General features: G+C 36.2%; 44 protein-coding genes and 1 riboswitch (1 of these 45 running past the window's edge). Of the genes, 11 read left to right on the top strand and 33 right to left on the bottom strand.

All coding sequences use genetic code 11. The annotated features are described in order from the left end of the window. Positions 1-739 precede the first annotated feature (739 nt). Positions 740-1744 carry an alpha/beta hydrolase gene (locus AC2CGN_RS09100; protein ID WP_429982495.1) on the top strand — a complete coding sequence of 335 codons (1005 nt, stop codon included), beginning with the start codon at positions 740-742 and terminating at the stop codon, positions 1742-1744. A 306-nt stretch (positions 1745-2050) separates the two neighbouring features. Here AC2CGN_RS09100 and AC2CGN_RS09095 read toward each other — a convergent pair whose 3' ends face one another. Continuing rightward, a complete protein-coding gene (locus AC2CGN_RS09095; protein ID WP_484513426.1) occupies positions 2051-2674 on the bottom strand; it encodes a DUF3267 domain-containing protein in 624 nt (207 codons plus the stop codon). 316 nt (positions 2675-2990) lie between these two features. On the opposite strand from AC2CGN_RS09095, the gene AC2CGN_RS09090 reads away from it, so the two are divergent. Both AC2CGN_RS09090 and AC2CGN_RS09085 read left to right on the top strand, forming a co-directional pair. Further along, entirely contained in the window at positions 2991-3752 is a 762-nt protein-coding gene (locus AC2CGN_RS09090; protein WP_484513425.1) for a glycosyltransferase, read from the top strand. 258 nt (positions 3753-4010) lie between these two features. After that, positions 4011-4391, top strand: coding sequence for a hypothetical protein (locus tag AC2CGN_RS09085; protein WP_429987722.1), 381 nt, complete (start codon positions 4011-4013; stop codon positions 4389-4391). A 340-nt stretch (positions 4392-4731) separates the two neighbouring features. On the opposite strand, the gene AC2CGN_RS09080 is transcribed toward AC2CGN_RS09085, so the two are convergent. The 3 genes from AC2CGN_RS09080 to ermCL form a co-directional block, all read right to left on the bottom strand. Next, complete coding sequence (locus AC2CGN_RS09080) at positions 4732-5877, bottom strand: DUF418 domain-containing protein (RefSeq protein ID WP_484513423.1); 1146 nt, start codon at positions 5875-5877, stop codon at positions 4732-4734. A gap of 748 nt (positions 5878-6625) precedes the next feature. Continuing rightward, positions 6626-7360 carry a 23S ribosomal RNA methyltransferase Erm gene (erm, locus tag AC2CGN_RS09075; protein ID WP_484513421.1) on the bottom strand — a complete coding sequence of 245 codons (735 nt, stop codon included), beginning with the start codon at positions 7358-7360 and terminating at the stop codon, positions 6626-6628. 59 nt (positions 7361-7419) lie between these two features. Continuing rightward, positions 7420-7479: a 23S rRNA methylase leader peptide ErmCL gene (gene ermCL / locus AC2CGN_RS09070; RefSeq protein WP_429984000.1), complete on the bottom strand. Its 60-nt coding sequence runs from the start codon at positions 7477-7479 to the stop codon at positions 7420-7422. 493 nt (positions 7480-7972) lie between these two features. Here ermCL and AC2CGN_RS09065 point away from each other — a divergent pair, with 493 nt between their 5' ends. After that, positions 7973-8737, top strand: a complete 765-nt coding sequence (locus AC2CGN_RS09065; protein WP_484513420.1) for a MerR family transcriptional regulator — start codon at positions 7973-7975, stop codon at positions 8735-8737. Between the two features lies 1 nt (position 8738). Further along, positions 8739-9236, top strand: coding sequence for a hypothetical protein (locus AC2CGN_RS09060; RefSeq protein WP_484513418.1), 498 nt, complete (start codon positions 8739-8741; stop codon positions 9234-9236). A 348-nt stretch (positions 9237-9584) separates the two neighbouring features. Here AC2CGN_RS09060 and lepA read toward each other — a convergent pair whose 3' ends face one another. The 11 genes from lepA to gpr all read right to left on the bottom strand — a co-directional run bounded on the left by lepA (position 9585) and on the right by gpr (position 28400). After that, on the bottom strand, positions 9585-11411 hold the full coding sequence (gene lepA / locus AC2CGN_RS09055; RefSeq protein ID WP_286927415.1) for a translation elongation factor 4: 1827 nt from the start codon (positions 11409-11411) through the stop codon (positions 9585-9587). A gap of 1257 nt (positions 11412-12668) precedes the next feature. Further along, positions 12669-13364 carry an ECF transporter S component gene (locus AC2CGN_RS09050; RefSeq protein ID WP_484513416.1) on the bottom strand — a complete coding sequence of 232 codons (696 nt, stop codon included), beginning with the start codon at positions 13362-13364 and terminating at the stop codon, positions 12669-12671. Then, a complete protein-coding gene (locus AC2CGN_RS09045; protein WP_484513414.1) occupies positions 13343-14995 on the bottom strand; it encodes an ABC transporter ATP-binding protein in 1653 nt (550 codons plus the stop codon). Before AC2CGN_RS09045 ends, AC2CGN_RS09050 begins: the two co-directional genes overlap by 22 nt. Then, positions 14968-15849 carry an energy-coupling factor transporter transmembrane component T gene (locus tag AC2CGN_RS09040; RefSeq protein WP_484513412.1) on the bottom strand — a complete coding sequence of 294 codons (882 nt, stop codon included), beginning with the start codon at positions 15847-15849 and terminating at the stop codon, positions 14968-14970. The genes AC2CGN_RS09045 and AC2CGN_RS09040 overlap by 28 nt, the downstream gene beginning before the upstream one ends. Further along, on the bottom strand, positions 15849-16700 hold the full coding sequence (locus tag AC2CGN_RS09035) for a DUF4430 domain-containing protein (protein WP_484513410.1): 852 nt from the start codon (positions 16698-16700) through the stop codon (positions 15849-15851). Before AC2CGN_RS09035 ends, AC2CGN_RS09040 begins: the two co-directional genes overlap by 1 nt. A 1-nt stretch (position 16701) precedes the next feature. Further along, complete coding sequence (locus tag AC2CGN_RS09030) at positions 16702-18243, bottom strand: S-layer homology domain-containing protein (RefSeq protein WP_484513408.1); 1542 nt, start codon at positions 18241-18243, stop codon at positions 16702-16704. 68 nt (positions 18244-18311) lie between these two features. After that, positions 18312-22208 carry an S-layer homology domain-containing protein gene (locus tag AC2CGN_RS09025; protein ID WP_484513406.1) on the bottom strand — a complete coding sequence of 1299 codons (3897 nt, stop codon included), beginning with the start codon at positions 22206-22208 and terminating at the stop codon, positions 18312-18314. A 79-nt stretch (positions 22209-22287) separates the two neighbouring features. After that, positions 22288-23022: a DUF4430 domain-containing protein gene (locus AC2CGN_RS09020; protein WP_484513404.1), complete on the bottom strand. Its 735-nt coding sequence runs from the start codon at positions 23020-23022 to the stop codon at positions 22288-22290. Between the two features lie 173 nt (positions 23023-23195). Then, positions 23196-23392: riboswitch (cobalamin riboswitch) on the bottom strand. 779 nt (positions 23393-24171) lie between these two features. Further along, positions 24172-26070: an acyltransferase family protein gene (locus AC2CGN_RS09015; RefSeq protein ID WP_484513402.1), complete on the bottom strand. Its 1899-nt coding sequence runs from the start codon at positions 26068-26070 to the stop codon at positions 24172-24174. A 427-nt stretch (positions 26071-26497) separates the two neighbouring features. Next, positions 26498-27331 (bottom strand): stage II sporulation protein P, encoded by an 834-nt coding sequence (gene spoIIP, locus AC2CGN_RS09010; protein ID WP_484513400.1) that lies wholly within the window; start codon positions 27329-27331, stop codon positions 26498-26500. 52 nt (positions 27332-27383) lie between these two features. Further along, complete coding sequence (gene gpr / locus AC2CGN_RS09005) at positions 27384-28400, bottom strand: GPR endopeptidase (protein WP_429989880.1); 1017 nt, start codon at positions 28398-28400, stop codon at positions 27384-27386. Positions 28401-28563: 163 nt separating this feature from the next. On the opposite strand from gpr, the gene rpsT reads away from it, so the two are divergent. Further along, positions 28564-28812 (top strand): 30S ribosomal protein S20, encoded by a 249-nt coding sequence (gene rpsT, locus AC2CGN_RS09000; protein ID WP_283868823.1) that lies wholly within the window; start codon positions 28564-28566, stop codon positions 28810-28812. A gap of 104 nt (positions 28813-28916) precedes the next feature. Here rpsT and holA read toward each other — a convergent pair whose 3' ends face one another. Then, positions 28917-29927 carry a DNA polymerase III subunit delta gene (gene holA / locus AC2CGN_RS08995; protein WP_484513397.1) on the bottom strand — a complete coding sequence of 337 codons (1011 nt, stop codon included), beginning with the start codon at positions 29925-29927 and terminating at the stop codon, positions 28917-28919. A gap of 165 nt (positions 29928-30092) precedes the next feature. On the opposite strand from holA, the gene AC2CGN_RS08990 reads away from it, so the two are divergent. Continuing rightward, entirely contained in the window at positions 30093-30230 is a 138-nt protein-coding gene (locus tag AC2CGN_RS08990; RefSeq protein ID WP_429982513.1) for a YqzM family protein, read from the top strand. 33 nt (positions 30231-30263) lie between these two features. On the opposite strand, the gene AC2CGN_RS08985 is transcribed toward AC2CGN_RS08990, so the two are convergent. The 3 genes from AC2CGN_RS08985 to AC2CGN_RS08975 form a co-directional block, all read right to left on the bottom strand. Continuing rightward, positions 30264-32444 carry a DNA internalization-related competence protein ComEC/Rec2 gene (locus AC2CGN_RS08985; RefSeq protein ID WP_429989878.1) on the bottom strand — a complete coding sequence of 727 codons (2181 nt, stop codon included), beginning with the start codon at positions 32442-32444 and terminating at the stop codon, positions 30264-30266. Between the two features lie 107 nt (positions 32445-32551). Continuing rightward, entirely contained in the window at positions 32552-33121 is a 570-nt protein-coding gene (locus tag AC2CGN_RS08980; protein ID WP_429982515.1) for a ComE operon protein 2, read from the bottom strand. A gap of 123 nt (positions 33122-33244) precedes the next feature. Further along, positions 33245-33892: a helix-hairpin-helix domain-containing protein gene (locus AC2CGN_RS08975; protein WP_429989877.1), complete on the bottom strand. Its 648-nt coding sequence runs from the start codon at positions 33890-33892 to the stop codon at positions 33245-33247. A 314-nt stretch (positions 33893-34206) separates the two neighbouring features. Here AC2CGN_RS08975 and AC2CGN_RS08970 point away from each other — a divergent pair, with 314 nt between their 5' ends. Together AC2CGN_RS08970 and AC2CGN_RS08965 are read left to right on the top strand one after the other, a co-directional pair. Continuing rightward, on the top strand, positions 34207-35502 hold the full coding sequence (locus AC2CGN_RS08970; protein ID WP_429989876.1) for a methyltransferase domain-containing protein: 1296 nt from the start codon (positions 34207-34209) through the stop codon (positions 35500-35502). Further along, entirely contained in the window at positions 35499-38084 is a 2586-nt protein-coding gene (locus AC2CGN_RS08965) for a polynucleotide kinase-phosphatase (RefSeq protein WP_484513393.1), read from the top strand. Before AC2CGN_RS08970 ends, AC2CGN_RS08965 begins: the two co-directional genes overlap by 4 nt. 136 nt (positions 38085-38220) lie before the next feature. Here AC2CGN_RS08965 and AC2CGN_RS08960 read toward each other — a convergent pair whose 3' ends face one another. The 9 genes from AC2CGN_RS08960 to AC2CGN_RS08920 are packed head-to-tail and all read right to left on the bottom strand — an operon-like array spanning position 38221 to position 44053. After that, entirely contained in the window at positions 38221-38961 is a 741-nt protein-coding gene (locus AC2CGN_RS08960; RefSeq protein WP_429982519.1) for a class I SAM-dependent DNA methyltransferase, read from the bottom strand. Next, on the bottom strand, positions 38962-39306 hold the full coding sequence (gene rsfS, locus AC2CGN_RS08955) for a ribosome silencing factor (protein WP_054771089.1): 345 nt from the start codon (positions 39304-39306) through the stop codon (positions 38962-38964). It lies immediately after the preceding gene. Further along, entirely contained in the window at positions 39303-39875 is a 573-nt protein-coding gene (gene yqeK, locus AC2CGN_RS08950) for a bis(5'-nucleosyl)-tetraphosphatase (symmetrical) YqeK (RefSeq protein WP_484513390.1), read from the bottom strand. Before yqeK ends, rsfS begins: the two co-directional genes overlap by 4 nt. Then, positions 39844-40434: a nicotinate-nucleotide adenylyltransferase gene (locus AC2CGN_RS08945; protein WP_286927465.1), complete on the bottom strand. Its 591-nt coding sequence runs from the start codon at positions 40432-40434 to the stop codon at positions 39844-39846. Before AC2CGN_RS08945 ends, yqeK begins: the two co-directional genes overlap by 32 nt. 9 nt (positions 40435-40443) lie before the next feature. Next, complete coding sequence (gene yhbY / locus AC2CGN_RS08940; RefSeq protein ID WP_283868833.1) at positions 40444-40746, bottom strand: ribosome assembly RNA-binding protein YhbY; 303 nt, start codon at positions 40744-40746, stop codon at positions 40444-40446. Between the two features lie 5 nt (positions 40747-40751). Beyond that, the gene (aroE, locus tag AC2CGN_RS08935) at positions 40752-41582 is read right to left on the bottom strand and encodes a shikimate dehydrogenase (RefSeq protein ID WP_484513388.1); all 831 of its coding nucleotides are present in this window, start codon (positions 41580-41582) and stop codon (positions 40752-40754) included. Positions 41583-41612: 30 nt separating this feature from the next. Beyond that, positions 41613-42716 (bottom strand): ribosome biogenesis GTPase YqeH, encoded by a 1104-nt coding sequence (yqeH, locus tag AC2CGN_RS08930; protein ID WP_429982523.1) that lies wholly within the window; start codon positions 42714-42716, stop codon positions 41613-41615. Next, positions 42713-43234, bottom strand: coding sequence for a YqeG family HAD IIIA-type phosphatase (locus AC2CGN_RS08925; RefSeq protein ID WP_286927436.1), 522 nt, complete (start codon positions 43232-43234; stop codon positions 42713-42715). Before AC2CGN_RS08925 ends, yqeH begins: the two co-directional genes overlap by 4 nt. 36 nt (positions 43235-43270) lie before the next feature. Then, the gene (locus AC2CGN_RS08920; protein ID WP_286927437.1) at positions 43271-44053 is read right to left on the bottom strand and encodes a phosphatidylserine decarboxylase; all 783 of its coding nucleotides are present in this window, start codon (positions 44051-44053) and stop codon (positions 43271-43273) included. 136 nt (positions 44054-44189) lie between these two features. Between AC2CGN_RS08920 and pssA the strand changes: the two genes are divergently transcribed. Both pssA and sigK read left to right on the top strand, forming a co-directional pair. Next, positions 44190-44690, top strand: a complete 501-nt coding sequence (pssA, locus tag AC2CGN_RS08915; protein ID WP_429984001.1) for a CDP-diacylglycerol--serine O-phosphatidyltransferase — start codon at positions 44190-44192, stop codon at positions 44688-44690. Positions 44691-44777: 87 nt separating this feature from the next. Beyond that, complete coding sequence (gene sigK, locus AC2CGN_RS08910; protein ID WP_283868838.1) at positions 44778-45485, top strand: RNA polymerase sporulation sigma factor SigK; 708 nt, start codon at positions 44778-44780, stop codon at positions 45483-45485. Positions 45486-46059: 574 nt separating this feature from the next. Here sigK and mtnN read toward each other — a convergent pair. The 5 genes from mtnN to AC2CGN_RS08885 all read right to left on the bottom strand — a co-directional run. Then, positions 46060-46752 carry a 5'-methylthioadenosine/S-adenosylhomocysteine nucleosidase gene (gene mtnN / locus AC2CGN_RS08905; RefSeq protein WP_283868839.1) on the bottom strand — a complete coding sequence of 231 codons (693 nt, stop codon included), beginning with the start codon at positions 46750-46752 and terminating at the stop codon, positions 46060-46062. Between the two features lie 58 nt (positions 46753-46810). Next, complete coding sequence (locus AC2CGN_RS08900) at positions 46811-47470, bottom strand: YrrS family protein (RefSeq protein ID WP_429982526.1); 660 nt, start codon at positions 47468-47470, stop codon at positions 46811-46813. A gap of 170 nt (positions 47471-47640) precedes the next feature. Further along, on the bottom strand, positions 47641-48129 hold the full coding sequence (greA, locus tag AC2CGN_RS08895; protein WP_054771081.1) for a transcription elongation factor GreA: 489 nt from the start codon (positions 48127-48129) through the stop codon (positions 47641-47643). Between the two features lie 184 nt (positions 48130-48313). Further along, complete coding sequence (gene udk, locus AC2CGN_RS08890; protein ID WP_429982528.1) at positions 48314-48952, bottom strand: uridine kinase; 639 nt, start codon at positions 48950-48952, stop codon at positions 48314-48316. Then, positions 48952-50112: the 3' portion of a peptidase U32 family protein gene (locus AC2CGN_RS08885; protein ID WP_484513385.1), read on the bottom strand. 120 nt of this gene lie beyond the right edge of the window; only the last 1161 of its 1281 coding nucleotides appear in the window; its start codon lies beyond the right edge, outside the window; the stop codon is at positions 48952-48954. Before AC2CGN_RS08885 ends, udk begins: the two co-directional genes overlap by 1 nt.

Genomic DNA, 50112 nt, shown 5'->3' with positions numbered 1-50112 from the left:
CATTCCACCTGGCATTGGCATTCCACCTGGCATTGGCATTCCACCTGGCATTGGCATTCCACCTGGCATTGGCATTCTTCCTGGCATTGGCATTCCACCTGGCATTGGCATTCCACCTGGCATCATTGGAAATCACCTCCATCAGGTGCTAGAATAAAAGAATGTTGAGTGTAAAAAGCCCAATTCGAATAATAGTCAAAGCTCATTGTATCATTCTCCCTTTTTCTTTATTATGGAATAAAATCAAATTGTTTTTATTCTGCAATCAGTTTCATTATATTAGTCATACTATGTAAAGCATGGGCTTTAATCTCGCATAAGTAAAACCCCCACAATTTATTCAGCTAAGATATATGACTATACCGTTATACAAATCAATTTTTCTACTAACAATCGTAGCTTCTCCATAATTATTACGATCGTGACCTGCACATTTTAATTCTAGATTTTTTGATAAAATTTCCATCTTCAATTTCTTCTAATCTCATAGTGATTATAAAATGAACACCTTTATCAGTTTAATCACATTATTCTTTACTGAAATTTTATTAATATTTTTTAACTCTATTGGTTTTAAGAAAGCTTCTCTAATTATTTGCTTTAACATTGAACGCTCATTGTCATAGTATTTGTCATAATGAACTTATCTATGACACTATTGATTTCAATAATAAATGAATATAATAAATCAACTTACATAACTCAATGTAGTGTTGAAATAAAAAGGAGTATAAAAATCATGAAAAAATTTTTAAAAATATTCAAGTGGATGGTAATTATCATGACAGCAAGCATAGTATTGTTTATTACCGTTAACCATTTTAATCCGGCCCCACTTTTAAAAGTTACAGGAGGTTTTCTAGGAGCTGAATACAGTTACGATGAGCGTGTTGAACAAACAGAAGAGGTATTAAGTGACAATACAAAAATATATAGAAATGTTGCCTATGCAAGTAATTACCCTAATAATTATTTGGATATTTTTGTACCAGAAGGAGATACAACAACTACAAGACCAGTGCTTTTTAATATACATGGTGGCGGATATGCTTGGGGGGATAAAGTAGATAATGAAGAATTTGTTCAACACTTTGTTGATGAGGGTTACATTGTAGTCTCAATGAATTATGCTTTATCTCCTGATTATTTATATCCTGTTCCTATTATTCAAGCAACAGAAGCACTAGGGTATGTTGCTGAAAATGCAAAAAAATATGGTATTGATAATAATAACTTTGTGATTTCTGGTGAATCAGCTGGTGGACAATTAGCAGGCCAATTAACAATTATTCAAACTAATAATGAATATGCAGAAAAATATGGATTTAAGGTAACAAAGGATATTACAATAAAAGGAGTTATTTTAAATTGTGCCTTAATAGATATAAAACGTGTCGATAATACAGGTTTTGCATTTACAAACTGGCTTTTCGACGGTATGATTAGAGCTTATTTTGATTCAAATGAATTTGAAAGTACATCTGAGGTAGCTGAAGCAAATGTTATTGAAAATGTAAATGTGGATTTTCCAAGTACTTATTTAACTGAGGGAACATTTGCAACCTTCACGGATCAAGCATTAGATTTCGAAGAAAAGTTATCATCTTTAGGAATAGATGTTACATTATATATCACTCCTGAAGAATCGAATCTAGCACATAGTTATAATGGTGATTTTTCAACAGAGGAAGCACGATACAATATAGCTCAAGAGTTAGATTTTATGAAGAAGGTTACTCAGTAATGAAAACTTCCCAACCATACAGATTTAGTGTTATGCAATTATCTACCATTCTGTAGGAAATAATATTCCAATTGCAAGACAAAATAAAATCTCATCATGAAATACCAATGGAAGTAATTATACATAGACTATTACTCACATTAAGATTCCCTTTTAGCCATCCCTTTGATAAGTGATGGCTTTTTAATTAAAATCAATTGAATCACCAAGCTTTAAAAATACTTCAGTCAAAGTACCCTACCAACTTATCTAATCAGAAATTATAGCCCATACTAATAAAGAAGATTTTTGTTCTCTTCATTTTATTTATTTAACTTTCCAATAAGTGTTTGGTCCATTACATTTTAAAGTGGCGTTTTTTGGTACTTGGGTAATTAGAAAAAGATTAAGTAGATCGAGTGATGATCCTAATGAGTTGAGTATGATTAAAAATTTTAATGTAGTTGTTAATAGCCCAAATACGCTTAAAATTAGTGGTAAAATCATTGAAATAATAACAAAAGGAGCAATTGAAATGATGATAAATCTTGACTTTGAAATCTCTTCTTCTGTTAGCACAAATGCCCCAAACCAGGTAAACCCTATATATGTTTTATTGGATTTAACAAAATTCGGAATGAAAATTAAATGAATTAATTCGTGAATTACTAACAGTAATACTAACAAAAAAATACTACTTAAATTAATAGTAATCAATATTTTATCAGGTTTTATTCCAAAATCGCTCAAAGAAATAGTGTTAAAGATTTTTATTATCCCAATAGAAATGAATGTAGCGACTATCATTAAGGGAGTAGATAACAAAATTGCACTTAATACATTCCTAGGCTCTCTCATTAAATTCCAATTGTCTCCCAACAATTCTACATGTACATTTGGATTACTTTTAGGCAATTTGTTGATTATTTTCACCATATCAACCCCATTCATATTTCTTTATATTAAAGCTTTCAAAACCCAAAAATAATACCATTTTTTTAGAATGTCCAATGCTCTTGCATGGATAGTTTAATAATACCACGAATCAAATTAATTTGGATATTTATTTCCATTTTTAATACCAATCAGGTTTCTAACAGTTACTTACCTTAAACTTTGGAGGCTGTCAATTTAAGTTAACCAAGATACTGGATTCCTAAATAAACTGTTAAGCTAAATTTATATTTAAAATTGACACAAAAAACGCTATATGTAAATGATATACTAAATTTGTAAGTACAATTATAACTTGAAAGAGGGATTTTATATGTCCGAAAACAAGGGATTTATTAGGGATGGTTCTGAAAAGGATGTAAAATTTTCTGTGATAATACCCGCTCATAACGAAGAAAAGTATATAGGGGAATGCCTAGAATCGATTGCTAAGGCTGCACAACCTTATAAAAATCAAGTTGAAGTGATTGTTGTATTAAATCGTTGTACAGATAGAACAGAGGAAATTGCTAAGTCATACAATTGTGTGACTTTGGAAAATAACGATAAAAATTTATCCAAAATTAGAAATGCAGGAGCTGCACTAGCAAAAGGTGAAATCCTGGTTACCATTGATGCTGATACTCGAATGACAGAACACTTGTTAACAGAAGTTGAAAAGAACCTGACTTCAAATCAATATATTGGTGGAGGCGTGAACGGAAATTTTGAAAGAGTTTCCCTAGGGATAATTGTTTCGACCTTGCTATTGATTGTTCCCATATTGCTTAAATATGGATTTATTTCTGTAGGAATTTTTTGGTGCTATAAAAAAGACTTTCAGGCAATTAAAGGTTTTAATGAGAACATGCTTATGGCAGAAGATGCTGACTTTGCAAAGCGATTAAAACAATGGGGTAAGACAAATGGGAAAAAATACGGGACAGTTAAGAATGGAATGATTACTTCTTGCAGACGATTTGACCATTATGGGGACTGGGTTTTACTTAAACGACCTGGTATGATTTTAGCTTATCTAAAGGGCAATAATGATAAGGCTGCTAATGAAGCCTATTATGACGATCAAGCAAGATGATAATGTAGTAAACTTCATTGTTTATATTAAAGATATTATAACAGATAACTAATATTAGTTGTCTGTCTTTTTATATTAAGAGTCGATTAGTAGTAAATATAACAAACTATCCAGAAGTTAAAATACTGGATATTCCTAGAACTAAAAAAACAGGTTTCTGTATTAGTTTTTTGATCATTTTGGTTTCTGTTGACTAAATTTTTATATACAACACACGATCATAAAATGTTAAATAACAGGTTAAAAAAGGAGTGTATAATGAAAGATTGCCCGAAATGTTTAGCACCTAATGCTTATAAAAAAATACATAAGGATAGTTATATTTCATATATTTGTGAATACTGTGGGTCCGCTATGGAAGATACTATGATTTTCGAAGAAGGAGAAGTTACTTCAATCACAGAAGATAATGTTACGGAAAATAGGTCACCTTCAACAACAATAATTAAAATCGATAATGAGTCAAAAAGTAATAAGCCATTTATCCTATTACTAGTTCTACTACTCATTTTTTGTTCCTTACCATTTATAAGTAGTCGTTCTTTCCTTGACGATCTCAAAGAAATATTTAAGATTGAAAATAATGAAACAGAGGATTTTGATACGGAATATAGCATGAAAACATTTAATCCTAACTAAAACTCTCCAAATTATAGAAGATAAATTTATGTGGAAAAGTAAAAGGGAAACAGTTTTTGGTAATTTAATTTCCCAAGAATTATATGAAAAATGACTAAGGTAACCCTTATGAATTGCTCTTTTGTCAAGAAGAAGGGAAATAGTATAAATATGTTAAGCGGCTTGAATCCTGAATTCAAAAGAGTTCAAGCCATTTAACCGTTTATTAAAATGATTATAAAAATGAATAATGTCACCCATTACCGTTTCTATTTTCTGCTGTAATTCTTTCAATCCATTTGTATCCCATGAGGAAATTTTGGAGCTTAGGTACCACCATAGCTCCATTTGACGCATAATATTAATTCAATTTCCGAGGATTTTTTAAATAAATGAACCACCTTAAAATTGTTTCTACTGGTCCGAGTGAAAAGCGCTTTAAATAGTGTTGACTTGCTTTGAGCTGAATGCTATAAATAATGACCGATAAAAGGATTCCAACAAATATACCCAATTTCCCAAACAACCCAAAACCATACCCATAAAAAATTATTGTGCAAATGATTGATTGCATTAAATAGTTTGTGAGCGATAATTTTCCAATGGGAGCAAAATAATAACTTATTGTCTTTTGATAGCGACTAAAAAGCCATGCGAATAAGGCAATATAACCTATCGCTAACACATATGTCCCTGTAGAATAAATAAATAAGCTGTATGGTGTGTCAAAAATAATGGACCCCTTCAGCAATAGCCCGACTGGTACGAGCAGCGCCACTTTTTTATAGGTTCTACTATTATTTTCTAGCTGTAAAAATGCGCCCTTTTTCGCCATCCCCATTCCAAACAATACAAATGGGCCGACTGCAAGAAAGCTTACACCAACAAAGAAAAGCCAGACAATTGGTAGGATGAAAAATAGTGAAAGACCACCCTCTACAATAAATTCACCTAATCGTTGTGTTAATATTTCTGCATATGTACCGTTTTGATAAATCATGATTTCCGTATCTGTTAAAGGCTTTATAAGCTGTATGAAGCTGTTGCCAAGAAAAGCTCCTACACTAAGGATTGATGTTAAAATGAACCCCCATACAAAATATGTTTTCACATTGCGCTTTAAAAAGAATAATAATAAAATGAAAAGTGTCGAGCCATACATTAATAAAACATCGCCTTCCCACAAAAGCGCAATATGCATTGCCCCTAATACAGTTAGGCCGACTGCTCGTCGAAATACAATATTTTTGTACTTTATCCCTGAAGCCTCTCGTGATTCAATCATTTTTATCAAAACATAACCAAATACAAAACCAAAAATCGGATAAAATGAACCTTCTACAAAAATTTTCACAAAATAATAGCTTACTTTATTAAGTCCACTCGCTGATTCAATAATTTCTACTCCTGAAGAACCAAATTGGAAAGAAAGCATATTAGCTATTAAAATTCCGATTAGGGAAAAACCTCTTAATGCATCCATCATTTCCACACGTTCTACTTTCAATCTCTCACCTTCTTTTTTATCATTAATTACTATACGAATGTAGAGAAGAATAGTTTCGTAATTATTGTAAAAAAATGTTTTATATACCAGGAAAGTAACTCTCTAATCTTTTTCTTAAATTTAATTTCTCCCTAATAAGTTATTAACCCCAATTTTTTGATTTCTGCAAATAAAAAAACCACACATTTTTAAATATGTAGCAGTGTAGTGTTACGTAACATTGAAAACCACAAACATTCCTTTTAGGGAAATCACAATTAAACAAGGGTTTGTCTCTGAAAAGATTTGTGTAATTGATGGTTTGTCTGGGGAGATTTTAACCTAAGAGTATGAACAAAAAATTTTCAATGGTACGATGAAGAACAGAATAAGGCCGTATACCAATGTTGATTGAAAGTGGACAACCTATAAAAACGGTTAGGTGACACTTTAGGAGTTATGTTGCATTTTAAAGATAAAAAACCTATCACTTTTGGATAACTTTTTAGACTATTAAATTCCAATAACTAAACTATTGCGTGCTGCTTCATCAACCCTTTCCTAATCAAAGGTAAGTGTGTTCAGAAAAGGACGAGTTTTGGAACAAACGATAACTTCTTTAAATTAAAATAAGCGATAAGAAAATTGAGTAAGTATTTTTGTTCCACAATGGAGCCATTAAGGAATAGGAAAATAAAAGGGTCTAGCCAAAGTATCCAGGAGAAAATAAGTTTAAGGGGTTACTTTCTTGAATAGTAACCCCCTAGCACTATTTATTAAACAATTTATAGCTGTTAAAAAGAGATAAGAATTGTTCAAAGTTAACGTCGTTTATATCATTGATTTTTGCATGTTTTAAGGCTTTATTAAATTGATTTTTTGTGAATATTTTCATGTACTCTTTGTTAACCCATTTCATCACAAAATATTTATATTTCTGCCTATCTTCATGCGAAATTTTTGATTGTTTTCTTTTTAATTTGATTAATGAGCTATTAACTTTCGGTCTCGGATGAAAATATTCTCTAGGAACCTTACTTAATATGGAAATATCAACTTCTGCCATTAAAAGTAATGCCAATGAACGATTTGTATTTAATAGCCTTTTCGCAAATCCATACTCCACTACCAAATAACTAACGGTGGCTTTACTTTCAAAAACAATTTTTCGTATTATATCTGTACTTATGTTGTAAGGTATATTTCCAAATATTTTATATGACTTGTTCTCAGGAAACTTAAACTGCAATATATCTTCGTTTATAACATGAAAGTTATTGAAATTCGCAAGTTTTTTTAGTGTAGTCTTACATAATTTAGGGTCTATTTCAATAGCTGTCACATAATGGCACCTTTGAGCCAATTCAAGCGTGAAATGACCTTTACCTGAGCCAAGTTCAAAGATATTATCATTTATATTTATACTTATATTACTCAATATTTTATTTATATGATGTTTTGAAGTAATAAAATTTTGACTGTCTTTTATATTTATTTTGTTCATTATAACCCTCTCCAAGTGGTTATAATGAATTTTTTATATTAATAATTCATTATAACCATTTATTTTTCGTTTGGTTGATAATGAACTGTGTCAATTACAAAAATGCTGAAAATACCCATATGTTAATTCTCCTTCAATAATAATATTTAAATTTCAACTCATACACAATTTGGATTGTCAATCACAAATACACAACAATTATTCATTAGAAAAAACCCCTTCTTGTAAAATTATAATAATTATAGCAGAACCATTGATCAATTACGCTCTAGTGTAATTTCGTCCGGATTTTTTTCGAGCTCGCTCGAAAAGCTCCTCTTCATATTCCGTGACATCGGCCAGGGGCTTTAGGCCAGCATGATGTTGGTCACTCAGTCGTTGCCACAGACGTAGCGTTCATAGACTGAGTTCTGCTATTTCAGCGGGTGTTTGTTCGCACACTGAATAGGAAAAAATAGCATTCATCTCTCCGCCTTTAGAGGTGGGAGTATTCTGCTGAATCAATATAAAACGCCCCATTCAAACACAATTCTTATTCAGCAGCTGTTGCAGATTGGTGAATTACGTATATCTTGACATTAACGCTTACGTTAATGTCAAGATATACGTAAGGTGATTAGTTTGTATACAATTTCTGAAGTTAGCAAGAGATTTAATATTTCGAAGCGAACGCTGAGATATTACCATGAAATCAACTTGCTTGTACCCAATGTTAATCCAGAGACAAACTACAGATATTATGGCAATACACATTTAATTAATTTACAAATCATTATAAACTTGAAAAAACTTGGCATAATACTCGATCAGATTAAAAATATGTTAGTAGAGATTAATGCTAAGGATACAAATAGACATTTGAAAAATGCAATAGATCTGGAAATATCATTCATAGAGGAAGAAATTGATAAATTAATGAATAGAAAAAATAAACTACTAAGACTAAAAAATGGGGTAGAAATAAACCCTAAAATGGAGCATTTTAATATTCAAAGGCTTCTTGAATATATAACGGAGTATGATGCAGGTAAGCGTAATACTTTCTCGTCACAAGACTTTACTGTGGAAGAAATTGAAGTATTAAAAAACCTTCCTAATTTAGATAATCCCACTGCAATTGATTCAGATTTGAGAGAACTCTTACAAATGATTAGCGGTGGTTTGGAAAAATCAAACGATTTGCTAGAACAACAGATATACACAAAATACATTCAGGTTATTCCACCTTTATTTAACTATGATAGTAATCTGGAAAAAAAGTATTTCGATGTATTAGAGGAAAGTTTGTTAACAGAGCCAAAAGTTATCCCTTTTGATCAGGCATTTTTCAACTATATCAATAGGATATTATTGAAGTTTGACGATGGGAGGAAGTAAAATGCCTATACTAACTTTAATTATTATTTGTGAAATCTTATTCTGGGTATTTGCAATTCTTGGGGTCTTTTTTAGATCGATTATTAAAAACAACAAACTAGGTAGATTTTTCCTTATACTTATTCCTATAGACGATGTGCTACTAATTATTTTTAATATCGTCTCACTATTGATTGGTGAACCTTTTTCTTATAGTCATAGTTTGTCTGGTCTTTATTTAGGTATAACAATAGCCTTTGGTGAAACCATCATTAAATGGTTGGACAATAAAATTAATAAAGTCAAAACGATCAAGAAAAAAGGTTACGACTATGAAATGTTTCATTTAAAAAAATGGCTACTTGCTGTATTAATTTATCTTATAGTTATGGGCGTATTTTATATTATACTTACTATAATTGGAAAAACATATAACACGTTTGAAGCATTGCCCGGATTCGCCATTGTTACACTTATTTGGTATGTAACAGGACCCCTTTGGGTAAAAGAAAAAAGTTAGGGTTCTAGGTTTTATTTCGACAAAGATTGTTTTATCACTGTATACCATTAAATAATGTAGTTATAACAAGGACTAGTTGGAATCCATCAATTTTTATTGAAGAATCGGGCGAAGTTGTGGCACAAGCAATTAAAGAGATGGCGGAGGTAGTGATCCTTAAAGTTAGATTTTTAACTCTAACCTTAGGAATGCAGAACCCAATCGCCATCTCTTTTTATTTGGCATGTGCAAATTAACTCAGTGACTGCCGATATTTTTGATTTCATCCAAAAGATCTATCAATTAGTGGTAAGTCAGTGGCAATCTCCATCTAGCTGATATAACCTTATGAACGCTGTTATATCAACATTACTTCGAATCATCCATCTTCAGCACAGCCATAAACGCCTCTTGAGGAACTTCGACTGAGCCTACTTGTTTCATACGTTTTTTACCTTCTTTTTGTTTATCAAGAAGTTTACGTTTTCGAGAAATATCGCCACCGTAACATTTTGCTAAAACGTTTTTACGAATGGCTTTAATCGTTGAACGCGCTACTATTTTTTGTCCAATTGCAGCTTGAATTGGTACTTCAAATTGTTGACGCGGGATTAATTCTTTTAATTTTTCAACGATGACTTTACCACGTTCGTATGCAAAGTCACGGTGTACGATAAAGCTTAGTGCATCGACTTGTTCCGCGTTTAATAAAATATCCATCTTCACAAGTTTGGAAGGTTGGTAGCCGATAAGTTCATAGTCGAACGAAGCGTAGCCCTTCGTATTCGATTTTAAATAGTCGAAGAAATCATAAACAATTTCTGATAATGGCATTTCATATATAATACTCACACGTGATGTATCGATATAATCCATTGTCATGAAATTACCACGCTTCAATTGACATAGCTCCATAACAGCTCCTACATAATCGTTTGGTACCATAATTGTTGCTTTTACATATGGCTCTTCCACGCGATCAATTTTTTGAGGATCTGGCATAAATGAAGGATTATCAACGTTTATTGATGTACCGTCCGTCATATGCACATGATAAATAACGGAAGGTGCTGTTGTAATTAAGTCAATGTTAAATTCACGCTCAATACGCTCTTGAATAATTTCCATATGGAGAAGCCCTAAGAAGCCACAACGGAAACCGAAGCCAAGTGCTTGAGATGTTTCTGGTTCATATTGTAATGCAGAGTCATTCAGCTCTAGTTTTTCTAATGCTTCACGTAAATCATTATATTTAGCTGTATCAATCGGGTATAAACCACAATAAACCATTGGATTTAAACGACGATAACCGGCTAACGGTTCACCTGCTGGACGATTGGCAAATGTAACAGTATCCCCCACACGAGTATCGCCCACATTTTTAATGGATGCTGTTAAATATCCTACATCACCAACGGTTAATTCAGTCTGTGGTACAACCTTTGGTGTATGTACCCCAACTTCAACTACTTCAAATTCTGCTCCTGTCGCCATCATACGAATCTTATCACCAGCTTTGACCGTACCGTTGACAACTCGAATAGAAATAATAACACCTTTGTATGCATCATAAACTGAGTCAAATATAAGAGCTTGTAGCGGTGCTTCTGGATCACCTGTTGGTGCAGGTACCTTTTCTACAATCTGCTCTAAAATATCCTCAATACCGATTCCTGCTTTGGCAGAAGCTAATACCGCTTCAGATGCATCTAAACCGATTACATCTTCCACTTCTTGACGTACGCGTTCTGGATCTGCTGCTGGTAAATCGATTTTATTGATTACTGGTAATATTTCCAAATCGTTATCAAGCGCTAAATAAACATTTGCTAATGTTTGTGCTTCAATACCTTGCGCTGCGTCCACAACTAAAATGGCACCCTCGCAAGCAGCTAAACTTCGTGATACCTCATATGTGAAATCGACGTGTCCTGGTGTGTCGATTAAATGGAATGTATACACTTCGCCATCTTTTGCTTCGTACTTTAATTGAACTGCATTTAATTTAATGGTAATGCCTCGCTCACGCTCTAGATCCATTGAGTCGAGTAGCTGTGCTTTCATTTCACGAGATGTTAAAGATTTCGTTTGCTCTAAAATACGGTCAGCAAGCGTTGATTTCCCGTGGTCAATATGTGCAATAATAGAGAAATTTCGTATATTCTCTTGTCGTTTTAAACGTGCTTCTCGGTTCATCTTTTCCACTCCTAATTAAACTATAATGAATTATACTATGAAAGATACGCAAAGTACAACAGCAACAAGACGAGAAAGCCTATAATATCAATACTTTTAAGTGTTTTTGCCGTTTTTATATTTTGCAAGATAAGGCGCATAAAAGCATGGATTTGGGGCTAAAGGGGTCTAGATTGGGGCCAATAAAATACGGCGAGCGTGTGTGCAGGAATCAGTGAGTGAGATAGATTTATGCTAATATTTTTCAATCTTTTTTATTTTAGTTAGTTCATTTAATAGATGTTATATGCACACCCTTAATATAGAAATAAAAATTAAATTTATCTATTTTAAACAGAAAAATTCGAAATACATATTCAATGATACCCATATTTATAAAGAAAATAATTTAGGTAGTCAGATAGCAATTATACTCTAGTACCTAGTATATCTCCTAATCCAAAAATAAATAAAAAAGAGTAGCGAAAATAAAAAAGACCAGGCTCAAATTAATTGAATACCTGGTAAATAATAAGAAGTTCTTCTAAAATATCTTATTAGCATTTTATTGGTATATAAATAATTCACCTTCATTAAACTATGTGTCAGTGACATCAATAAAAAATTTAATAATCATTATATATTTTGGAACTTAGTGTGTAAAAAATTGATCATTCATTAAGATTTTTTCTCTTTGAATATTTACCATCTTCAGAGTTGAATATATACACATGTTCTCTTGTATATATAGTACATATCTAATTGTCCCTTTATTTCATTTTCTTTAGACATATCAATTTCTTCAGATGTTTCATTAATTATTATTTCTTTAGCTTCTAAATAAGTAAAATTAGGTAGATTATAAAAAATAATAAAACTTATTAAGACTAGCCCTATAGGATAAATCATTAATAAAAGATTTGATATTTTTTAATAACTTTATCCTTACTAATTATAAAAACTACTAGAAGTAATAGACTAACAATTAAATTAGGTAACCAAGTGTTTGTATATTTAACAGTAAATTCATATTTATTTCCGATAATAAAAATTGTTATTGATATGCAAACATGGATTGCCGCTAGTGCTATCAGTATTATTTTTTTCATTATAGCACCTCACACCATTTAAATGTTACATGGGAAAAATACTTTTACCAAGCCCATGTAAATTCTTGCCTTGATGGTTCATGTCCTCTTTGATAAGCAAGATATCTATATTGTTTGATAGCCTATTCTATCAATATACTATGAAATCCATGTTGAAAGATCCTAAGTGTTATTGTAAAATCCCATATTTATTTTTTATTCGATCTAGTTTTTCTCTAATCGGTTTGGCAAGTAAGAGTAGAAAAATCACATTAGAAATTGCATAAATGATCATAAAGGGGACGGCGGAGGTCAGTGCCAGTGCATAAGCCTCCCAGCTGAAAACACCATACATGGATATTGTTCCCCAAATGTCCATACCAAATGAAAAGAAGATACCTGCAAAAATACCAAATACAATAAGGGGAATTTTTTTATGCATCATATTCGTTTTTCCTAATAAACCAGCGATAAAACCTATCATTCCCCACATAAACATTTGAAACGGTGTCCAAGGACCTTGTCCAAAAAACATATTTGAAACTAATGCAGACATTGCCCCTGTTAAAAATCCTGCTTCTGCACCAAGTGAAAACCCTGTAATAGCTGTAATAGCTGCCACAGGCTTAAAGCCAGGTGTCACAACAAATAAGGCACGACCTGCTACTGAAATAGCTGACATCACAGCTATTACTAAAATTTCGCGTGGCTGTGGATTCCTACGTTCAAATGAAAGAAGGAATGGGATACACGCTAAAATCATAATTACAATTGAAATAAAATAATATTTTCGATCAGCAAATATTGTCATACCCATATATAAAGTAAGTGGAATTAAGACTAGGATGACAATGAGTGACATAATTAATCGGATGACTCTTTGCATAAAGTTACTACATCCTCACATGTAATGGCATTGCTTAATAGATCTCTTGATATTCGATGTGCAGCAGTTGTATAAAAATTGTTTCCACTATAAAATGCTCGCGGCTCTCCCTCAGATACGATACTACCATCGAAAAACAGGGCACATCTATTACTGTATTGTGCAGAAAATTCAATATCATGTGTCACCATAATAATTGTCATACCTTTAGCTTGTAAATCTTTTAAAATTCCTGCGAGTTCTTCCTTTGCATGTGCATCAAGACCCTTTGTCGGTTCATCCAACAGCAAAATTTTAGGTTCTATTAATAAAAGCTTTGCGAGTGCTAGCTTTTGCTGCTCACCACCACTTAAATCATACGGATGACGATTTAATAAATGAGTTAAATTGAACAATTGAATAGTTTCTTGAATTTTTGCTTCTGACACTTTATGTAAATGAGCCAACTCATTTAGCTCCTGACGCACCGTTTTTTGTACAAATAATGTTTTCGGATTCTGTGGTAATAATGTTAAATATTGTTGATACAATTGTTTATTACTGTAGCTTTTTATTGCCTTACTGAATAAAAATACCTTGCCATGATAAGGCTTTTGTAACCCAGATAAAATAGCAAGAACTGTGGATTTTCCAGTGCCATTTCCCCCGATTATCGTTACAAATTCCTGTTTCTTCACCTGCAGATTAAAATGATGGACTATATCCAAACCGTTTTTTTCATAACGAAAAGCAATATCCTTTGCCTCTAATATAATATCTGTATCAATTTTGGATGTTCTAGGTAGTGTGTTTGATGATGTAAAGTTATATTGCTGATTACTAAGCCAGCGTTGTCCCTCACGAATAGTAAGAGGAATAGGCCCATTACCGTTCAGTAGGTGGAAAATCTTCGTAGCTGTTGGTAGCGCTGTAATCATGGCATGATTTGCTGGTAAATCCTTTAATATTTCCTTAGGCAGACCATCAAATAAAATACTGCCCTCATCCATAATTAGTACACGATCTGCGAGGGTAAGCACTTCCTCAAGACGATGTTCAATTAAAATAATTGTAATACCTAATTCTTTATTTAAACGATGCAGTGTTTGAATAAACTCCAATGCTGCTATTGGATCTAATTGCGATGTTGGCTCATCTAACAACAATAATTTGGGCTGCATCACCATAATAGATGCTAAGTTTAATAATTGCTTTTGTCCGCCAGACAGCTCGGTTGTTTTATGATGAAACCATTTTTGAATGCCGAAGAAATTGGCCATTTCGGCTACTCTACGTCGAATTGTTGGTGCATCTATTCCTAAGCTTTCTAATCCAAAAGCAAGTTCATGCCATACTTTATCTGTAACAATTTGGTTATCTGGATTTTGAAATACATAACCAATATCTGCTGCAGCAACTTCAGCATCTAGTTGCTCCAAGTCACAGTCTTTGTAGAAAATAGAACCTGTCATCATTCCATGTGGGCGCAATTCTCGTTTGAAATGGCGCAGCAATGTACTTTTCCCACAGCCCGATTGCCCTATTAGAACAATAAATTCGCCTTGATGAATAGTAAGATTCATATTTTTTAATATTGGATTTGTTTCATTAGGATAAGTAAAGCTTACATTGTTGATTTTAACGATCGCCATTTTAATGCCCCCCTAATTTCGATTGCTAATGGAATAGAGAGTAAAATGAAATAGCTACTATAAAATAAAATGCTTACGATATCCCATTTAATCGCTCCGAAAGTTGGATAAAAATAAAATGTTGTTGTGCCAATAAAACTTGCAGCTAAATTGCTAAGAAAAAGCAATATAATGATTGCCAAAACGTAGCCGTCCCGACGCTCAAAAATAAAGAGTGAAAAGGCAGTTCGCTTTTTGACACCGTAGCCACGAGCTTTCATAGAATCAGCTGTATCAATGGCATTATCTAATGCCCAAGTAATCAAAATTGATAAAATACGCACTATACATTTGATACGATGCCATAATGAGCCAGCTGTATAATCCATGCCGATTCCCTTTTGTGCTTGAACGATTTGTGCTAACTGATGCTTAAAGCGCGGAACTAAACGTAATGAAATCGACAATGTTAGCGATAAAGCTGGCGACACTTTTCCAAACAAATAAATAAATTTATCTGATGTCATCACGACATTATAGCAGCTAAACCATAGCATAATAGCTACAATCATTGTGGCTATTGCGATTCCATACATAATTGCCTCTAAAGTAAGCGCATTCCCATTTATATAAAGCAATACAAGCTGCCCATTATGACTAATCATTGGATTAATAATCGCCATTAAGAAAAACAGAGGTACATATAGCTTCCAGTCTTTTAAAAAAGGCTGTCTTCGTAAAGCTGTATTTAAGCTTATCGCTGAAAAAATGGTAATAGCTAAATAGATTGGATGCATAAAAAACATGGATAAGCCGATAGCAGCGACAAAAAAAGAAAAAAGTACAATAGGATGATACGTCTCAAATGCCTTCATTAGTTACCATCCCAATCATGTCCTAAGTCGCGACCTAAATCGACAGTATAGTTCCATTCAATGATATCGCCATCTTTTAATACATATTGGCTACATCCGTAATTTGGATAAACCCCATTTACTTTATACATCCAACCACTTAATTCACCAGCACTAAATTCATACAAATGATTAATACCCTCTACATAAACACTGTTATAAATATTTTCGTTGGCTCCTTGATATTCCATTTGAATTTTATGCTCCTTCGTTGCACGCTGTAGCACATCCCAAACTGTATCTTTCTCTGACAACAGCTCGTATTTTGTTGGCTTTAGAATAATCCCGTTCTTTGGTACATATTTCTCGCTTTGTAAGGAAGGGTCTAACTTATTCCAATGCTTTAGTAATGTATCAACACGTATCGCTATTGTTACAGTACGTTTTTGCGGTGCTGGCTGTTGCTGCTTTTCTATTTTAGAAGTAACTGTATTCGTTTTTTGTTTATCATTAGCTGGTTTTGAACTTGGTGATTTTGTGACTTCTTGCTTCTTCTCATCTTCTTGTTTTGGTTTTTGCTTTACTTCATTTGTTTCTTGCTGTGCTTTTTGCTCTTCTATTGTTTGTTGGAGCTCTCTTTCATTTCCCTTGAATAGTGCGTTGTCATCTACCTCAGGCTCCTGTAATCTCTGCTTTTCCTCGGCAGATTCACTTTCTACTGATGGATTTTGTTCTTGTTCAGAAGTAGGATGGGGGTTAACGCTTCGTTCCTGCTCCTGCATCTGCTCGAATTTTTCAACTGTTTGAATATTACATGCTATTAAAAATATTGCTAGCAGTGATATTAGTGAGAAGTGTAAACCTTTTCTCATATTATTCTTCAATTACCTTTAAGAAGTTGACATACATTTTAGCTGCATGTGCGCGTGTAATAAAATTAGTAGGATTAAACAAACCATTTGAGCCCTGGGCAATATCAAAATCATATAAGAAAGTGATTGCTTGCTGAGAATTCTTAGTTAGCTTCGCAATATCATTCAGGGGTGCAATATTTTTTGGTTTATAAGGCTTACCTGTTTTATGTGTAAAGGCATTAGCTAGCATAACAGCTAGTTCCTCACGTGAAATTGATGAGGAGGGTGAAAATTTATTGGACTTTTCTACTAATATATTGGCATCGTAAGCAGCAGCAATTTCTTGTTTTGTTTCCTCTTTATATGAGTCAATGTCCGTAAAAGGTGCATTTCCTGAACTTGTTAAATGAAGAGCGCGCACTAAAATCGATACAGCTTGTACACGAGTTAAATTGTTATTTGGCTTAAAAGTATTGTCCTCATAGCCCTTTAGTAATCCTTTAGCTACTGCGGCTTCGATATCAGCCTTTGCCCAATGAGATTGTGTATCCTTAAAGCTCACTTTAGCAGGTGAAACTGTAGATTGATTTGGCTGAGCTGGTGTTGATGGATTATTATTTGGCTTTTTATCAGATGTATCATATAGCTTTGTTTTGCCTGCAAGCAGTCTGTTATACGCTACTAATGTATAAGAAGCCTGCTCTGTTGCCATGCCGTTAGCTACAGATTCAGTTAATACATGCTTGAAGCCACCATCTTTTGCATTATAGAAGGTGAAAAAGCTTTCAAATAACTTATTAAAACGCTGATCTTTGTTGGCATCAATATTCAAGCTAGCAAGTGCTGTAATAATTTGTGCAACACTTTCTAAGTTTGTTATTCCCCAGCTCTGATAGCTACCATTAGCTCCTTGCAAGTTTTCTAATGTATCAAGTGCTTTATTAATAGATGCCTTAACATCCGCTCTATCTTTATAAGTTGAAAGAGCTTGAACAGCCATTGCTGTCATATCTGGATCGGCTTTCGCTCCCGTTAAATTCCATCCACCGTCAGGCAATTGCTTTGCTAGTATGTGCTGAATAAGCTTTTCGCGTGTCGTTGTGGCAGTTTTAGGAAGCTCGAAGCCCCATGTATCTAAAGCAATTAATGCGAAATAAGCACCATTCGGCCCTTGCCATACTACATTGTCAAAGTCACTTAATTTTTCAACTATATTGTAGCCACCTACATTTGTAGGGTCTTTTCCGATAGCAGTAAGTGCAATAATTAAACGGGAATATTCAGTATATTTACGTTTGTGTAATTCACCTTTTACTAATTGTACATGCTTTACGACATTATCATAATATTTAGCGTAATAGTCTTTCGAAACATTATATTCACCACGTGCAAGGGCAATAATAAACCACTCATCACCAAAAGAAGGGTTTGGTGCTTTATTTACGATAAACTGCCCTGTAGTCTGATACGCCTCTGCCGTTGATACCTGCTGTGCAGAAACTGGAACCGCAATAAGCAACAGCGCAAGTAGCATGATCAGCAATGATAATCTTTGTTTCATTTGAACAACCTCCATTCTATAAAAAGGGACTAACCCAAAAGCGTAAGCGCTTAGGTTAGTACGGATGATTACATAATGTCTGCGATATTTAACGTACGTTTTAGAATCTTCGCTGTTTGCCCTCGTGTTAACGAAGCACCTGGATCAAATGAGCCATCCGGTTTTCCTGTCATAATATCCAGACTATTTAATAGCTTGATATAAGGTAAGTACTCAGCACTAATTTTGCTAGAATCATTGTAATAAACCTCTCCCTTTGCTTTCACATCGGCATTTAGATATTCTAAGATTCGTGCCATAAATGCTGCGCCTTGCTGACGTGTAATTGGTGCCTCCGGATTAAATGTTGAGGCCGTTGTACCCTTCGTAATACCTGCTTCGTACAGAGCTTGGATATCCTTTGCATACCATTTGCCGTCAGTATCACTGAATGGATTTTCTCCTGTTGCTTGTAATCCAAGTGCACGGCTAATTAATACTGCAAATTGTGCACGAGTAATTGGTTTATTTGGCTCAAAAGTTTCGGGAGTTGTGCCTTGAATGACAGAACGACTCGCTAAAAATTCGATTTCTTCTTTGTTTGCTAAATGTGCAATATCATTAAATGTGACTGTTCTTTCAGTTACTATAAATGTGCCACTTCCTTTTAAGAACAGAACTATTTTGCCGTTCACAATTTTATGTGGTACTGGCTTGTATTCATCACCAACAAGCTGTAGAACAACAGTGTTAGATTTTACTTCGAAAGCAGCTAAAGTAACCTTTAAGTAATCTTGCTTTATTGAAAGTGGTTTTAATCTACCGTTAGTAGCTTCTATGGCAAAGCTAACAGTAAATTGGTTGCCTTCTGCATTTGTTGTCATAGAGGCAATAATTTTTTCATTTTTTGCAAGTTCAATGTCTGATAGAGCAGATATTGAAATGTCTATTTGGTTGCCTTTTTCATCTTGAACCACAATTGTTTTACTTTGATTTTTAAGATGTTTTTGAATATCATCAAGTGTTAATGCTATCTCTGCTTTATCATTTTTAGAATTTACTTCGTTTTCTTCGATCACTTTATTGTCTTTATTTTCTTCCTTGTCCGTTGTTTCTTTTTCTTCTTCCTTATTTTTTTCATCTAAGATGTCTTTGCCCTTTTCAGGTGTTTTCTCTACATCTTCAACATAACCGCCAATATCTTTTCCTAAGTCAAGCGTGTAAATCCATTCAACGGTGTCGTTTGGAGACAATGTGTAATTCGCCGCTGAAAATGAAGGGAATACGCCATTTACACGGTACATCCAACCGCTTAAAGGGCCACGATCAAATTCATAAACACCTGCAATTCCGTCAATATATGTTCCGTATTCTGTTTGACGATAGCTTAATGCTACACCATTTTCAGCAGCTACTCTTTGCAAAACGTCAAAAACGGTTTCACCAGTAAATAATTTTGTTGTTGTTGTTTTTAATGGTACTTCAGAAGATGAAATTTGAATGGAAAATGTTGTATAGCCAATTTCCTCTTTTTCAGCAGGAACGGATGGCTGATTACAATTGTTACCAGGAGAGGAAGGCTCATCATCATCACTACCATCCTCGCCACCAGGCTTAGTCGGCTTGTTTTTCGTGTCTGACATATTATAGAGCGGTGTTTGTCCGCTTAAAAGACGGTTGTAAGCTGCTAGAGTATAGCCAACTTGAACTGTCGCCATACCATCTGCTTTTGTTTGGCTTTGAACATGTTTAAAGCCACCGTCACCAGAGCTAAATGTCATAATATTAGCAATCACTTTATCGAATCGTTTATCTTTATTTGCATCAATGCCTAAGCTAACAAGTGCTGTTATAACTTGGGCAGCGCTTTCAGCAGCTTCCGGGCTGCCCGCTGTCGAAATATAGCCACCTTTAGCGGTTTGGATAGCTACTAATTGAGCGATTGAGCGATCAGTTACAGCCTTTACTTGTGGATTACTTTGATATGGTGCTAATGCTTGAAGTACCATCCCTATCATATCAGGATCAGGATCAGTACCGCTCCATGCAAATCCGCCACCATTTTTTATTTCCTTTGATAAAATATTCTGAATTAGTTTATCACGTGTTGTTGTCGCAGTTTTAGGTAATTCAAATCCCCAAGTATCCAGTGCAATTAATGAAAAGATAGACGAGTTGACACCAGGGCTTGTAGCAAAACTCAAATCTGATAACTTTTCAACTAGATTATAGCCAGCTACATCTCTCGGATCTTTCCCAATTGCTGTGAGAGCAATTATAACTCGAGCCCAGTCTGTTGCTTGAGTGCCTATTTCCCCATTTGTTGCTTTTACATGATTAACGAGATTGCGATAATATTTATCATAATAAGTTGCATATTTTGCAGTATGATCACCACGAGCTAATGTTAAAATAGTCCATTCAGAGCCATAAACGGGCTCATATGAACCTGACGTCAAGTAGTTCGCAACAGCATTGTATATTTCAACTGTTGTCGGTTGTAGTTCAACTAAGCGCTTTTGTAAAGCTTCTAGTTGGGTATAATTTGTTACTCTGCTTTGATGTGCAGGTAATAGCTTATCATAAGCTTGCTGTGCTTCAAGAACTTTTAATTGGTCTGCCCAAGTAAGTGCCTCTACAGTAGGAAGTGCATTAATTTTTTCGATAACCTGTTTAATATCATCCTCTGCATTAATCATTTTCTCCTTTTCAAGGAGGTCGTTATAGTTTGATACTCCTTTGGAGGCACCAGGTATATTGTTTGGATTAGCTAACTTTTTCAAAGCGTCTTTTGCAGTTTTTAATTGTTCTTCTGCTAATGGGCTATTTATATCAATAGCATCAATTAACAGTTCAACATATCGAACTTCTTTTGCAAAAAGGTCTTCCTTATTGGCTACTTTTTTTTGTTCTGCTGTTGGTATAGCAGCATATTTTTTTCTTGCATGATCGAGTTGCTCTTTTATGGCTAAATCAATTGTTAAATCTTCTAATTTAGGAAGCGCATCGATAACAAGAAATACATATTTAACTTGTCTTGCTGCAAGTTCTTGATTAAATACTAGTATATCTGCTGGATCTGTTATTTTTTTTAGATCTCGATAACCAGATGTTTTAATCAGGGAATTATATCTTTCACGAACTGCATCTAACTTCATATCCAATTCATCACTTAAAAAGTTTATATCTTCAGGTGCAGGTAAAGCGTTGCTAGGATCTTGCATATAATATCTAAAATAGGCAATTTCTTTTTCTAGTAACTGAAAAAAATAAGGTAGTTTATTATCGGAGATTAAAAGAGTACGAGCCGGAGCTTTTACTTTACTATCTAGTACTCGTGCTTGCTGTAATAGCTGATAGGTTGCTTCATCGGCTCTTTCGATTGTAGGTAGGGCGATAATAAAATCTATTGCCTTCCGTGCTTCGGGTGAAATAACATATACAATAACTGTTTTAGATCCACCATCTAATTGGGCGGTAATGACTGTCTCTCCAATTGCCTGAGCTATTACGCTCCCATTTGTGTCAACTGTTGCAATTCCAGAGTTGCTTGAAGACCATGTAACTGTGGCACTATCATCTGTTGTTGCGTTAGTGGCAGTAAGTTGAAATGTTTCTCCTACTAATAATAGTAAAGGTTCCTCAGTGTTTAGCTGAATATCGCTAATTGCAACGGGCGCATTCTCTACTAATGGAGCTAGTTCCGCTGCATCTTCTAATGGTATAAGATCATCTAATTCAGCTTCTTCATCTGTATGCGGTGCTTTTTCCTGTTCTGTTAAATCCTCTACATCTATTTCATTCTTAGACTTTGTAGCATTATCCTGCTCTTCTGAATCATCGGGTTCAATATCATTGATGTTTGGAGTAGGATCGAGTAAATCCCCTTCAAAATGCTGTGCCTTAATTGCAGTGACTGGAGAAAATAGCGATACGATTAAAATAAAAATAACTGCTATATGTAGCTGCTTTTTCCATATAGTCATATAAACACTCACTTCCTTTATAAATAATTAAATACTGACAAGCTGAATTAATTCATCTTGTCAGTATCCATTTATCTAGCTATTGTACTTTTACTTCAAGTGGCTCACTTGCTGAACTACCGAATAAAGCATTAGCAGAGGCTGTAATGGTAATAGTACCTGCTTGTGCTTGACCTGCAAATGTAATAACAACTTGTTGGTTTGCATTCATAGTAACTGACTGAGCTGTTAATGCTGTTGTCCCTGTGTTAATTGTCCAGTTTGCTAAATTAGAGCCGTTTGGTGTCGTAAATAAATCACCAGTTAAATTTACCGTAACGGATGGATTGTTATCATTTACTGCAATTACACTTGCTGTTTCTAATTTAGCCCATGTAGTGTAATAAATATGAACGACATCATCAGCCTGTAATTGATATTCAGCTAATCCAAAATTGGGGCTATATCCATTTACAGTGTAGACCCAGCCATCCCAACCATTTAAACTGCCTGCCGCAAGTCCATCAATTGATTGAAGATATGGACCATATTGAGTAGAAACTACTACATAAGGAATACCCTCGGCATCTAATACTTGCTCTACAAGCTCTAGTGCAGTTGTCCCTTCTTGAACATTTACTGTTGTTCCTTCTAAAATTTCATGGCATGAACCAGTACCGCATAAACCTTTTACTGATAACTGAACATCAAAATCTGCTGATTGTGCTTCTTGACTTACAGGCTGTAATACTGCTGCACTGGCTGATGGTGTTACGAGCGAAAATGCTAAAAGTAGGACTAACACTAAATGCCACCATTTTTTGAAACGAACCATTTGTAAAACCTCCTATTTTTATTATTTCGTGAATGTTTTTGCAATTAACTCGAAAATAAAAAGATGCTTCTCCAAAATGGGGAAGCATCTAATGGAAAACAGAAAAAAGGCGCAAAAACGTAGTTTGCCTGTCCGTCTATTTGCCGTAAGTTCTCCTAGCTTCCGAAGAGAGTTAATACGATGGAATAAAGGCAGGTCTCCTGGCTCGTGTATCCTATTCAGAACCTTCCCATCTACTGAAGGCATTTTTCCTTGTTCGACAGTGGTATTTTCTGTAGTCATCTACACTTACAGTTGCGGAAACAGCTTCGGCTTTAAACCGAATTCCCTATTAAGCTCTTAAAAGAGCACCTTTATACTGCAATTGTTATTCACTTAATGTTAATTCTAGCATATATTTCTATTTTTCAAAATAGTTTAACAAAAAGAATTATGCTTTATAGAAGTAGTAAGCTTTAAAAGAGGAAGTAAACGTCTAGTATCAATATTACTATGCCTATTAAAAAGCAAAATGATAACACAAATAGATAGATAATATAAATCGTATAATAGAGAGTGAGCGGGCAAATCATATCCAAAAAGGGTTTATCCATTTAAATATTAAGCAAAACAAAAAGCTGCACAGTTAATGGCAGCTTTTTGTTTCATCTGTTTTCAGCAACGTATACGGTGATTGTGATAAATAATAAGCGGTGAGTCCCGTATATAGCTGTGTCTTTCACTTAATCTATCCATCTTAGCTTTATAAATTTTTTCTTTTGTATTCTTAGTACTCTGCAGCAATTGCTTGATAGGCTGAAGTATAGAAGTCTTCAGGCTTTTTGCTGTTTGTTTCTTTTTATAAGGTTTGCTACCGTACTTGAATGGTTGTCATTGCAGATGCTTTAATCGTCTGATGCTGTGGGGGCGCTTTTGGTTCAATCAGTAATGTTGAGTAGTATGCATCAGCAATCGTAATTAAGTACATGACAAAAAGTAATTGTTTTGTTCAATAGTTCAAAAATGTTTTTCTCCTTTTTAAGTGCAATTCATTAAAAATGTATACTAGTAATACGGGCAACCATTAAAAAGGTTTCAACCATACTTAAATATTTGTAAAAAAGTTATCTCATTTAAAATGTTGCCGGCTATTTATGATTTTTATACGAATCAATGAATCGCATCTATAGCTTGTTGAATTAGATTTGTTAAAGAAGCAATCCCCTTTTGCTCTAAATGTACGCCGTCTGGAGCGAAAAACTCAGGATGGTTAATTGCAGTTGCATGCCAATCAATTAAAGTAATATTTTCATATTCCTGTGCTTTCTGTTGCAATGCTTGATTGACTTTCCCCTCCCAAGAACGTGGTACACGCGTATTTACTAAATAAATATCAGCATTGGAAAAAGCCTTTAAAAGGGTATCGATTTGTGTATTGGTAAAATACCCGTTTGTTCCAAGCTGAATGATGACTGCTTTATCTGGTTGATTAAAGCTTGCATAATTAGGAGCTAATTTAACCGCTTGTGAAACTTGGCGACCAATCTTTGCATCTATCGTAATGCTGGGGTAGATATTATGTAAGCTCGGAGCAATATCTATCATTACAGAATCGCCAATAGCTAATATTCCACTATATGATTCATGAACTTCTGTCTCATTTTCCTCCTGCTCAGGCTCTACTGCATTTTGATCCGTATTTGAATCAACACCCTCTTCTTCATCACTTAACGAACCTGGCTGAGATGTTTCCTGCTCCTTTTCAGCATCATGATAGGTTGAATGCTGCTCTGTTCCACCATCTATTTTAATAGTCGTTGGCCGTGATTCAATCGATTCTATTTTTTCTTCGCCTACAACCCCTGTCATTCCTGTAAAAAATACTAGGAGGAAAAGTGGAATGAGCGTGGTTGAAATTTTCCTGGCAAGCGTGAAGCTTCCCCATTTGTGTTTATTGAATACAAAGTACTGTCTAAAGTAACAGCGGAACCCATCCTTACGAATCGGCATTTCGATAAAACGATAGGATAGTTCTGCAATTGTAAAGATAATCAGCAGTTGTAAAGTAACTCGCCAATAGGCTGGGTTACCTATTTCTCGCACTGGAGTACCTAGCACAATAATCGGATAATGCCATAGATAAATCCCGTACGATCTTGACCCAATCCAACGCAAAGGCTTCCAAGAAAGGATTTTTCCTAAAAAGCTAACTGGGTGACAGATGCAACCAATTAAGATGGCTGCATTTAAGCAAAATACGAACATCCCTCCTCGATATAGGAAAGATTGATATTCATCCACAAACAAAATACTGACAATGAAAATACTAAAGGCTACTAAGCTTACACTATTTAGTTGGTAGACATGATCCGTAGAGATTTTTTGTGATGAAAGTCTTTTCATCGGCCAGATAAGAGCTAACCAGCAACCTATTAGCAATTCAAAGGAACGCGTATCTGTTCCATAGTATACACGACTGGGATCAGCACCTGGTTGATATAGTATAGCCATTAGCATTGCAGAACCGAGTGCGCCCAAAAAAACGAAAATGGCGAGCTTATTTTTCTTTTTGGCCACAAAAAGCCCTAGCATTAAAAGGATTGGCCATAATAAATAAAATTGTTCCTCAATGGCTAACGACCATAAATTCTTCAATGGTGAAGGGGAACCAAAACTATCAAAATAGGAGAGTTTGTGAAAAATAAACCACCAATTACTTGAATAAAAAATTGAGGAAATTGCATCACCACGTAGTGTATGAAGTAGCTCCTTATGAAATAGAGTCGCCCATGCAAATGTTACAATAATCATGACATAGGCAGCTGGAAGTAAGCGTCGAAATCGCCCTATCCAAAACTTTTTTAATCCAACAGTTAACTTATTTCCTTTTAAAGGTAAAATAGTTGAGGTAATTAAATACCCCGATAAAACAAAAAAGATATCGACTCCTAAAAATCCACCACTGGCCCATTTGAAATTAAAATGGTAAGCAATAACAGCTAGTACTGCTAATGCTCTAATCCCGTCGAGTCCAGGGATATAACGATGATTGAATGACTTGCCTGACATAATATTCCTTCTCCCAATAATTTATAAACCTTTTTCCGTATATTAAATCCAAACATCGTCTCCTTTTGTATGTTCACTTATATAATGACGAATAAGGCACTTTAAAAGTTGATAAGAAGTGCTCTATTCGCAAAATTTTTATTCGTCTATTTTTATGCAAAAATACCATATCGTACATCTATATGTATATTCATTCCAAAAAAGCATCCCCATGAATGGTAGATGCTTCAAAAGCGTATTTGCCTAATGCATATGCCTTAATCGTAAGAGCTAACTCGAAAATTATAAGGCATGAAATAAACAATTTAAAGGCTTTTCCCTATAAAAATTTTTGGTAATTTTTTATAATGAGACACTTTGTCCAAGAAACGATTTCGCCTTCTTGAACATTAGTAAAAAGAAGGCGAATCATTCTGCTAAATCTCTTTTATAATTCCTGTTTTTCTGTAATAAAGGATTTCGCAATGGCTTTCCCAATTATAGCGATTGTACGATTCAATTCTTCTTCTGAATTATCTATTCCACCTAGTTCAATTAAAATCATTTCTTTTGTCAAATCCTGGTTATAGCGTCCATCCACATTATCACCGCTTTTAGAGATTACACCTCTAGAAATTTTCGGCACAATTTCATTCATAGCAGCTGATAAGCTTTCTGCATAAGCAGTATTCCATCTATAATTTTTATGCTCTGCTCCTACAACGATGGCAATACGCGCATAGGACTCATTGTTGTGTGTGATCGTTGTAGCATTTTTCTTGGCAGAATCTCGATGCAAATCAATAACCAAATCATAGGTTTGCTCTTGCAAACGTTTAGATAAATAAGGACGCACCGTATTGTAAGCATCTGGAAAAGTTTTTCCCTCAAGCTTCATTACCTTCATAACGTCAACATCTAAAACATCTGTTTGAATACCATTCATACTAAAGTGCTTAGAAATAGTACCTTGTAAATTAAAAATATTTGTTTTCTCATCATAAACTTCTGCTTTCCCGCTGACAGCTTTCACTATAGGTTGATAGGATTCCTGAGAATGTGTAAACAATAATAATACTTTAAAAGGATTCGTTTCTTTTGTCTGCTCTAGTGCACTTTGTTCAGCTAGATTCGTAGCGGCAAACACGACTTGCTTATCCTCGGGTTGTTTAATCGGAGTCGATGCTTGCTTGTTGAACGGAAGTTGCCCAGCAATGACAGGTAATACGAAGAAGAACAATAATAAACCAAATGACCACTGTAGTTTTTTTAGCAAAGTCACACCCTCCTCCCCTTATCGTATGGAGGGTGTGTACCTTTTAGAACGAAAAAAATTAGAGTTTATTTGCCCATTTCATCAGCATAGATGAAACAAGTTTCGCATAGTTATCTATCCAATAATCTGCTTCCTTTGGCGTCACCATTAGCTGTGTATGTGAGCCTGCGAACGTCTCTTCAAACAATTGTTGACGCTCCTCCTTTGACCAAGTAGCCCACTCACCAAAGATTGGTTTGACTACAGACATATCTAATTCTTTATTAATATCTGGTTGCCAAGATGACAAAGATAATTTGGATGATGGCTTACTCCGTTCTGCAACCCGCGCAGCTATCGATCGTATCATAAGCTCTACAGCATCTGCTATTAATACGGGCGCATCCACAACTGTTGGGATACCAATAGCTGTTACGGGAATCCCTAGCATTTCATAGGAAATCTCCTTACGCTGATTCCCTACGCCAGAACCTGGATGTATACCGGTGTTTGTTAATTGAATAGTTTTACATAATCGATTGCTAGCTCTTGTCGCCAATGCATCCACAACAATAATTAATTTAGGCTTTAGCCGCTCTGCTATTGCAGCAACAAATTCTCCTGTTTCATAGCCGGTTTGTCCTGTTACACCTGGCGCATACATGACAAATTTTTCATCAATTACATCAAGGCTATGCAAATGATCAATAAGATATGGTCCTATTGCATCAGGTGTAATAGTACGGTTACCTAAACCAATAATTAAAATTTTGTCATCTTTATTCCAAGAGATTGCTTCATGCATTTTCTTAAAATTTACAAGCAGCTCATTCTCAAGCTGCTCAAATCCGTCGTGATCATCTAGTGTCAAGGTTGGTACTGAGAGAGTAATATATTGACCTTCCTTTTTACCTATTTGCTTTTCACCTTCTGAGTCCACTAGTACATCTGTAATCTTTACTCGTCCAGCAGTTCGATCTTCAATTTGAATCCCGCTCGATTGTTCAAGAGTATCTTTTTGCTCTTTCGTTTGATGTAAAACAACCTCTTCAGATTCATCGATTAAATCCGTACGTTGCCAATTTAAATTTTGCATACAGTTCACCTCAATCTATAGTTTGTTCAAACTGTCAAGTAAATATTCTTTGCATAAATCTATTGCAATTTGGCCAAGCGTTTGTTAAAATGATTTTTGTTGTATTGACACAAGAAATCAATGAGAAGATATCATCTCGTACCTAATTTAGGAGGTGAAAGATATGCCAAACATTAAATCTGCAATTAAACGCGTAAAAGTTAACGCTAAAGCTAACGCTGCTAACTCTCAAGCTAAATCTGCAATGCGTACTACAGTGAAAAAAGCTGAAAACGCTGTTGCTGCTAATGCTGAAAACGCACAAGAACTTTTACAAGCAGCTTACAAATCTTTAGATAAAGCAGCTTCAAAAGGACTTATCCACAAAAACGCGGCGGCTCGTAAAAAGTCTCGCCTTGCTAAAAAAGCGTAATTGTTTAAAGGATCAGTATACTCTATAAGGGTAGCTGGTCTTTTTATTTATAGGGATAAAGAAGAGCTGTCCATTTTAACACTGGACAGCTCTTCAATTACTGATTAAAGTTGACGCAATAAAAAAAGCTCTAAATAACGCTCACGATTTCCCCCAGTGGACTTTAACTGTAAATCGACTTCTGCTAATTGATACAATGCTTTCAGCAGACTCTCCTCTGATGGACGATTACGCTGCTCCACCATTAACTTCACACGATATGGATGTATCTTTAAATTTTTTGCAATTTGCTGTGGATGATAGCCTTTTTTCAATAAATAAAATACATTGGACATCGTTCGTACATTGGATGCAAGCAATCCAACAAGCATGATTGGCTCTTGCTTTTGACGCAATAAATCATGGTAAATTGTCAAAGCCCCGACAGAGTCATTTGCAAAATAAGCATTTAACATTTTAAAGGCATCCTGCTCTAATGTTTTAGCGACTAAATCCTCGACTAACGAAGTGGTAATCTCTCCTCCATCACCTAAATAAAGACTTAGCTTCTCAATTTCCATTTGTAGCTGTAGCATATTAGGTCCAACCATCGCTACAAGCTGCTCAATAGCATTTTGTGTAATACTATTGCCCTCTGCTTTTACAACACTTTGAACCCATACGGCTAAATCCTGTTCTTTTGGCGTTTCAGCCTGTACTAATAGCGCATGTTCCTTCATCATTTTTGTTACTTTCTTACGTTCATCTAATTTTTCATAGGGTGCGATAAATATAGTTATCGAAAAATCAGAGGGATTCGCCAGCCATGCCTCCAATCGCTTAATGTCATGGTCGATTTTTTCCTTTCCCTTTTCAGTCGCTTTTAAAAAAGAGGCATTTTTGGCTATAATTAGCTTACGCTCAGAGAAAAAAGGAATGGTATCTGCTTCATCCATCACAGCATCGACAGGTACTTCCTCTAAATCAAATGTAGACAATTCTAGCTCTTCTTCTGGCCCCATTGCCTCTTTTATACGTTTCACCGTTTCATCTATAAAATAGTTTTCTTCACCAACGAGTAAATAAACTGGTGAGAGCTGTGCTTTTTTGATATTGTTCCAAACCGTTGAAATCATACTTTTCCCTCCATCTAGCAATACTATTAGTATACATCATTTATTTTCCCTATGTGACTTTGACTGAATTGTGTCGATTCCTTGCCACAGCATGAATTCTCCTTTTCGATATAGCTTTTATGAAAATGATGTCTTATAATAAATAACAGAATTGGAGGGATAACAATGAATCCATTTGAAGGAAAAAACATACAATGTCGCCGTAATGATGCAATCGATTCTGGCGTTGGTTTCGGTGTATCATTTGGAGTGTTTACAGTTATGTTTATCATCGCAACTATAGTAGAATTCGTATCTAAATAATCAAACAAAATGTACGAAGGAAAAAGACCCTCCTTATTGGACAAGGTCTTTTTCCTTTTGCACTGACCATATATTTTCGTGAACGCGCACTTCAATCGTACCATCTATACCCGTAATCAATGTAGGAAGATTGCGACTGAAGAAACGCTGCATTACTTCTTCATGTGGATGTCCATATCGATTCCGAAGCCCTGCGCTAAAAATAGTTAGTTCAGGTCGCAGCAGCTCCACAAACTGTTCTGTACTGGAAGTTTTACTACCATGATGTCCTGCCTTCAGTAACGTTATATTCGCTAATTGACTTTTATATAGCTTGATTAGCTGATGTTCACCAGGCTCCTCCAAATCACCTGTTAATAATGCACGAAAGCTTCCCTGCTGCACAAACAGAACAATTGAATCATTATTTCCTTCATAGTGAGTATCTCGCGGCCACAAATAATGGAAGCTAATATTCCCCATTTGCCAGGCAGTCCCTTGCATCTTTTCTTTCACTGGAATTCTTCGCTTTTTGGCTTCGATTAATAAATCTTGCATCACAGGCTTATCAAGTGAACCAGGAGTAACATGAATTTCCTGCATATTAATTTCCTGCAAAACCTCCTCAGCCCCCTCTACATGATCTGCATCTGCATGGGTAACGATAAAAATATCTATATCACGAATTCCTTTACCCTTTAAAAATGGTACAACTATCTGCCTTCCAACTTCATATGGACTTTCTGCTGTCTTCCATGATTCCTGCTCGAAGCGCAGTATACCTCCTGAATCAATGACATAGACAGCCCTTCTAAACGGTAATTCAATCACTGTACAGTCTCCTTGCCCTACGTTTAAAAATGTAAGCTTAGTTTCTTTAAACAGTATTGGAGACACATGAATAACAAATGCAGGTAACAGAATCACAGCTACAAATTTACCATAATGCTTCTTTTCTAAATAATATAAGCCAACTAATACACTACCCATTGCTATACAAATTAGCCAAAAGGATGGCTTCCCTGGTGTCCATAATTGAAATGGCCACTGTTGAATATAAAGGATAAACTTTGTAAGCCAAACTCGTAGTGGCTCATAGATAGCAAAGAAAATTTTTGCGACAGGTAAGGATATAAACGTTAGTACTAGCAGAACAATATTAATGGGTAAAATAACAAAGGAAAATAGTGGAACAAAAATAATATTTGCCATAAAGGAAGAAATAGAAATTTCATAAAAATGATGCAGTAATAATGGATAAACCAGCAGCTGACAAACAAGCGTAATGAAAAAGGAACGAATCAACGTAGTCGTCGTTTGCTTAAAGATTACACCTGAATAAATAAGACTGCTAGTAGCTAAATAGGATAATTGAAAGCCAATTTGAAAAATAACACCCGGCTCCAGGAGGACAAAGCCTATAAAACTAATAGCAAGCGCATCATCGATTGGAAGTTGCCACTTAACATGGCGCATTAATAGCATTAATTCCACGACAGATACTGCACGCCAAACTGAGGGAGCCCCACCTGCTAATACCCCGTATATGGGTAAAATAATAACAAGCACTATAATCGCTATTTCCCTCCGTATTCCTATCCGTAAGAGACCTTCAAAAAATAACCATGACACAAGAGCCACATGTAGTCCTGAAATCGCAAAAAGATGTGTAATACCAAGCTTTTGATAGGCTCGTTGAAGCTCGTTATCTACTTGATCCTGTAAACCAATTAGAAGTGCTTGTGCCTCTGCAACGAGCGATTGTGGAAACGTTCTCTCAATATGTTTTTTTATTGTGTGTCTCTGCTTTGCAAGAAAAGACTGAATCGATTTGTTCTCTTCTACAAACATCCAGTCTGAAATCTCAACTATTCCAACTGCACCTTTGCTTAGTAAGTATTTCTCCATTGAAAATGCATATGGATGGGCTGGTGGAATAGGTGCACTTAATTCGCCCTTTACAAGGTAGGTGAAGCCTGTTAATGAGTTATTTTCATAATAGTTTTTCTCCTGCTCAGAAGAAAATGTATACACTATATATAGTTTGTCACCTGTCTTAGTTTTTGCAAATCCTCGAAGGTTTTGACCATTTATTTTATATTCACTTGTCCAAGTAATTTGAAATGTCGACGGCAGCGGGGAAGGTTCCGTCAGTTGAAATGTAACAAGGTAGAGATAGCTAAGCAATCCGGTGCCGATTACTAGACCTGAGATGAAATGAGGTTCTTCCTTCAAGTATAGCCAAACGACAATAAGGAGGAGAATAGACAGTAGCCAAGCTGACTTGTATGCCGCTATCGAGGCTACAAGTACAGCTAATGCTACGTAAACCCATTTATGCTTTAAAGATTTTTGCCAAATAATGCACTCACCTTCTGTTCATATGGGCGCAATTTTTCAGCAGACATACCACTCTCACGAAGCTCGTTTAGCATGTCTATGTACAAGGCTAATTTTTCATCGCTTAAAAAGTCGATTTTACGTTCATCAAATGGTACGTGAACAACCTCCACACCTGCTTTTTCAAATAATTCCTGTGCATACGGGTTATTCTTATAATCTGTCGCATAGTACACACGCTCAATACCCGCTTGAATGATGGACTTTGTGCATGGGAGACATGGAAAATGAGTCACATATAGATCTGCACCCTTTGTAGGTGTACCATATTTAGCACATTGCAGAAGTGCATTCATCTCTGCATGTACTGTACGTACACAATGATTGTCTACAACGTAGCATCCCTTTTCAATACAATGTTCATCACCTGTAATTGAGCCATTGTAGCCACCAGCAATAATTCGTTTATCCCGTACAACAGTTGCGCCTACAGCTAGTCTTGTACATGTACTACGCAATGCAAGAAGATGGCTTTGTGCCATAAAAAATTGATCCCAAGTAATTCGCTCCATATGACTACCTCCATAATAATTTACTATCAATCACTTAAAAATCTAACATTTTGTCATATCACTTTTCTACTATAGTGTAGCCCTTTTTAAAAAGAGTCGTCAATATGACAAAGTTTGTAGCTATTACTTTACTGTAATAGAATCCTTCAGCTTCTCAAACGTTTTTTCACCAATTCCACTTACTTTTTTTAAATCCTCAATCGTTGTGAAGCGCCCATTCTCCTCACGATAGGAGATAATACTTTGTGCCTTAGACGGACCAATCCCAGATAAAGTTGACAGGGTTGCTTCATCTGCTTGATTTAAATTAACCTTCTGATCTTTTTGAGACCCTTCACTGGTTGATATCCCACTAGTAGACATCGATAGAATGGAAGCCGTGATCTCGTCTAGCTTTTCACCCTTAACAGGGATATAAATTACCATTTCATCCTGAACTTTTTGGGCATGATTAATGAGTTGGGGATCAGCTTCCTGTGTATAGCCTCCTGCTAGCTGCACTACATCCACAATACGTTGGTCGGCTTGAAGCTCATAAACACCTGGATACATAACAGCACCCTTAATATCCACTGATACCTGCTGAATGACCGCCTCTTTTGCAGGTTCATCTTGTTCAATTTGTTCAATTGGTTGGATGGTTTCGATGAGCTCTTCCTGGGGGGATGAAGAGTCGGAACTCGAAAAAAAGAAGTAACAAAGTCCACTGATTACAAGTATGGCGGGGAGCAACATACTCTTTTTATACTTTTGCCATAAAGATTGGAGCATTTTCTACATCCTTTCTTTTGCAAAAGGTAATCATATGGAGTCTATTTCATCTTACAATATTATCCTTGTATTGAAAAGATAGTTCGACAATCAATTTCACCTTGGGTAATTGTAGCTGCTGCTGCCGCTACGCTTTCGCGCAAAAAACATCTGCCGTTTTGTTTTCGATATAAAAAACATTTGCTGAATAGAGATAAAATAATATAACTACTTTTTGATTCACAAAATATTAGACTCTGACAGTATTAGGCAAAATTGTGTTATGCTTTGAAAGAGACACAGCAAACCTTTGCGCACTGAAATGGAGGATGACAATGCAGCTAACGATACGAGCAAAGGGAGAAAATGTGAAAGCTATCTCCTATTTACTTTCAAAAAATCCTAATAATCTTTATGAACGAAGAGTCAGGGAGCATTTAGTTCGACTTGTCTATCATGAGTTCACTGAAACAAATCTAGCGGTAACCATTTTTGTTACACCAGATTCAATTGCCCTTGTTCAAAATGACCATGCACTTGATATAACACACTATATTAATGATCGTGAATTCGCTGCCAGCAGTATTTTTTTATCTCTTATTCGCTCAGCTTTAGGCACAGCATTAAATGGTAAGCCAAAAGAGGCGTATTCGGAATGGGTCTTACATTCATTTGCATTTGAATTTGAAGTGGGACCCATCGCATCCACAATGACAAATGAAGAGATAAGTGACCTATTTGAGCCTCTAGGGTATACTGTCAGCATTGAGGCTATACATCACCAGCAACGTGCACGTTTTCTAACATTATCAGCGGACATCACGCTTCAACAAGCATTGCAACATCTTTTTGTGCTCATCCCAGTGTTAGATGATTACAAGCACTATTTTATCGATCAATTAGAGGTAGATAAGCTTAATCGCTATGGAGAGGGCTGGTTAGCTACACATCCAATGAAAGAGGTTATTTATAAAAAAGCACTTCGTTTCTCCCATCTATACGCTAAGAGTACAATAGCAAAACCTTCTACTAATTCTCTAAATACATTACGCTATGAAAAAATAGTGGAAACGATTAAACAGCTACCACGAAAATCGTCTATTGTGGATTTAGGCTCTGGTGAGGGTAAGCTTTCAAGTTTACTTGCCTATATAGAAGGCGTTGAAGAGTTGCTTGCTGTTGAGCCAAGTGAAATAGCTATGAAAAAAGCGCTTAAGCGTTTTGAAGCGCTAGAGGGAGTATCTGTATCCCCTACACCTACATGGGGTTCTTTATTCTATTATGATGCACGTTTACAGCATAAGGATGTCATTGTATTATGTGAGGTTATTGAACATATTGATGAGGAGCGTCTTCCCAAGATTATGTCATTATTGCTAACTCAATACAGTCCCCAAACATTAATCCTTACAACACCAAATGCTGAATATAATAAAGTTTATGAATTGAATACTTTGCGTCATAATGATCACCGATTTGAATGGACTCGAGAACAATTTCAAGAATGGTGTTCTACGATGAATACTCTTGAACAATATGAGCTTTCATTTACAGGGATTGGTGATCGGCACGAGCTATATGGACAACCTACTCAAATGTGTATTTTCAGGAAAAAGGAGATGAGTTTATGAACATTACCATACCAAGCACTGGGATTGTTCTACTAATTGGTCCATCCAATAGTGGGAAATCTACACTTTTACAACACTGGGTAAACACAGACATCCTTTCTCCTTCAGAAATCATTAGTTCAGATACATATCGGACACTTGTTTCAGATTCGAATTATATAAATTTTCAAGGCCATTCACAGGAAGAAGCAGAACTTTTATATGAACAATATTTCGCAATCTCAACGCAAGCATTTGCCGTTATGGAGCGGGTTTTAGAAGCAAGATGCACGTTAAATAAATGCACCTTTGTCGATGCAACTCACCTAAAATCGGAAGAACGTCAACAATACATTTTACTTGGTAAAAAACTACATGTTCCTGTTTGTGCAATTGTATTAGATGTTCCCCTAGAAGAATTACTACGACGTGATACGATGCGTAATGACCCAAGAGGAAATAAACGTATTAAACAACAGGCACGATTATTGAAATCAGAAAAACGATTGATAAAAAAAGAGTCGTTTTTGAAAACATATTTTGTAAAAGAAATAGAGGCACTAACGCTAACTAGACAAGAGTCCCCTTTATATCTAAATGTAGATGCAGGGCTTGATATTATTGGCGATATTCACGGTTGTTATGACGAATTACTTGAATTACTTGAAAAGCTAGAATACGAAGTAAATAAGGAAGGTTACTATATTCACCCACAAGGCCGGCGCTTTGTTTCAGTGGGCGATATTATGAGTAGAGGGCCAAAATCAATCAAAACCATGGACTTTTTTGAACGTCATATTGAACGCGGGCTTGCCTTTATGACCGATAGTAATCATGGCTGGAAAATTGCTCGTTGGTTAGATGGACGTAATGTATCATTGTATCATGGGGATGAGCTGGTAGAAGCAGAATTTATGAACTATGAAAATACCTATGGAGGAACGCAAACAGCAGCCTTAAAAGCACGACTAGCAAAATGTTTACTTGCTGCACCCTCCCATTACGTGTTAATGAATAAAGGCCTTGCATCCGCTGTTGTCACGCATGCAGGAATTCGTGACCGTTATATAGGCAAGCAATCATCTAGAATTTCTGATTTCTGTCGCTATGGAGATGTACAAGAGCTAAATATTTCTGGCAAGCCTATACGCAATGATTGGTTTACTGAACATCAAACATCCCAGCTAATTATTTGGGGGCATGACCCAAAAATCAATCCTCTTAAACAGAATCATACTTTGAATATCGATCAGGGTGTTGTCTTTGGTGGTCAATTAACCGCATTTCGATATCCTGAACAAACAATTATGTCTGTAAATGCCTATAAAAACTATGCTGGTACGCAAAATAATCCCTTACTCGAAGCAAAAGCAAAACGATTCGAGCCACCGAACATTGCGGCATTTTTAACGGGATTTGCTGTTGAAACCTCGTACTTGGGCGCAATTCAAATTGGTGGTGCGCAGGCAAAAGCGGCTATCGACAGCGTTTCTCACTATACAGTACCCTTAGAACAACTTATTTATATACCACCAACTATGAGTCCCACTCCGCAAACTTCTGCTCTTGACAATACTTTAGAGCATCCTGCTGAAGCATTTGCATATTATAAAAAACATGGCGTGCAAACAATGATTGCCGAAAAGAAGCATATGGGGAGTCGTGCAGTAGTCTTATTATTTAAGGATGAACATATTGCGAAAGAATATATAGATATGGAAATACTTGGTATTTTGACTACTAGAACAGGCAGACGCTTTTTTGATAAAGAGATGGAATATAAAATTGTTCAACAGCTCCATTCTGAACTGCTTGGGAAAAACTACTTTGAACAATTTAATACAAATTTTGTTTTGCTTGATGCCGAAATTCTACCTTGGAACTTAAAAGCACAGCAGCTAATTGATCAGCAATATGCACATGTCGCTGAACAAGCACTGATGGACCGTTCAAAGCTTGTAGAGAAATTACAAAATACAACACAAATCAATGTATCAGAATGGCTTCAAGACTATCAATATTTACTTAACAATGCACAACAATTTTCAACGATTTATCAAAACTACTGCTGGGAGGTTCAAGACACGTCAGGGATTCAAATAGCTCCCTTCCATGTATTAGCACATAGCGCTGAAACGTATTTCCACAAACCACATACATGGCATATGGAAATGAATCGACTATTTGCCAAAAACTCCGAAATCTTTATTGAAACAGACTATAAAATTATTCATGAAGAAGCCTCTGAGCAGGAGGTTATAGCATGGTGGGAGGAAATGACTGCTGCTGGTCATGAAGGGATTGTGATTAAACCTGAACTATTTGTAACAACATATAAAGGCAAATTAATACAACCAGCAATTAAAGTACGTGGGCGCGAGTATTTGCGCATCATCTATGGCATGGATTATTTACAGACTTCAAATTTAATAAAACTTAAAGAACGCAACCCAAGAAAAAAAATGAGGAATGCATTACGTGAATTCGCACTTGGATTAGAAGGGATTGAGCGTTTTGTCAGAGGCGAATCAACCGCCCGTATACATGAATGTGTACTAGGCACATTAGCACTTGAAAGCGACCCTGTCGACCCAAGACTTTAAAAGGGACAACTGTTGCTGAACTCTATCCATCATTTTGACTATTCTATCCACTGATTTGTGGATTCTATCCGTCACTTTTTTTTTATGCCTTAAAAAACAAAACAGCTTGCTGGATATATACCAACAAGCTGTTTTTCTATTTCACCGCACGAATAAAAATGCGTTCACTTTCGTATTCAGGGGCATCATCTGTAAAATCCGCGGTTACCTCCACATGATTGAAACCAATTGTACGAAGCCATGTCATATATTGCTCAATCGGGAATGTACGTTGAATATGCTCCTCGTCGAAGCGTTCATACAAATCACTTACAGCATCTCTGACAAAAAAAGTCATTTGATGAATAACAGAGTGTTCGAAATCACCGGGCTCCGTATGCCATACATAGCTAATATTACCGTCGTCATACGTAAATGGACTATCTAAAAAAATATCATTCATTTTATAAAGTGAATGCACATCAAAAAATAGTTGACCGCCATCCTTTAGAGCATCATATATTCGCTCTAACGTAGCATAAACTGCTTTTTCCTGTACGACGTAATTTAATGAGTCAATAGCTATTGTTACAACGTCAAGCGCCTCAAAGCCCTCTAATTCATCCATTGACATACAAAATAAGGGGACATGTAATCCTACATCAGCAAATCGCTCTGCGGCAATTGAGAGCATATTTTCAGATAGATCAATTCCACTCACACTATAACCAGCCCTTGCTAATAACAGACTAAGTACACCTGTACCACAGCCGATGTCTAAGAGATTAGGGAATTGATTACACGGTGCATGCTGCAAAACCCATTCCACATATTTATCGTAGGGGATATCGACTTGCAGCTCATCATATACATGGGCAAAACGTTCGTAGCTACTCACTTAAGCCTCGGGGATGTCTAGTTGCGGTGCATCGCCCCATAGACGCTCTAAATTATAATAAGCGCGCTCATCCTTATGGAATACGTGTGCCACTACATCTCCTAAGTCTACTAGAACCCAGCGAGCTGCATCGAAACCTTCAACACGACGAATTTCATAGCCCTCTTTTTCAGCTACGTCCTGTAACTCACGCGCAATAGCTTGCACTTGGCGATCAGAGTTACCATGAGCAATGATAAAATAATCCGCTAAAAGTGAAATACCTTGCATATTTAAAACGACAATGTCCTCCCCATGTTTGTCGTCAATTGCTTTGTAAGCTGCTTGTAATAAAGTTGAAGTCATCCTTCACTGTCCTCTCTTTTCATCATATCGTTATAACATTCTATTGATAATGGATATATTGGCTGTTTTGTGTCAATTAGAAAAGCCAATGTATGGCGCACACAAGCACTCATCGCTTTATCCAAACCTTTTTCCGCCTTTTTACGCAGACGATCTACACCATCAAATTCACGATTAGGCTCAATCATATCCGCTACAAAAATTATTTTTTCTAAACGGCTCATACCAGCACGCCCTGTTGTATGAAAACGAATCGCATTAAGCATATCCTCATCTGTTAATGCAAATTCACTTTCAGCGATATATGCACCTACTGGACCATGCAACAGTTCACTACCCCAGCCAAGCAGACGAGCATCTAATTTTTCAGCACGAACAATATTCTCCATCCATTCAATTTCAGCATATTTTGCAATATCATGAAGGATTGCTGCCGTTTCTGCTTTTTTCTCTTCTTCGCCATACTTTTTGGCTAGTTCTATAGCTGTTTCCATTACCCCAATGGTATGAATATAGCGCTTTTCAGGCATACGAGTCTTAATCGCCGCTAAATACTGTTCGCGTTCCATAAAGACCTTCCTCTCGTATATATGCCTCTACCGCTTCAGGCAATAAAAAGGTAACTGTTCCTCCTGTGGCAAGACGTTCTCGAATTAGTGTGGACGATAAATCGATTTGAGGAACTTCCACCATTAAAATAGGGTACTCTGAATTAGCTTCAGTCCTTGGACGCTTTACCCCTACAAATTGCACAAGGTTCACCAGCTCATCAATACAGTACCATGAATGAAGGGAATCAATCATATCGCCTCCAATGATAAAGTAAAATTTTACATTTGGCTCTCTTATGCACAATGCAGAAAGTGTCTTATATGAATAGGATACGCCACCCTTCTCTACCTCATACGACTCCACAGAAAAATGTGGATAAGGACTTATAGCACGCTTAACCATTTCTAGCCTCTCCATATCACTGGCATCATGACGTGCAAACTTATGGGGTGGCAGCGCATTAGGCATAAAGCGTACTTCATCTAAATTCAATGCATGAAGTACCTCATTTGCCATCATTAAATGGCCATTATGCGGTGGATTGAACGTTCCTCCCAATAAACCGATTCGTTTCATCATCTCACCTTATTTCGTTGCTTTCGGTAGCACAATCTTTTTTTGATTGCGAGATTCTTTATATAAAACAACTGTTAATCCAATTAATTGCACAAGCTCTGCATGGGCACCCTTTGCTAGTGCTTCTGCAACTTCATGCTTGTCCTCCTCACAGTTATCTAAAATGCGTACTTTAATGAGTTCTCGTACTTCTAATGCCTCACGAATTTGCTTCGTCATTTCGTCATTAACGCCGCCTTTTCCTACTTGAAAAATTGGTGTTAAGTGATGTGCCTCTGCACGTAAAAAACGTTTTTGTTTACCTGTTAACATAAAAATTAGTATCCTCCTAATTGCGCCTTTAATTGCGCAATCATTGAATTTGTATTTGGGGATTTCCCTAGCCAATACTCAAAGGCAATGGCCCCTTGATGAACAAACATTCCAAGTCCTGTGACAATGGTTGCTCCCTTTTCTTCAGCTGCTTGTAGAAAAGGTGTCATTAATGGATTATACACAATATCCGCAACAATTGCGCCCTTTGTAAGACGATCAAGTGAAAATGGCATTGAAAAATTGCCCGTAGCAAGTCCCGCCGATGTCATTTGCACCAAAATGCAGAAATCAGCCAAGGTTGCTTCAGCCTCTGTTAAGGATATAGCCTGACCTGTACCCATTTCATCGACAATCGCCTGTGCATTGGATACTGTACGATTGGCAATGGTTAAATTTTTATAGCCCTGCTGCTGCATTGCAAAAGCAATACCTCTGGCAGCACCACCAGCACCGATTAACAGCACTGGCTTGTCCTTATGTGACTTACCTACAGCTTCCTCTAACGAGCGGACAAAGCCAACACCGTCTGTATTATACCCTTTTAATGTACCTTCCTTTGTTCGAACAACTGTATTTACAGCACCCATTTTTTCCGCTAACTCATCTAGCTCATCTAAGTAGGGAATGATTGCTGTTTTATGTGGAATTGTAACGTTCCAGCCACTTGCACCTAACGTTTTCAAACCTGCAACTGCAGATTCTAGGCTTTCAGATGATACATGCACTGGAATATATGTGGCATCTATCGACATCTCCCTAAACCAAGCATTGTGCATTACTGGTGATTTTGAGTGTTCAATAGGATCACCCATAACCGCAAACCATTTCTTCATTTCCTAGTCCCTCTTCTCTACTTGTATACCCTAAATTAGTGATGGGCGAATTGAAACTTGTACACCTTTTGGTGCATAAGCTGCTACAACTACATTGGCATGCTGTACAGTAATCCATCCAAGACCAGAGAATACAACATCTGTTTTCGCTTCTTTGATAGAGAACTCATGACGCACTAATGGCGGTAGCTGTTCTATAAATTCAGCAGTTGGAGGTGCCAGCAATTCACCCTTATGCTCTGCATACAATGTATCTGCCTTCTCAAGCTTTGTTCGGTGTATTGGTAAATCATTAGCTACATGGACCGTGAATGCTGAACGTTCTCCCTGAATAAAGTCAAAACGTGCAAGTGCACCAATAAATAAAGTTTGTCCAGCGTTTTGTTGGTATACTTTCGGCTTTATTTCTTTTTTCGGCATAATATATTTTAATTCACTTGCATCAATATGGTGTGCCATCTGATGATGATTAATAATCCCTGGTGTGTCATATAATGCACTACCATCATCTAATGGAATTTCAATCATGTCCAAAGTTGTCCCTGGGAAATGAGAAGTAGTAATCACTTCACCCTCACCTGTAGCCTGTTTAATGATGCGATTAATGAACGTGGATTTTCCAACATTTGTACAACCTACAACATAAACATTTTGCCCATTTCGGTATTCGTCAATGGCTTCCATTGCTTCAGCCATTCCTTTACCTTTATGGGCACTGACTAAAAGTACATCGATAGGTTGCAGACCAAGAGCCTTTGCCTCCCGTTTCAACCAATTAATTACTTTTTTTGGTTTTACTGATTTCGGTAATAAGTCAGCCTTATTCGCGACTAATAACACAGGATTTTTTCCAACAAAACGGTGAAGTCCTGGTAGCCAGCTCCCATTAAAGTCGAAAATATCAACAATTTTTACGATTAAGCCTTGCTGTGCTCCAAGACCGTTAAGAATGCGTAAAAAGTCGTCATCTGTTAATGACACTGGTTGAATTTCATTATAATTTTTCAAACGGAAGCAACGTTGGCAAATGACCACGTCTTTTTCTAATGATGATGGAGGGGCATACCCAACTGCTGTTTTATCTTCTGTTTGAATTGTAGTACCACAGCCAATACAATTTGGCATTTCGTTCATTCTTTTTCCTCCCAAGTCATAATTCCTTTTCGTTTTAAATCATTGAACACGCGTCGTTCAATAAATCGATTGAATTTTGTTACGAGCCCATCAGATTGTGCCACAGGTTTGACAAGTACTGTATGCAAGCCTAAGCGATTAGCGCCCATGACATCCGTTAATAGTTGATCTCCTACCATAACTACCTCATTCGGACGTAGCCCTAATTGAACAATGGCACTATAAAAGGCATTACGAAATGGTTTTTTTGCCTTATGGATATAAGGTATACCTAATGGCTCAGCAAAATGCTTTACACGTGCTTCATTATTATTGGACGCAATAATAACACGAATACCTGATTCCTTCATGATACGAAGCCAAATAATAAGCTCTTCCGTTGCATCAGCACGATCCCATTCCACAAGCGTATTATCTAAATCTGTAATAATACCTTTAATGCCTAAGTCTTGAAGCTTTTCTGGTGTAATTTCAAAAATACTCGTCACAAATTCATCTGGTAATAAAAAATTATACAAAATAGCGACCCCTAATCTAAACGTATTATTCGACCATTATAGCATATTTGCAAAGGCTTCACCCATTCGAATTGGGCATCCCTGCACTACATTGTCCGTAAATTCAATTGCTCCTTTTTCAAATAACATGACGACCGTTGAGCCAAATGAAAAATAGCCTACTTCTTCACCTTTACGCCACTGTGTTGTAGTGTTTGTAAGGACTATAGAGTTGACAAAAGTTGCACCCACCTTAATAAACGCTACCTGCTGATTATTAGCCACCTTCAGCTCTGTTACTTGACGATAATTATGTGAAATTGGTTTTTTTCCATAGGAAAGTCCAAGCTGATTTACAGGATACGATTTTTGTCCAAGTGTATATTGTCTTAGCACTAATCCATCAATAGGGCTATGAATCCGATGATAGTCAGCAGGACTTAGGTAAAACACAATATAATGGCCATCAGCATATTGTGCAGCACGTTCTTTATTGCCAAGTAAATCTTGTAAAGCATACGGCTTCCCCTTTACAAGAAACGTCATATCCCATTCGATACGACCAAAGGATTCCACCTTCGCATCAACAGGGCTCGTGTAGGTAGTTGGATTTTGTTCAATGGGTCTGACATGCTCCAAAAGCTCCCTTGTAAAAAAATCATGTAAACTTGAAAATTGTTGTGGTTTTTTTGAAACTTCTTCAAGGTTAATATCGTATACCTTCATATAGCTAGGGATTATACGTTTACTCCACTTAGCTTTTGCAATCGTTTGTAAAAGTTGAGAGGATTGCTTGCCATTTGTTAATTCAATCAAGCGTTGATATAATTTTTCTTTCATAAAACAAAACCCCTATCGATTAATTTAGACTGTCAATTTTTTCGCATTCGAAGTATAATGGTACAATATCTTAAGTGTAAAGGAGTGATCCCCCTTGTTTTTTTATCACAAGTTGGTGGATACCACGGTTAAGAAAATGAAATCGCAAGCAGCAAACTTCATTACAATCAGTAATATGTCCTTTGGTGGCGCAGCCATAATGGCTACATTACATGAATACTATAGCTACAGTGTCTTATTTATCTTTATTGCTGCCCTTCTAGATCGTTATGATGGGAAGGTAGCTAGAGCTCTCGGACAAGTGTCTGATTTAGGTAAACAGTTAGACTCTATGAGTGATATTATATCATTTGGTGTAGCGCCTGCATTATTAATGTATGAAGTGGTATTAGTAGACTTTGGTTTCGTCGGCATGATGATGACCGTACTGTATATCGTCTGTGGTGCGATGAGATTAGCTCGCTTTAATATTAGTGAAGCAAACGGCTATTTTACAGGGTTACCAATTACAGGTGCAGGTACTCTCTTAACTTTAACGTATTTTGCATCTACTGCGTTCCACCCGGCATTTTATCTTTTCCTTTTTCCAATACTAGCTCTATTGATGATTAGTACATTCACGTTAAAAAAAGTGTAACAGCACATTTGCTGTTGCACTTTTTTTCATTTAACACAGTTCCCTAACATATACTGTCGAAAAATGGGGAAAGGATGAAATCATTCAATGAGCGGAATTTTTACATCTATGTTGCAGTTATGGCTTGAAATCCCAGCGCTACTTGGTTATTTAAAGGGGCAAACATTCCATAAACCCTTTTCAAAAGAAGAGGAAGCTGCTTGTATTGAACGATTTTTAGGCGGTGATGAGCAGGCACGTCTTGACCTAATTGAACGCAATATGAGACTTGTCGCACACGTTGTGAAGAAATTCCACCCAAAGCATGAACAGCTTGATGATTATATTTCCATCGGCACTATTGGTCTTATGAAAGCTGTAGAAAGCTATACACCTGACAAAAAAACCCGTCTTGCCACTTACGCTGCCCGCTGTATTGAAAATGAAATATTAATGCATTTACGGACACAGAAAAAGGTGCAAAAGGATGTTTCCTTATTTGAGCCAATCGGTACTGACAAAGATGGCAATGCGCTACAAATTCGTGATCTTCTTCAGTGTGATGAAGAAAGTGCCACAGAAAAAATTGAGCATAAGGAACATGTTGCACAGCTCTATCATTATTTACACATGCTTGATGAACGTGAACTTGAAATTGTGACACTTCGCTATGGCTTAAATCAACAGGATGCTCTTACCCAAAAGGAAATTGCAGCACGCTTAAATATTTCACGTAGCTATGTGTCGCGTATTGAGAAGCGGGCACTAATCAAACTATATCAATTGTATAAACGAGACCAAAAGACCATTGAATAATTTATTGTAAATTGATGTATCGAAAATAGCAATAAAATCTATGATATGCACGACTAGTATTCTTGTATTTTTTGTTACAACTACCAATCATAAATCGATTTTTTAGAAAACATATTACGAAGGAAGGCAAAAATATGTATATAAATCTTCTGAATAATTTTAACACCCTTATATCGAAAAAACCTCCTTGCGATAAAAAATATCGCAAGGAAGCTTTTTTCATATTCCTATATAGTTTCTGAGAGCTCTGCTGAAATAAGTGAGCCGAGTAAAGTTGTAATAATAACTACACCAGCTGTTAAAAATAACATTATGAATACCTCCCAATCATTTGAAGAGATTTAATTAATGACAGTGTAGCATCCATAAAATTTTTTAACTGTGATTTTTCTCACACTACTAATTGTACATTGTGTCGATTATGTGTAATTTATCTTCATTAGCAGTGCCCAAAGCCCCCTGGCGGATGTCATGGATTTTGAAGAGGAGCTTTTCGGGCTCTAAAAATCCGGACGCAATTATACTGAGGTGTAATGCATCTCACTCTTATGAGACTACTCAGTCATCAAATAACTTATATCATTTCAATCGCTTTTAAAACAATTTGTGTTGAATGTTTTGCAGCTACAGGTAAAAATTCATCGAAGCTAATATTGGATTCTTTCCCTGCGATATCTGATAAAGCACGGATTACAACAAATGGTGTCCCGAACTGATAGCATACTTGTGCAACAGCTGCTGCCTCCATTTCAACTGCCTTCATTTGAGGGAAATGATGACGGACGGCTTCTACACGTACAGGATCATTCATAAAAGCATCTCCTGAGCAAATTAAGCCAATACCAAATTGATGCTCTCCAACTGCCTTTACAGCCTCTTCAGCCACTTTCATTAGCTTCTCATCTGATTTGTAAGCTGCCGGCATGCCAGCCATCTGACCAATCTCGTAACCGAAAATGGTTACATCCACATCATGATGACGAACCTCGTCTGAAATGACAACTGCTCCTACCTCAAGTGACTCATCATAGCCTCCAGCAGAGCCTGTATTAATGACTACATCTGGTTGGAATTCATGTAGGAGAATCGTAGTTGACATGGCAGCATTTACTTTACCAATGCCACTTTTTAATAACACAACCTCTTTGCCATCATAGATTCCTGTTGTATATTCACTACCTGCAATTGTTGTACTTTTCCCATCTTCTAATGATGCTCGTAGTAGCTCTACTTCTTCTTCCATTGCGCCAATTACTGCAATTTTCATAGATTTGTTTCTTCCCTTCTTTATACTCTATTAAAAATAAACAAAAGAGTTATTTTCGTCAATAGGCGCCATTTAATGTATTTAACTGCTCGAGTTTTACTGGTAACCAGCCCTCTTGATCAATCCATTCCATACTAACTCTATACATTGCTGTTTTATCATTTGTGGAAACAGTTGCTATAGCGGTGTTAGCGCTCCCGTTATTTTGAATACGCCAAATAATCATGTTGTCCTTTTCAATGCCTGTTGCAGCTGTAATTGTTGCCACCTTTTCTGCCCAGTCAACAGATTTAACATCGTATGAAGATACATGCTGACCTGTTTGTGTCGTAGGTGTAGGTTTCCAGTTTTTATTCGTCACAACCTTATCTACAATCGGATTATCAGACGTAGTTTCTTGAGGTTTGTCCTGTTCAGATACTATTTCTTCTTCGATAGGTTCTTCCTTTGAAGGTTCGTTATCATCTGTGGTAGCATCCTTATTATCCTCTTTAGAAGGCGAAGGCTCTTCCTCAACCTGCTTACTATCATTCTTTTGCTCTTGTTTCGGCTCATCTTTCACGGCTTTTTCTGCGTCATCTTGCCATTTAAACACATAGGTAGCTGTGATAATAATTAATACTACAACTATACCAATTAATACATTCAATAGTTTATCTAGCTTTTTATTATGAGATGGCTGCAAATGACGACTGCTTCGAGTTTGTCGTTCACTCATGAAATTCTCCCCCTCTCTAGCCAATATTTTATCAATTTCGACAGCACATGCAAAATATTTGTGTCTTTTTTTATTTTCTATATCCTGCAGAATATTAAGTCTTTGTAAATTAAAAGCAGTTAACTTTCTTATTAGAAGAGAAGTTAACTGCTTGTACAAAAAATATATAATTATTTTATAGAAAGAATCTTAACTTTCATTTCGCCGCCTGGTGTTTGTACAACAACCTCTTCACCTTCAGCACGGCCAAGTAAGCCTTTTGCGATTGGGGATTCATTAGAGATACGGAATTCCATTGGATCAGCTTCAGCTGAACCTACAATAGTATATGATTCCTCTTCAGTCGATGGTTTACCATTAATGATTTCTACAAATGTAACCGTTTTCCCTAGTGATACTACACTGTTGTCAGTTTCATCCTCAGAAATAATCACCGCGTTACGAATCATTGATTTTAAGGTAGAAATGCGTCCTTCTAGAAAGGCTTGTTCTTCTTTTGCTGAATCATACTCAGCATTTTCTGAAAGATCTCCGAAATCACGGGCAATTTTAATACGCTCAACGATTTCCTTACGTGTTTCCGTTTCTAATTTCACTAATTCTTCTTCTAATTTTCGTTTACCCTCAGCAGTCATTGGGTATTGTTTTTCATTTGCCAAAGTCCTTCACTCCTTATTTCATCAATATAAAAACATAAAACTCGACTAAATGCCTATAAATGCATTTAGTCGAATTTTATTATTTTTAAACGTTTTCAAATTACGCTTTGACCTAATAGTATGCATGCTTTTCAGAAATATGCACCGATAAGCATGTAAATATTGTCAATACCACTCTATCTTATTACAATACGTTGTCAGTTTCAAGAATAGTTTTAATTTTCGTGACCATTAAATCAATGGCAACCTCATTATCCCCACCTTCTGGAATAATGATATCAGCATAACGTTTTGTTGGTTCAATAAATAGATTATGCATTGGACGAACGGCCGTTAAATATTGGTCGATGACAGAATCTGTTGTACGTCCACGTTCCTTTATATCACGCATGATACGACGGATAATTCGTAAATCTGAGTCCGTATCAACAAATAATTTTATGTCCATTAAATCACGTAAATCTGCGTCCTCTAGCACTAAAATACCTTCTAGTATAATTACATCTACAGGCTCTACATGAATAATCTCTTTTGCTCTTGTATGCTGTACATAATCGTATACTGGCTTTTCGATAGATTGACGAGACAACAACTTTTTTATGTGTTTAATTAACAAATCATTATCAAATGCTAACGGATGATCATAGTTCGTACCTAAACGTTCCTCAAACGTTAAATGACTTTGATCCTTATAGTAAAAATCTTGTTCAATTACAACCACTGAATGATCTCGGAAAACATCATAAATAGCATGTGTCACACTCGTCTTACCTGAGCATGAGCCACCAGCGATTCCGATGACGACTGGACGCTTCGTTGCCATTAATTATTCTCCTTTCGCATCATGTTATGCGGTTTTAATGGTGTATCACATTTAAATGTAACAATTTGCAATGGATGACGGGCTGCATCTAAGCTATTACCGTCCTCATCCCATATTTCTCCCATTGTTAAACAGAAGTTTTCGATTTCAGGGCCGAAGAATTCTACTTCATCGCCAGGCTTAAAATAATTTCGTTGCTGCATTGTGACAATTTTTGTCTCTGGATCATGGTCTAAAATTAAACCAGCAAATTCATAGGTTGTTTTACGGCCATGAACACCAAACATTTGCTCCTCGAAGCCAGGTGCATCGTGGAAAAATGCTTCCGCCGTATCCCGGTTAGCACATTTATCTAGCTCCTCTAGCCATTCACGTTTAATTTTAAAATTATCAGGATCAGCACAATAGGCATCAATTACTTTACGATACACGGAAACAACTGTCGCCACATAGTGAATCGATTTCATACGACCTTCCACTTTTAACGAATCAATGCCAAGCTCAATCATGTGAGGAATGGCCTCGATTAATTTTAAGTCTTTTGGACTCATAGCAAAAGGTGCATGATTGTCATCAAACAGCGCTTTTTCTTCGCCATCTTCTAATTCATATAAATCGTAGTCCCAACGACAAGATTGGCAGCAACCACCTCGGTTGGAGTCACGAGCAGTCATATGATTTGAAAGCACACAACGACCAGAATAAGCGATACACATTGCCCCATGTACGAATGCTTCAATTTCAATATCAACCTTTTCCTTCATTAGCTGCATTTCCTCGCCGCCTACTTCACGGGCTAACACTACACGATGTAAGCCTTCCTCTTTCCAATACTGCACCGCTTTCCAATTTGAAAGCGATTGCTGTGTGGAAAGGTGAATTTCAAGCTTTGGTGCAGCTGAGCGGCATGTTTCAATAATTAGAGGGTCCGCTACAATAATGCCTGTCACACCTGCAGATTCAATATCCTTTAAATACTGCTCTAAGCCATCCATATTTTCATTGTGGGCAAAAATATTTGTTGTAACATAGATTTTCGCACTGTATTTATTGGCGAATTCTACTCCCTCACGCATTTCCTCAATAGAAAAGTTATCTGCGTTTGAACGTAAACCAAACTCTTGGCCGCCGATAAATACAGCATCGGCTCCATAATGAAC

Source organism: Lysinibacillus sp. DFXJR4 (genome assembly GCF_057196045.1).
Note: the sequence above shows the minus strand (reverse complement) of the source record. Positions and strands in the feature narration are given on the sequence as shown.

Bases quoted from the DNA above. Each gene is read 5' to 3' on its own strand.
- AC2CGN_RS09030 (WP_484513408.1), bottom strand. From the start codon at position 18,243: ATGAAACAAAGATTATCATTGCTGATCATGCTACTTGCGCTGTTGCTT.
- AC2CGN_RS09085 (WP_429987722.1), top strand. From the start codon at position 4,011: ATGAAAGATTGCCCGAAATGTTTAGCACCTAATGCTTATAAAAAAATA.
- lepA (WP_286927415.1), bottom strand. From the start codon at position 11,411: ATGAACCGAGAAGCACGTTTAAAACGACAAGAGAATATACGAAATTTC.
- mtnN (WP_283868839.1), bottom strand. From the start codon at position 46,752: ATGAAAATTGCAGTAATTGGCGCAATGGAAGAAGAAGTAGAGCTACTA.
- AC2CGN_RS09020 (WP_484513404.1), bottom strand. From the start codon at position 23,022: ATGGTTCGTTTCAAAAAATGGTGGCATTTAGTGTTAGTCCTACTTTTA.
- yqeK (WP_484513390.1), bottom strand. From the start codon at position 39,875: ATGGAACGCGAACAGTATTTAGCGGCGATTAAGACTCGTATGCCTGAA.
- AC2CGN_RS09095 (WP_484513426.1), bottom strand. From the start codon at position 2,674: ATGAATGGGGTTGATATGGTGAAAATAATCAACAAATTGCCTAAAAGT.
- AC2CGN_RS09045 (WP_484513414.1), bottom strand. From the start codon at position 14,995: ATGGCGATCGTTAAAATCAACAATGTAAGCTTTACTTATCCTAATGAA.
- AC2CGN_RS08965 (WP_484513393.1), top strand. From the start codon at position 35,499: ATGAACATTACCATACCAAGCACTGGGATTGTTCTACTAATTGGTCCA.
- AC2CGN_RS09035 (WP_484513410.1), bottom strand. From the start codon at position 16,700: ATGAGAAAAGGTTTACACTTCTCACTAATATCACTGCTAGCAATATTT.
- pssA (WP_429984001.1), top strand. From the start codon at position 44,190: ATGAAATCGCAAGCAGCAAACTTCATTACAATCAGTAATATGTCCTTT.
- AC2CGN_RS09060 (WP_484513418.1), top strand. From the start codon at position 8,739: ATGCCTATACTAACTTTAATTATTATTTGTGAAATCTTATTCTGGGTA.
- holA (WP_484513397.1), bottom strand. From the start codon at position 29,927: ATGATTTCAACGGTTTGGAACAATATCAAAAAAGCACAGCTCTCACCA.
- AC2CGN_RS09015 (WP_484513402.1), bottom strand. From the start codon at position 26,070: ATGTCAGGCAAGTCATTCAATCATCGTTATATCCCTGGACTCGACGGG.
- AC2CGN_RS08980 (WP_429982515.1), bottom strand. From the start codon at position 33,121: ATGGAGCGAATTACTTGGGATCAATTTTTTATGGCACAAAGCCATCTT.
- AC2CGN_RS08945 (WP_286927465.1), bottom strand. From the start codon at position 40,434: ATGAAACGAATCGGTTTATTGGGAGGAACGTTCAATCCACCGCATAAT.
- udk (WP_429982528.1), bottom strand. From the start codon at position 48,952: ATGGCAACGAAGCGTCCAGTCGTCATCGGAATCGCTGGTGGCTCATGC.
- rsfS (WP_054771089.1), bottom strand. From the start codon at position 39,306: ATGACTTCAACTTTATTACAAGCAGCTTACAAAGCAATTGACGACAAA.
- rpsT (WP_283868823.1), top strand. From the start codon at position 28,564: ATGCCAAACATTAAATCTGCAATTAAACGCGTAAAAGTTAACGCTAAA.
- AC2CGN_RS09050 (WP_484513416.1), bottom strand. From the start codon at position 13,364: ATGCAAAGAGTCATCCGATTAATTATGTCACTCATTGTCATCCTAGTC.
- AC2CGN_RS09025 (WP_484513406.1), bottom strand. From the start codon at position 22,208: ATGACTATATGGAAAAAGCAGCTACATATAGCAGTTATTTTTATTTTA.
- AC2CGN_RS09090 (WP_484513425.1), top strand. From the start codon at position 2,991: ATGTCCGAAAACAAGGGATTTATTAGGGATGGTTCTGAAAAGGATGTA.
- AC2CGN_RS08975 (WP_429989877.1), bottom strand. From the start codon at position 33,892: ATGCTCCAATCTTTATGGCAAAAGTATAAAAAGAGTATGTTGCTCCCC.
- yhbY (WP_283868833.1), bottom strand. From the start codon at position 40,746: ATGTTAACAGGTAAACAAAAACGTTTTTTACGTGCAGAGGCACATCAC.
- AC2CGN_RS08920 (WP_286927437.1), bottom strand. From the start codon at position 44,053: ATGAAAGAAAAATTATATCAACGCTTGATTGAATTAACAAATGGCAAG.
- gpr (WP_429989880.1), bottom strand. From the start codon at position 28,400: ATGCAAAATTTAAATTGGCAACGTACGGATTTAATCGATGAATCTGAA.
- erm (WP_484513421.1), bottom strand. From the start codon at position 7,360: ATGAACAAAATAAATATAAAAGACAGTCAAAATTTTATTACTTCAAAA.
- AC2CGN_RS08900 (WP_429982526.1), bottom strand. From the start codon at position 47,470: ATGAGTGAACGACAAACTCGAAGCAGTCGTCATTTGCAGCCATCTCAT.
- yqeH (WP_429982523.1), bottom strand. From the start codon at position 42,716: ATGAACGAAATGCCAAATTGTATTGGCTGTGGTACTACAATTCAAACA.
- AC2CGN_RS08970 (WP_429989876.1), top strand. From the start codon at position 34,207: ATGCAGCTAACGATACGAGCAAAGGGAGAAAATGTGAAAGCTATCTCC.
- AC2CGN_RS09040 (WP_484513412.1), bottom strand. From the start codon at position 15,849: ATGAAGGCATTTGAGACGTATCATCCTATTGTACTTTTTTCTTTTTTT.
- sigK (WP_283868838.1), top strand. From the start codon at position 44,778: ATGAGCGGAATTTTTACATCTATGTTGCAGTTATGGCTTGAAATCCCA.
- aroE (WP_484513388.1), bottom strand. From the start codon at position 41,582: ATGAAGAAATGGTTTGCGGTTATGGGTGATCCTATTGAACACTCAAAA.
- AC2CGN_RS08990 (WP_429982513.1), top strand. From the start codon at position 30,093: ATGAATCCATTTGAAGGAAAAAACATACAATGTCGCCGTAATGATGCA.
- AC2CGN_RS09100 (WP_429982495.1), top strand. From the start codon at position 740: ATGAAAAAATTTTTAAAAATATTCAAGTGGATGGTAATTATCATGACA.